This window comes from Pseudomonas sp. PDM22, from assembly GCF_014851965.1.
Classification (GTDB): domain Bacteria; phylum Pseudomonadota; class Gammaproteobacteria; order Pseudomonadales; family Pseudomonadaceae; genus Pseudomonas.
Genome location: NZ_JACVAR010000002.1, coordinates 1 through 57,671, shown reverse-complemented (window position 1 = coordinate 57,671; position 57,671 = coordinate 1). Strand labels below are relative to the sequence as shown.

At 64.2% G+C, this 57,671-nt stretch carries 48 protein-coding genes, 1 tRNA gene and 1 pseudogene (1 of these 50 running past the window's edge); 21 read left to right on the top strand and 29 right to left on the bottom strand.

What is annotated here, in order from left to right:
* On the bottom strand, nucleotides 1-791 hold the 5' portion of the coding sequence (locus IB255_RS31050) for an aminotransferase class I/II-fold pyridoxal phosphate-dependent enzyme (protein ID WP_081517400.1). The gene continues 1,249 nt to the left of window position 1, outside the view; the window shows 791 of its 2,040 coding nt (coding positions 1-791); its start codon is at nucleotides 789-791; its stop codon lies beyond the left edge, outside the window.
* Nucleotides 792-1,069: 278 nt separating this feature from the next.
* Between IB255_RS31050 and arnB the strand changes: the two genes are divergently transcribed.
* Genes arnB through IB255_RS05910 form a run of 8 tightly spaced genes read left to right on the top strand, consistent with a single transcriptional unit; the run spans nucleotide 1,070 to nucleotide 9,955 of the window.
* Complete coding sequence (arnB, locus tag IB255_RS05945; RefSeq protein ID WP_081517399.1) at nucleotides 1,070-2,209, top strand: UDP-4-amino-4-deoxy-L-arabinose aminotransferase; 1,140 nt, start codon at nucleotides 1,070-1,072, stop codon at nucleotides 2,207-2,209.
* A 7-nt stretch (nucleotides 2,210-2,216) separates the two neighbouring features.
* Entirely contained in the window at nucleotides 2,217-3,221 is a 1,005-nt protein-coding gene (gene arnC / locus IB255_RS05940) for an undecaprenyl-phosphate 4-deoxy-4-formamido-L-arabinose transferase (protein WP_081517398.1), read from the top strand.
* Entirely contained in the window at nucleotides 3,218-5,239 is a 2,022-nt protein-coding gene (arnA, locus tag IB255_RS05935; protein ID WP_081517397.1) for a bifunctional UDP-4-amino-4-deoxy-L-arabinose formyltransferase/UDP-glucuronic acid oxidase ArnA, read from the top strand. Before arnC ends, arnA begins: the two co-directional genes overlap by 4 nt.
* On the top strand, nucleotides 5,236-6,123 hold the full coding sequence (gene arnD, locus IB255_RS05930) for a 4-deoxy-4-formamido-L-arabinose-phosphoundecaprenol deformylase (protein ID WP_412548114.1): 888 nt from the start codon (nucleotides 5,236-5,238) through the stop codon (nucleotides 6,121-6,123). Before arnA ends, arnD begins: the two co-directional genes overlap by 4 nt.
* Nucleotides 6,120-7,766: a lipid IV(A) 4-amino-4-deoxy-L-arabinosyltransferase gene (arnT, locus tag IB255_RS05925; protein WP_081517395.1), complete on the top strand. Its 1,647-nt coding sequence runs from the start codon at nucleotides 6,120-6,122 to the stop codon at nucleotides 7,764-7,766. The genes arnD and arnT overlap by 4 nt, the downstream gene beginning before the upstream one ends.
* Nucleotides 7,763-8,107, top strand: coding sequence for a 4-amino-4-deoxy-L-arabinose-phosphoundecaprenol flippase subunit ArnE (gene arnE / locus IB255_RS05920; protein WP_081517394.1), 345 nt, complete (start codon nucleotides 7,763-7,765; stop codon nucleotides 8,105-8,107). The genes arnT and arnE overlap by 4 nt, the downstream gene beginning before the upstream one ends.
* The gene (arnF, locus tag IB255_RS05915) at nucleotides 8,104-8,532 is read left to right on the top strand and encodes a 4-amino-4-deoxy-L-arabinose-phosphoundecaprenol flippase subunit ArnF (protein WP_081517393.1); all 429 of its coding nucleotides are present in this window, start codon (nucleotides 8,104-8,106) and stop codon (nucleotides 8,530-8,532) included. The genes arnE and arnF overlap by 4 nt, the downstream gene beginning before the upstream one ends.
* A gap of 40 nt (nucleotides 8,533-8,572) precedes the next feature.
* The gene (locus tag IB255_RS05910) at nucleotides 8,573-9,955 is read left to right on the top strand and encodes a UDP-glucose dehydrogenase family protein (RefSeq protein WP_081517392.1); all 1,383 of its coding nucleotides are present in this window, start codon (nucleotides 8,573-8,575) and stop codon (nucleotides 9,953-9,955) included.
* A 57-nt stretch (nucleotides 9,956-10,012) separates the two neighbouring features.
* Here the strand turns inward: IB255_RS05910 and IB255_RS05905 are convergent, their stop codons facing one another.
* From IB255_RS05905 to ptsP, 3 genes are read right to left on the bottom strand one after another with little or no spacing between them, the layout of a single operon-like run.
* Nucleotides 10,013-11,752, bottom strand: coding sequence for a PTS fructose-like transporter subunit IIB (locus IB255_RS05905; RefSeq protein ID WP_081517391.1), 1,740 nt, complete (start codon nucleotides 11,750-11,752; stop codon nucleotides 10,013-10,015).
* A 26-nt stretch (nucleotides 11,753-11,778) separates the two neighbouring features.
* Nucleotides 11,779-12,714: a 1-phosphofructokinase gene (gene pfkB, locus IB255_RS05900; protein WP_081517390.1), complete on the bottom strand. Its 936-nt coding sequence runs from the start codon at nucleotides 12,712-12,714 to the stop codon at nucleotides 11,779-11,781.
* Nucleotides 12,714-15,608, bottom strand: a complete 2,895-nt coding sequence (ptsP, locus tag IB255_RS05895) for a phosphoenolpyruvate--protein phosphotransferase (RefSeq protein WP_081517389.1) — start codon at nucleotides 15,606-15,608, stop codon at nucleotides 12,714-12,716. Before ptsP ends, pfkB begins: the two co-directional genes overlap by 1 nt.
* A 204-nt stretch (nucleotides 15,609-15,812) precedes the next feature.
* On the opposite strand from ptsP, the gene cra reads away from it, so the two are divergent.
* Both cra and IB255_RS05885 read left to right on the top strand, forming a co-directional pair.
* Complete coding sequence (gene cra / locus IB255_RS05890; RefSeq protein WP_081517388.1) at nucleotides 15,813-16,805, top strand: catabolite repressor/activator; 993 nt, start codon at nucleotides 15,813-15,815, stop codon at nucleotides 16,803-16,805.
* 4 nt (nucleotides 16,806-16,809) lie between these two features.
* Complete coding sequence (locus IB255_RS05885; protein ID WP_081517387.1) at nucleotides 16,810-17,589, top strand: TatD family hydrolase; 780 nt, start codon at nucleotides 16,810-16,812, stop codon at nucleotides 17,587-17,589.
* A 186-nt stretch (nucleotides 17,590-17,775) separates the two neighbouring features.
* Here IB255_RS05885 and IB255_RS31175 read toward each other — a convergent pair whose 3' ends face one another.
* The 5 genes and pseudogenes from IB255_RS31175 to IB255_RS05865 all read right to left on the bottom strand — a co-directional run bounded on the left by IB255_RS31175 (nucleotide 17,776) and on the right by IB255_RS05865 (nucleotide 23,813).
* On the bottom strand, nucleotides 17,776-18,480 hold the full coding sequence (locus tag IB255_RS31175; protein ID WP_412547969.1) for a methyl-accepting chemotaxis protein: 705 nt from the start codon (nucleotides 18,478-18,480) through the stop codon (nucleotides 17,776-17,778).
* Between the two features lie 153 nt (nucleotides 18,481-18,633).
* Nucleotides 18,634-18,837 (bottom strand): annotated as a pseudogene (locus IB255_RS31170) (HAMP domain-containing protein); the annotation flags it as partial.
* A 1,194-nt stretch (nucleotides 18,838-20,031) separates the two neighbouring features.
* The gene (gene ampE / locus IB255_RS05875) at nucleotides 20,032-20,874 is read right to left on the bottom strand and encodes a regulatory signaling modulator protein AmpE (protein WP_192209877.1); all 843 of its coding nucleotides are present in this window, start codon (nucleotides 20,872-20,874) and stop codon (nucleotides 20,032-20,034) included.
* Nucleotides 20,871-21,443 (bottom strand): 1,6-anhydro-N-acetylmuramyl-L-alanine amidase AmpD, encoded by a 573-nt coding sequence (ampD, locus tag IB255_RS05870; RefSeq protein WP_081517384.1) that lies wholly within the window; start codon nucleotides 21,441-21,443, stop codon nucleotides 20,871-20,873. The genes ampE and ampD overlap by 4 nt, the downstream gene beginning before the upstream one ends.
* A 75-nt stretch (nucleotides 21,444-21,518) precedes the next feature.
* Entirely contained in the window at nucleotides 21,519-23,813 is a 2,295-nt protein-coding gene (locus tag IB255_RS05865) for a DUF1631 domain-containing protein (protein ID WP_081517383.1), read from the bottom strand.
* A 278-nt stretch (nucleotides 23,814-24,091) separates the two neighbouring features.
* On the opposite strand from IB255_RS05865, the gene nadC reads away from it, so the two are divergent.
* Nucleotides 24,092-24,940, top strand: a complete 849-nt coding sequence (gene nadC / locus IB255_RS05860) for a carboxylating nicotinate-nucleotide diphosphorylase (RefSeq protein WP_081517382.1) — start codon at nucleotides 24,092-24,094, stop codon at nucleotides 24,938-24,940.
* A gap of 108 nt (nucleotides 24,941-25,048) precedes the next feature.
* Entirely contained in the window at nucleotides 25,049-26,065 is a 1,017-nt protein-coding gene (gene galE, locus IB255_RS05855) for a UDP-glucose 4-epimerase GalE (RefSeq protein ID WP_081517381.1), read from the top strand.
* 58 nt (nucleotides 26,066-26,123) lie between these two features.
* Here the strand turns inward: galE and IB255_RS05850 are convergent.
* The 3 genes from IB255_RS05850 to IB255_RS05840 all read right to left on the bottom strand — a co-directional run bounded on the left by IB255_RS05850 (nucleotide 26,124) and on the right by IB255_RS05840 (nucleotide 28,090).
* Nucleotides 26,124-26,199, bottom strand: a tRNA-Thr gene (locus tag IB255_RS05850).
* Nucleotides 26,200-26,233: 34 nt separating this feature from the next.
* Nucleotides 26,234-27,382: a glycosyltransferase family 4 protein gene (locus tag IB255_RS05845; RefSeq protein WP_081517380.1), complete on the bottom strand. Its 1,149-nt coding sequence runs from the start codon at nucleotides 27,380-27,382 to the stop codon at nucleotides 26,234-26,236.
* Nucleotides 27,383-28,090 (bottom strand): class I SAM-dependent methyltransferase, encoded by a 708-nt coding sequence (locus IB255_RS05840; RefSeq protein ID WP_081517379.1) that lies wholly within the window; start codon nucleotides 28,088-28,090, stop codon nucleotides 27,383-27,385.
* A gap of 23 nt (nucleotides 28,091-28,113) precedes the next feature.
* Between IB255_RS05840 and IB255_RS05835 the strand changes: the two genes are divergently transcribed.
* Nucleotides 28,114-28,515 carry a GtrA family protein gene (locus IB255_RS05835; protein ID WP_168190491.1) on the top strand — a complete coding sequence of 134 codons (402 nt, stop codon included), beginning with the start codon at nucleotides 28,114-28,116 and terminating at the stop codon, nucleotides 28,513-28,515.
* On the opposite strand, the gene IB255_RS05830 is transcribed toward IB255_RS05835, so the two are convergent.
* From IB255_RS05830 to IB255_RS05815, 4 genes are all read right to left on the bottom strand, one after another.
* Entirely contained in the window at nucleotides 28,502-29,092 is a 591-nt protein-coding gene (locus tag IB255_RS05830) for a class I SAM-dependent methyltransferase (RefSeq protein ID WP_081517377.1), read from the bottom strand. The genes IB255_RS05835 and IB255_RS05830 overlap by 14 nt on opposite strands.
* Nucleotides 29,089-30,225, bottom strand: coding sequence for a glycosyltransferase family 2 protein (locus IB255_RS05825; protein WP_225594748.1), 1,137 nt, complete (start codon nucleotides 30,223-30,225; stop codon nucleotides 29,089-29,091). The genes IB255_RS05830 and IB255_RS05825 overlap by 4 nt, the downstream gene beginning before the upstream one ends.
* A 41-nt stretch (nucleotides 30,226-30,266) precedes the next feature.
* Complete coding sequence (locus IB255_RS05820; RefSeq protein ID WP_081517375.1) at nucleotides 30,267-32,216, bottom strand: hypothetical protein; 1,950 nt, start codon at nucleotides 32,214-32,216, stop codon at nucleotides 30,267-30,269.
* Between the two features lie 68 nt (nucleotides 32,217-32,284).
* Entirely contained in the window at nucleotides 32,285-32,698 is a 414-nt protein-coding gene (locus tag IB255_RS05815) for a pilin (RefSeq protein WP_081517374.1), read from the bottom strand.
* Nucleotides 32,699-32,926: 228 nt separating this feature from the next.
* On the opposite strand from IB255_RS05815, the gene pilB reads away from it, so the two are divergent.
* The 5 genes from pilB to yacG all read left to right on the top strand — a co-directional run bounded on the left by pilB (nucleotide 32,927) and on the right by yacG (nucleotide 37,600).
* Complete coding sequence (gene pilB, locus IB255_RS05810) at nucleotides 32,927-34,630, top strand: type IV-A pilus assembly ATPase PilB (protein ID WP_081517373.1); 1,704 nt, start codon at nucleotides 32,927-32,929, stop codon at nucleotides 34,628-34,630.
* 3 nt (nucleotides 34,631-34,633) lie between these two features.
* Complete coding sequence (locus IB255_RS05805; RefSeq protein WP_081517372.1) at nucleotides 34,634-35,851, top strand: type II secretion system F family protein; 1,218 nt, start codon at nucleotides 34,634-34,636, stop codon at nucleotides 35,849-35,851.
* Nucleotides 35,852-35,854: 3 nt separating this feature from the next.
* A complete protein-coding gene (locus IB255_RS05800; RefSeq protein ID WP_192209876.1) occupies nucleotides 35,855-36,727 on the top strand; it encodes a prepilin peptidase in 873 nt (290 codons plus the stop codon).
* Between the two features lie 64 nt (nucleotides 36,728-36,791).
* Nucleotides 36,792-37,400 carry a dephospho-CoA kinase gene (gene coaE, locus IB255_RS05795; protein ID WP_192209875.1) on the top strand — a complete coding sequence of 203 codons (609 nt, stop codon included), beginning with the start codon at nucleotides 36,792-36,794 and terminating at the stop codon, nucleotides 37,398-37,400.
* The gene (gene yacG / locus IB255_RS05790; protein WP_017516736.1) at nucleotides 37,397-37,600 is read left to right on the top strand and encodes a DNA gyrase inhibitor YacG; all 204 of its coding nucleotides are present in this window, start codon (nucleotides 37,397-37,399) and stop codon (nucleotides 37,598-37,600) included. Before coaE ends, yacG begins: the two co-directional genes overlap by 4 nt.
* Before the next feature lie 50 nt (nucleotides 37,601-37,650).
* On the opposite strand, the gene IB255_RS05785 is transcribed toward yacG, so the two are convergent.
* The 3 genes from IB255_RS05785 to IB255_RS05775 form a co-directional block, all read right to left on the bottom strand.
* Complete coding sequence (locus tag IB255_RS05785; RefSeq protein ID WP_081517369.1) at nucleotides 37,651-37,866, bottom strand: hypothetical protein; 216 nt, start codon at nucleotides 37,864-37,866, stop codon at nucleotides 37,651-37,653.
* A gap of 108 nt (nucleotides 37,867-37,974) precedes the next feature.
* A complete protein-coding gene (locus IB255_RS05780; protein ID WP_081517368.1) occupies nucleotides 37,975-38,664 on the bottom strand; it encodes an energy-coupling factor ABC transporter permease in 690 nt (229 codons plus the stop codon).
* On the bottom strand, nucleotides 38,661-39,125 hold the full coding sequence (locus IB255_RS05775) for an FAD/FMN-containing dehydrogenase (protein WP_318652747.1): 465 nt from the start codon (nucleotides 39,123-39,125) through the stop codon (nucleotides 38,661-38,663). The genes IB255_RS05780 and IB255_RS05775 overlap by 4 nt, the downstream gene beginning before the upstream one ends.
* 91 nt (nucleotides 39,126-39,216) lie before the next feature.
* Between IB255_RS05775 and IB255_RS05770 the strand changes: the two genes are divergently transcribed.
* The 3 genes from IB255_RS05770 to IB255_RS05760 all read left to right on the top strand — a co-directional run bounded on the left by IB255_RS05770 (nucleotide 39,217) and on the right by IB255_RS05760 (nucleotide 41,463).
* Nucleotides 39,217-39,846, top strand: a complete 630-nt coding sequence (locus IB255_RS05770) for a DUF1780 domain-containing protein (protein ID WP_045209488.1) — start codon at nucleotides 39,217-39,219, stop codon at nucleotides 39,844-39,846.
* 94 nt (nucleotides 39,847-39,940) lie between these two features.
* Entirely contained in the window at nucleotides 39,941-40,111 is a 171-nt protein-coding gene (locus tag IB255_RS05765; protein ID WP_017516731.1) for a DUF3094 domain-containing protein, read from the top strand.
* A 53-nt stretch (nucleotides 40,112-40,164) separates the two neighbouring features.
* Nucleotides 40,165-41,463 (top strand): NAD(P)/FAD-dependent oxidoreductase, encoded by a 1,299-nt coding sequence (locus tag IB255_RS05760; protein ID WP_081517367.1) that lies wholly within the window; start codon nucleotides 40,165-40,167, stop codon nucleotides 41,461-41,463.
* Nucleotides 41,464-41,685: 222 nt separating this feature from the next.
* Here IB255_RS05760 and cyoE read toward each other — a convergent pair whose 3' ends face one another.
* The 10 genes from cyoE to IB255_RS05710 all read right to left on the bottom strand — a co-directional run.
* A complete protein-coding gene (gene cyoE, locus IB255_RS05755) occupies nucleotides 41,686-42,573 on the bottom strand; it encodes a heme o synthase (protein WP_081517366.1) in 888 nt (295 codons plus the stop codon).
* A gap of 11 nt (nucleotides 42,574-42,584) precedes the next feature.
* Nucleotides 42,585-42,947, bottom strand: coding sequence for a cytochrome o ubiquinol oxidase subunit IV (gene cyoD, locus IB255_RS05750; protein ID WP_081517365.1), 363 nt, complete (start codon nucleotides 42,945-42,947; stop codon nucleotides 42,585-42,587).
* Nucleotides 42,947-43,588: a cytochrome o ubiquinol oxidase subunit III gene (gene cyoC, locus IB255_RS05745; RefSeq protein WP_081517364.1), complete on the bottom strand. Its 642-nt coding sequence runs from the start codon at nucleotides 43,586-43,588 to the stop codon at nucleotides 42,947-42,949. Before cyoC ends, cyoD begins: the two co-directional genes overlap by 1 nt.
* 4 nt (nucleotides 43,589-43,592) lie before the next feature.
* Nucleotides 43,593-45,575, bottom strand: a complete 1,983-nt coding sequence (gene cyoB / locus IB255_RS05740; RefSeq protein ID WP_081517363.1) for a cytochrome o ubiquinol oxidase subunit I — start codon at nucleotides 45,573-45,575, stop codon at nucleotides 43,593-43,595.
* 6 nt (nucleotides 45,576-45,581) lie between these two features.
* Nucleotides 45,582-46,577 carry a ubiquinol oxidase subunit II gene (gene cyoA / locus IB255_RS05735; RefSeq protein ID WP_081517362.1) on the bottom strand — a complete coding sequence of 332 codons (996 nt, stop codon included), beginning with the start codon at nucleotides 46,575-46,577 and terminating at the stop codon, nucleotides 45,582-45,584.
* A gap of 928 nt (nucleotides 46,578-47,505) precedes the next feature.
* Complete coding sequence (locus IB255_RS05730; protein WP_167523262.1) at nucleotides 47,506-49,077, bottom strand: TolC family protein; 1,572 nt, start codon at nucleotides 49,075-49,077, stop codon at nucleotides 47,506-47,508.
* 79 nt (nucleotides 49,078-49,156) lie between these two features.
* Nucleotides 49,157-50,464 (bottom strand): HlyD family type I secretion periplasmic adaptor subunit, encoded by a 1,308-nt coding sequence (locus IB255_RS05725; RefSeq protein ID WP_412548085.1) that lies wholly within the window; start codon nucleotides 50,462-50,464, stop codon nucleotides 49,157-49,159.
* Between the two features lie 7 nt (nucleotides 50,465-50,471).
* The gene (locus IB255_RS05720; protein ID WP_081517360.1) at nucleotides 50,472-52,664 is read right to left on the bottom strand and encodes a type I secretion system permease/ATPase; all 2,193 of its coding nucleotides are present in this window, start codon (nucleotides 52,662-52,664) and stop codon (nucleotides 50,472-50,474) included.
* A gap of 245 nt (nucleotides 52,665-52,909) precedes the next feature.
* Nucleotides 52,910-53,797: an OmpA family protein gene (locus IB255_RS05715; RefSeq protein ID WP_081517359.1), complete on the bottom strand. Its 888-nt coding sequence runs from the start codon at nucleotides 53,795-53,797 to the stop codon at nucleotides 52,910-52,912.
* Nucleotides 53,798-53,895: 98 nt separating this feature from the next.
* A partial coding sequence (locus tag IB255_RS05710) for an Ig-like domain-containing protein (protein WP_192209874.1) occupies nucleotides 53,896-57,671 on the bottom strand: 3,776 nt, incomplete at its 5' end.

Here is a 57,671-nt window from a genome sequence, read left to right as displayed (position 1 = left end):
AGCGCGAGGTTTTCCAGGTGCCCGACCAGCGTCGGGTTGGCGACTATCCAGCCAGCGCGCCAGCCGGTCATGGCGTGGGATTTCGACAGGCTGCCGATGCTCAGGGTGCGCTCGCCCATGCCGGGTAGCGCGGCGAAGCTCTGGTGTTCGCGCTCGAAGGTCAGGCCCTCGTAGACCTCGTCCACTACCACCCAGAGGTCGTGGGCCTCCGCCAGCGCGGCAATGGCCAGCAGCTCGTCGCGGTCCAGCACGACGCCGGTCGGGTTGCTCGGGTTGGCGAGGAAGATCGCCTTCGTGCGCGGGGTGATCGCTGCGGCGATATCGGTGGCCAGCGGGCGGAAGCCGTTTTCCGGACGGGTCGGTACCCCGACCAGCACGGCGCCGGTGGCTTTCAGCGTGGCTTCGTAGGTGACGTAGACCGGGTCGAAGGTGATGACCTCGTCGCCCTTCTCCAGCAGGCACATCGCGGCGGCAAACAGGCCGTTTTGAGCACCGGCGACGACGATGACGTTTTCGGGCCCGGCCTTTTGGCCGAAACGCCGCTCATGCAATGCCGCGATCGCCTGGCGCAGTGCGGGTTTGCCCGCCACGTCACTGTAATGGGTGTCGCCGTCGCGCAACGCGGCAACGGCGACATCGGTGATGAAGTCCGGGGTTGCGAAATCGGGGTCGCCGACGCTGAGCACTATCACGTCGCGGCCGGCTCGCTGGGCGGCAATGGCGGCGTAGTGAATGTCCCAGGCGGCCACGCCGGGTCCGACCATCCTGTCCACAAGCGACGAATAACGCATGCAAGGGCCTCATCCGAATGACGGAATGTCCTGCAGAAGGGTCCGCAGGAGCGTTGGGCCACCATAGCCAAGGATGAACGAGTGTTCAACAGCGTTTTCCGACATCAGCCATGTCGTTTTCAGACCGTTCACTCAAGTGACTCCTCACCTTCAGGTGCGACACGTCGCAATTCGACCGACGAACGGAATCACGACATCCACTTAACGGCTTCTTAACGATCTCCCCCGTAGCGTTCTCTCACCCCCTGACAGAGCCGTGACGGCCTTTGGAACACCACATGGAAATGCCCTTCCTCCCCTTCTCCCGCCCCAGCATCGGCGAGGAGGAGATCCAGGCAGTCAATGAAGTCCTGCGCTCGGGCTGGATCACCACCGGGCCGAAGAACGCAGAACTGGAGCAACAGTTCGCCCAGTCGATCGGCTGCCGCCACGCCGTCGCGCTGTCCTCCGCTACCGGCGGCATGCACCTGGCGCTGCTGGCCCTGGGCATCGGCCCGGGTGACGAGGTGATCACCCCGTCGCAGACCTGGGTCTCCACCGTCAACATGATCAGCCTGCTGGGCGCCACCCCGGTGTTCGTCGACGTCGACCGTGACACCCTGATGACCGACGCCGCCCGCATCGAGGCCGCGATCACCCCGCGTACCCGCGCCATCATCCCGGTGCACTACGCCGGCGCCGCCTGCGACATGGACCCGATCGACGAGCTCGCCCTGCGCCATGGCATCCCCGTGATCGAAGACGCCGCCCACGCTGCCGGCACCTTCTACCGTGGCCGCCCGGTAGGCCAGCGCGGCACCGCGATCTTCTCCTTCCACGCGATCAAGAACCTCACCTGCGCCGAGGGCGCCATGTTCGTCAGCGATGACGAAGTCCTGGCCAACCGCGTACGTACCCTGAAGTTCCACGGCCTGGGCGTCGACGCCTACGACCGCCTGACCCACGGCCGCAAGCCGCAGGCGCAGGTGGTGGAGCCGGGCTTCAAGTACAACCTCACCGACATCAACGCCGCCATTGCCCTGGTCCAGCTGCCCAAGCTCGAAGCGATCAACGCCCGCCGCGCCGAACTGGCCGCCGGCTACGCCGAGCGCCTGGCGCACCTGCCCGTGCAACCGCTGGCGGTGCCGGACTACCCGCAGCATCACGCCTGGCACCTTTACGTCCTGCGCATCGACCAGGAGCGCTGCGGCATCGACCGCGAAGCCTTCATGCAGGGCCTGCAGCAGCGCGGCATCGGCAGCGGCATCCACTTCATCGGCAGCCACCTGCACAGCTACTACCGCCAGCGCTACCCGCGCGTGCAACTGCCCAACACCGAGTGGAACTCCTCGCGGATCGTCTCCATCCCGCTGTTCCCCGACATGACCCAGGCCGACCAGGACCGTGTGGTCGACGCCATCGAAACCCTGCTTCGGTAACGCCACCGTGAAACCCTATCCGATCCATCGCGTGTCCATCGTCATCCCGGTGTACAACGAAGAGGCCAGCCTGCCCGAGCTGCTGCGCCGGACCACCGCCGCCTGCGAACAGCTGGGCCGCGACTACGAGATCGTGCTGATCGACGACGGCAGCCGCGACAGCTCCGCCGACCTGCTGCAGGAAGCCGCGCAGGCGCCGGGCAGCCATGTGCTGGCGGTGATCCTCAACCGCAACTACGGCCAGCACGCGGCGATCATGGCCGGCTTCGAGCAGTGCCAGGGCGACCTGGTCATTACCCTAGACGCCGACCTGCAGAACCCGCCGGAAGAAATCCCGCGCCTGGTGGCCGAGGCCGCCAAGGGCTACGACGTGGTCGGCAGCGTGCGCCAGCAGCGCCAGGACTCCGCCCTGCGCCGCTGGCCGTCGAAACTGATCAACCTCGCCGTGCAGCGCTCCACCGGCGTGGCGATGAACGACTACGGCTGCATGCTGCGCGCCTATCGCTCGAGCATCGTCAAGGCGATGCTCGCCTGCCGCGAGCGCAGCACCTTCATCCCGATTCTGGCCAACAGCTTCGCCCGCCACACCAGCGAGATCCTCGTCGCCCACGCCGAGCGCGAGCACGGCGAGTCGAAGTACGACTTCCTGCGCCTGATCAACCTGATGTTCGACCTGGTCACCTGCATGACCACCTCGCCGCTGCGCCTGCTGTCCTTCGTCGGCGGCGGCATGGCGATGGCCGGCTTCGCCTTCGCCCTGATGCTGCTGGTGCTGCGCCTGCTGTTCGGCGCCGCCTGGGCCGGCCACGGGGTGTTCGTGCTGTTCGCCGTGCTGTTCATGTTCACCGGCGTGCAGCTGGTCGGCATGGGCCTGCTCGGCGAGTACCTGGGGCGCATGTACAACGACGTGCGCGCCCGCCCCCGCTTCTTCATCGAGCGCATCGTCCGCACCGAGACGCCGCGCGCCCCGATCACCGCTTCTTCCCCTTCTTTCGAGTCCATCCAGCCATGACCCAGCAGACCATCGTCTTCGCCTACCACGACTTCGGCTGCGCCGGCATCGAGGCCCTGCTTGCCGCCGGTTACCAGATCGACGCCGTCTTCACCCACGCCGACGATCCGAAGGAAAACCGCTTCTATGGCTCCGTAGCGCAGCTCTGCGCACGCCTGGGCATCCCGGTGCACGCTCCGGAAGACGTCAATCACCCGCTGTGGGTCGCGCGCATCCGTGAGCTGCAGCCGCAGTACATCTTCTCCTTCTACTACCGCCACCTGCTCAGCGAAGAGCTGCTGGCCTGCGCCGCCAAGGGCGCCTACAACCTGCATGGCTCGCTGCTGCCGCGCTACCGTGGCCGCGCCCCGGCCAACTGGGTGCTGGTCAACGGCGAGACCGAGACCGGCGTGACCCTGCACCGCATGGTCAAGCGCGCCGATGCCGGCGGCATCCTCGCCCAGCAGAGCGTTGCCATCGGCGCCGACGACACCGCCCTGGTGCTGCACGGCAAGCTGCGCGAAGCCACCCGCGAGCTGCTCGCCTCCGCCCTGCCGCGCCTGGCGCGCGGCGAGCTGCAGGAAGTCGCCCAGGACGAATCCCGCGCCAGCTACTTCGGACGCCGCACCCCGGCGGACGGCCAGCTCGACTGGAAACGCCCGGCCCGCGAACTGCACAACCTGGTGCGTGCCGTGACCCAGCCCTACCCCGGCGCCTTCGCCCCGGTGGGCGATCGCAAGCTGATCGTCTGGAGCTCGCGCGTCGCGGCCGGCAACAACGGCATGGCGCCTGGCTCGGTGCTCTCGGTCGATCCCCTGCGCATTGCCTGCGGCGAAGACTCGCTGGAAATCCTCTCCGGCCAGCAGAATGACAGCGGCCTGTTCCTCGCCGGCCCGCAACTGGCCCGCGAGATGGGCCTGGTGGATGGCTCGCGCCTGCACGGCGCCGCCGGCAAGCCCAAGCGCAAGACCCGCGTGCTGATCCTCGGCGTCAACGGTTTCATCGGCAACCACCTCTCCGAGCGCCTGCTGCGTGACGGCAACTACGAGGTCTATGGCCTGGACATCGGCTCCGACGCCATCGAGCGCCTGAAGGGCAACCCGGACTTCCACTTCGTCGAAGGCGACATCAGCATCCACACCGAGTGGATCGAGTACCACATCAAGAAGTGCGACGTGGTCCTGCCGCTGGTGGCCATCGCTACGCCCATCGAATACACCCGCAACCCGCTGCGCGTGTTCGAGCTGGACTTCGAGGAAAACCTCAAGCTGGTGCGCTACTGCGTGAAGTACAACAAGCGCGTGATCTTCCCGTCCACCTCCGAGGTGTACGGCATGTGCACCGACGCCAACTTCGACGAGGACAAGTCCAACCTCATCGTCGGCCCGATCAACAAGCAGCGCTGGATCTACTCGGTCTCCAAGCAACTGCTCGACCGAGTCATCTGGGCCTACGGCCAGAAGGGCCTGAAGTTCACCCTGTTCCGTCCGTTCAACTGGATGGGCCCGCGCCTGGACCGACTGGATTCCGCCCGTATCGGCAGCTCCCGCGCAATTACCCAGCTGATCCTGCACCTCGTGGAAGGCACCCCGATCCGCCTGGTCGACGGCGGCGAGCAGAAGCGCTGCTTCACCGACGTGGATGACGGCATCGAGGCGCTGGCGCGCATCATCGACAACGAGGGCAGCCGCTGCGACGGGCAGATCGTCAACATCGGCAACCCGGACAACGAAGCCAGCATCCGCCAGCTGGGCGAAGAGCTGCTGCGCCAGTTCGAGGCCCACCCGCTGCGCGACCAGTTCCCGCCCTTCGCCGGCTTCCGCGAAGTGGAAAGCCGCAGCTTCTACGGCGACGGCTATCAGGACGTGTCGCACCGCAAGCCGAGCATCGAGAACGCCCGTCGTCTGCTGAACTGGCAGCCGAGCGTGGAACTGGCCGAGACCATCGGCAAGACCCTGGACTTCTTCCTCCGCGAAGCCCTGGCCGAACGCGCCGGCGGTGTGCCCCACGCCTTCCCGCTGAAGAAAAGCATCGCCTGATGAGAGCGGGACTGCGCATCGACGTCGACACCTACCGTGGCACCCGTGATGGCGTGCCCCGGTTGCTGGACATGCTCGAGGAAGCCGACGTAAAGGCGACCTTCTTCTTCAGCGTCGGCCCCGACAACATGGGCCGGCACCTGTGGCGCCTGATCCGCCCGCAGTTCCTGTGGAAGATGCTGCGCTCCAACGCCGCCGGCCTCTACGGCTGGGACATCCTCCTGGCCGGCACCGCCTGGCCAGGCAAGCAGATCGGCCGCGACCTGGGCCACCTGATGCGGCGCGCCCAGGACGCCGGCCACGAAGTCGGCCTGCATGCCTGGGACCACCACGGCTGGCAGGCCAACGCCGGCCGCTGGAGCGCGCAGCAACTGGAGCAACAGATCCGCCGGGGCGTGGACACCCTCGCCGACATCCTCGGCAACCCGGTGGAGTGCTCGGCGGTGGCCGGCTGGCGCGCCGACGAGCGCACCGTGGAAGCCAAGGAGCGCTTCGGCTTTCGCTACAACAGTGATTGCCGCGGCCGCTCACTGTTCCGTCCGCGCCTGGCCGATGGTCGCGCCGGCACCCCGCAGATCCCGGTGGACATGCCTACCTTCGACGAAGTCGTCGGCCCGCAGGTGGCGCCATCCGCCTTCAACGACTACATCCTTTCCCGCTTCGACATGGACGCCTTGAACGTTTACACCATTCACGCCGAGGTCGAGGGCATTCTCATGGCCCACGACTTCCGCCGCTTGCTGGCCCAGGCACGGGCCGGCGGCATCCGCTTCGTTCCGCTGGGCCGTCTGCTGCCGGACGACCCGACCACCCTGCCCGTCGCCAGCCTGGTGCGTGGCGAACTGGCCGGCCGCGAAGGCTGGCTGGGGGTGCAGCACGCATGAAGCGCCTGGCCTACCCGTCCCTGCTAGCCGCCTTCGTACTGTGCATCCTGCTGCCGATGGCCTTCCACGGGCTGTGGATTCCCGACGAGTCGCGCAATGCGCAGATCAGCCAGTCCATGCTGCAGAGCGGCGACTGGGTTTCCCCGCACCTGCTCGGCCTGCGTTACTTCGAGAAGCCCACCGGCGGCTATTGGCTGACCGCCGCCAGCCAGGCCGTGTTCGGGCAGAACCTGTTCGGCGTGCGCTTCGGTTCGGCATTGGTAACCGCACTGAGTACCCTGCTGGTCATCCTGCTCGCCCGCCGGTTGTGGAACGACCCGCGCCGCACCTGGGCCGCGGGCCTGCTGTACCTGAGCTTCGGGCTGATCGCCGGGCAGGCCGGCTACGCCAACCTCGACCCGCAGTTCACCTTCTGCGTGAACCTCAGCCTCGGTGCCCTGTGGTTCGCCTTCGACGCCAGAACCACCCGTGGACGCTTCGCCGCCTGGAGTCTGCTGGGCGCCGCCTGCGCCTTCGGCTTCATGACCAAGGGCTTCCTGGCCTTCCTCCTGCCGGTGCTCGTCGGCCTGCCCTATGCCGTGCTGCAGAAGCGCTTCGGCGAACTGCTGCGCTACGGGCCCCTGGCGGTGCTGGTCGCCGTACTGGTTGCCGCGCCCTGGGTGCTGCTGATCCACGCCCGCGAACAGGACTTCTGGGACTTCTTCTTCTGGCATGAACACATTCGCCGCTTCGCCGGGGAAGACGCACAGCACGGCCGACCGATCTGGTTCTTCGTGCCGCTGCTGTTCGCCAGCGCACTGCCCTGGGCGGTGCTGATCTTCCCGGCGCTGCGCAACGGCCTGCAGGGCTGGCGTGATTCCAGGCTGGTGTTCCTGCTGCTGTGGCTCGTCATGCCCTTCCTTTTCTTCAGCCTGGCCAAGGGCAAGCTGCCGACCTACATCATGCCCTGCTTCGCCCCGCTGGCCCTGTTGATGGCCGACGCCATCGGCCGTGCGCTGCAGCAACGCAAGCTGATCGCGCTGAAACTCAACGGCGCACTCAACCTGCTGCTGGGCAGCAGCGCGCTGGCCGGCCTGGTGTTCATGCAGGCCCGCCACCCGCAGTACCACGACGAACTACCCAGCGTGCTGATGGTCGCCCTGGTCTGCATCGTCTGGCTGCTGGCCGGCCTGCTGCAACTGCTGCGCCCCAGTCGCTACTGGGCGGCGCCGGCCTTCGCGGCCTGGCTGCTGGTGGCGCTGGTGCCCAACGCGATGCCGAACAAGATGGTCAACAGCAAGATGCCCGACCAGTTCATCGCCGAGCACCTGGACCAGCTCAAGGGCGCCCGCAGCCTGTTGAGCAATGACCTGGGCGCCGCTACCGCCCTCGCCTGGCGTACCCAGCGCAGCGACATCACGCTGTTCAACACCGAAGGCGAACTGAAGTTCGGCCTGGGCTATCCAGAAGGCCAGGGCCGCAGCATTGCCCCCGAAGGCATCCACGCCTGGATCGAGCACGCCCGCGCCGAAGGCCCCATCGGCGTGATCATGCGGGTCAACAGCGCCAGCGACGAAGCCGAACTGGCCATGCTGCCCAGCGACGCCATCAGTTATCGACAGAACCACCTGGTGGTCCTGCTGATTCCGCAGGCCGCGCCATGACCGCCCTGCTGCTGGCCGGTGCCTGCCTGCTTACCTGCATGGGCCAGCTGGCGCAGAAATTCGCCGTGGAAAGCTGGCGCGATGCTCCCTCGAGCGTGGTGGCGAAGCTTTTCTCGCCCTGGCTGCTGCTGGCGATCGCCTGCCTGGGCTTCGGTCTGCTGCTCTGGTTGCTGGTCCTGCAGCGCCTGGAGGTAGGCGTCGCCTATCCCATGCTGAGCCTGAACTTCGTGCTGGTGACGCTCCTGGCAAGCCGTCTGTTCGGCGAACGCATCGATGCGCGCCACTGGTTCGGCGTCGCGCTGATCGTCGGTGGCGTCGCCCTGCTGGGGATGCACTCGTGAAGCGCGGCATCGCCTTCGCCCTGGGCAGCGTGCTGCTGGTGAGCGGCGCGCAGCTGGGCATGCGCTGGAGCATGACGCGCCTGCCCACGCACTGGCCGTTCGACCTCGCGCAACTGGACCTTGCCGCCCTCTCGGCGCTGGCCGGCGCGGTACTGGCCTACGCGCTGTCGATGCTCAACTGGCTGCTCGCCCTCAAACACCTGCCGCTGAGCCGCGCCTATTCGCTGCTGAGCCTGAGCTATGCCGTCGTCTACCTCGGTGCCGCTTTGCTGCCGGGCTTCGGCGAACCCCTGAGCCTGCCGCGCACCCTGGGCGTCGCCCTGGTGATCGCCGGCGTGATCGCAATCAACGCGCCACGCCGCCCTGACAGAACAACCGTCATCAAACCCAGCGACGCTCGCTCCGAGCGCGCGCAGTTCGACTGACCCCAATCCCGCTTCGAGTCCCTATCCGGGAGAGCACAACATGAAAATCAGCGTATTCGGAATCGGTTATGTGGGCCTGGTGCAGGCCGCGGTCATGGCCGAAGTGGGCCACGACGTCCTGTGCATGGACATCGACGAAGACAAGATCGCCAAGCTCAAGCGCGGCCAGATCAGCATCTTCGAACCGGGTCTCGCCGAGCTGGTGAAGGACAACCTGGAAGCCGGACGCCTGCGTTTCACCAGCGACGTCGCCGAGGCCGCCGGCCATGGCCGCGTGCAGTTCATCGCCGTCGGCACCCCGCCGCTGCCCGATGGCTCCGCCGACCTGCGCGCCGTGCTGGCGGTTGCCGAGGGCATCGCCCGCAACCGCACCCAGCCGGTGATCATCGTCGAGAAGTCCACCGTGCCGGTGGGCACGGGCGATCGCGTGAAGACCAAGGTGCTGGCGGTGCTCGCCGAAGAAGGCCGCAGCCTGGACTTCGAGATCGTCTCCAACCCCGAGTTCCTCAAGGAAGGCTCGGCGCTGGCCGACTGCCGCAAACCCGACCGCATCGTCATCGGCTGCGAAAGCGCCGAGGTGCTGGACGTGATGCGCGAGATCTACGAGCCGTTCAACCGCAACCACGACCGCATCCTGACCATGAACCTGCGCAGCGCGGAACTGACCAAGTACGCCGCCAACTGCATGCTCGCCACCAAGATCAGCTTCATCAACCAGATCGCCGAGCTGGCCGAACACCTGGGCGCCGACATCGAAGCGGTGCGCCAGGGCATGGGCGCCGACCCGCGCATCGGCTACCACTTCATCTACCCCGGCTGCGGCTACGGCGGCTCGTGCTTCCCCAAGGACGTCCAGGCCCTGATCCAGAGCGCCGAGGAAGCCCACTGCTCCAGCGACCTGCTGCGCGCCGTGGAAGCGGTGAACCAGCGACAGAAGAGCAAGCTGTTCGAGCGCATCCGCAGCTACTACGGCGGCAAGCTCAAGGGCCGCACCTTCGCGCTCTGGGGCCTGTCGTTCAAGCCCAACACCGACGACATGCGCGACGCTCCCAGCCGCACCCTGATGGAAGCCCTGTGGGAAGCCGGCGCCAAGGTCCGCGCCTTCGACCCCGAAGCCATGCCCGAAGCGCAGCGCCTGTACGGCCACGATGAACGCCTGACCCTGATGGGCACGCCGGAAGCCACCCTGGGCGGCGCCGATGCGCTGGTGATCTGCACCGAGTGGCGGCAGTTCAAGGCACCGGATTTCGAGCTGGTGGCCAGCCGCCTGAAGACCCCGGTGATCTTCGACGGTCGCAACCTGTTCGACCCCGAGCGCGTGGCGCGCTACGGCTTCGAGTACTTCCCAATGGGCCGTGGCGACTCGCACCGCCTGCCGGTGCCGGCGCAGGTCGTCGAGCAACGTCAGCGACGCAGCGCCTGACCGAAGCTGAACCCGCAGGAGCGGACTTCGTCCGCTCCTGAGTCAGTGCAAGCTTCGTTACACCTGCCCCATCACCATCATCGGCGCCGCCTCGCCGCGCTTGAGCAGCGCATAGAGCACCCCGGTCACCACGCTGCCCGCGGCGATCGCCAGCAGGTAGAGCAGCGCGTGGTTCATCGCGTTGGGAATCAGCAGCACGAACAGGCCGCCATGGGGCGCCAGCAGCTTGCAGCCGAACAGCATCGACAGCGCGCCGGTCAGCGCACCGCCGGCGATGCTCGCCGGGATCACCCGCAGCGGATCCTTCGCGGCAAAGGGAATCGCCCCTTCGGAGATGAAGCACAACCCCAGCACCAGCGCGGCCTTGCCCGCCTCGCGCTCGCTCTGGGCGAACTTGCGCCGCGCCAGCAGCGTAGCGATGCCCATGCCGATGGGCGGGACCATACCGCCGGCCATCACCGCCGCCATCGGCGCGTAGCTCTGCGAGGCGAGCAGGCCGACCGAGAACGCATAGGCCGCCTTGTTGATCGGCCCACCCAGGTCCACGCACATCATCCCGCCCAGCAGCAGGCCGAGCAGGATGGCGTTGGTGGTGCCCATGCCGGCGAGGAAGTCGGTGAGCGAACGCATCATCGCCGCTACCGGCGAACCCACCACGTAGATCATCACCAACCCGGTGAACAGGCTGGCCAGCAAGGGAATGATCAGGATCGGCTTGAGCGCCGCGACGCTGGCAGGCAGCGGAATCCACTGGGCAATTGCCCGCGCCGAATAGCCCGCGAGCAGGCCGGCGACTATGCCGCCAAGGAAGCCGGCGCCCAGCGTGCTCGCCAGCAGCCCACCGATCATCCCCGGCGCCAGGCCCGGACGGTCGGCGATGGACCAGGCGATATAGCCCGCGAGCATCGGCACCATCAGCTTGAACGCCGCGTCGCCGCCGATCTGCATCAGCGCCGCCGCCAGGGTGCCCTGCTGCTTGAAGGCCTCGATGCCGAAGACGAACGACAACGCGATCAGCAGGCCGCCGGCCACCACCATCGGCAGCATGAAGGACACGCCGGTGAGCAGGTGCTTGTAGACCCCCCGCGCCTCATTCCTGGTTGGCGCTGCACTGCTGCCGGCAGATGAAGCGGACTCCACCGTCGCTTCCTTCAACGCGCGTTCGATAGTCGCCTGCGGCTGCTTCAGCGCAACGCCAGTGCCACAACGGAAGATGCGCTTGCCGGCGAAACGCTCGGGGTTGACCTCGATGTCGGCCGCCAGCAGCACCACATCGGCGGCCGCGATTTCTTCCGCGGTCAGCGGATTGCGCGCGCCCACCGAGCCCTGGGTTTCCACCCGCAGTTCGACGCCCATCTGCTGCGCTGTCTGTTGCAGCGCCTCGGCCGCCATGAAGGTATGCGCCACGCCGGTCGGGCAGGCGGTCACCGCCACGACGTTCGCCGCGCGCTCCACTGCGACCGGCGCGCTCGAAGGCTCACCGGGCTGCCAGACCTGCGCCTCTTCCTGCGCTCGCTGCAGGAAGCTGGCGGGCTCGGCCAGTGCCTCGGCCGGCCGGGCCTGGAGCAGACGTTTGCCGGCGAAGCGCGAAAGCTCCAGCGGCTGCGTAGTGACCACCAGCACCCAGTCGGCCGCGGCGATCTGGCCTTCGCTCAACTGGCGCTCCGGATGCTGCGGGTCGCATTGCTCGACACACACCGACCAGCCCAGGCGCTCCGCCGCCGCACGCAGCAGGCGGGCGCTGAGCACGCTGGAAATCTGGCCGTTGGGGCAGGCCGTGATCAGGGCAAGGTTCATCGTCATACCTCTTGTTGTTCTATCGCTCAGGACAGCGCCTGAACCTGCACCGCGTCTTCGATGCGCTGGAGCCGCTGCGCATCGCCGATGCCAAACTGGAACTGGGTGACCGCCAGCGCAGCCACCGCCGTGGCCCGGCGCAACACGCGCTCGGCCGGCCAGCCGGCGAGCAGGCCATGGACCATGGCGGCCAGCAGGGAATCGCCGGCACCCACCGTACTGGCCACTTCCACCTTCGGCGGCAGCGCCTGCCAGACGCCCTGCGGGCTGAACCAGCGCACGCCCTCGGCGCCCTGGGAAAGCACCACCTGCTCGATCCCGCGAGCGCGCAGCGATTCGACCTGGGCGGTCGATTCCTCGGCGTTGCCGGCGAGTTGTCCACAGGCCTCGGCCAGCTCCTGGTCGTTGGGTTTGATCAGCCAGGGCGCGGCTTCGATGCCCGCGCGCAGGGCTGCGCCGCTGCAATCGAAGGCGACCTTCAGGCCATGCCCCTGCAAGCGCAGCAACAGCTCGCGCAGCCACTGGGGATCGACCCCGCGCGGCAGGCTGCCGGCAACCACGGCGATCTCGAAGTCGGCGGCGACCAGGTCGAGGCGATCCAGCAACGCGTCCTGCTGCGCCTCACCGACCTCGGGACCGGGCCCGTTGATATCGGTGATGCGTCCGGTGCCCTCGGCGAGCTTGATGTTGCTGCGGGTTTCGCCCGGCACACGAACGAAAGCGTCGATGAAGCCGCGACGGCGAAAGAGAGCTTCGAAGGGCTGCGCGTTGTCCGCACCGAGGAAGCCGGCGACGGTCAGGGAATGCCCAAGGTCGGCCAGCACCTGGGCGACGTTCACGCCTTTGCCGGCGGCCTGGCTGAGCACCGACTCGCTGCGATTCACCTCGCCGGGCGCAAGCGTCGGCAGACGCACAGTGAGGTCCAGTGCGGGGTTCAGGGTCAGGGTCAGGATGCGGGCCATCAGTGCACCTCCGGCAGCGCGAGGGCGACACTCTGGCGAACGTCCGCCGCCGAGCACAGGGTCAGGGCGGCTTGCGCCAGTTCGCGGGAAGTCGACAGGTCCAGCTCGCGGACGCGCGCCTTCACCAGGGGAATGCTGCGCGCCGAGACGCTCAGCTCGTCCACTCCCAACCCAACCAGCAAGGGCACCGCCAGCGGGTCGGCGGCCAGTTCGCCGCACACGCCCACCCACTTGCCGTTGGCATGGGCAGCGCGCACGGTCATGTCGATCAATTGCAGCACCGCCGGGTGCAGGCCGTCGGCCTGGGCGGAAAGGCTAGGATGGCCACGATCGATGGCCAGTGCGTATTGGGTCAGGTCATTGGTGCCGACGCTGAAGAAGTCCACCTCGCGCGCCAGCACCGGCGCCAGCAGCGCGGCGGACGGCACCTCGACCATGATGCCGAGCTGCAGATCGTGCTCGCCGCCAAGCTCCGCGCAGAGTTCGAGGGTGAGATCACGGGCCTGTCGCCACTCCTCCACCTGCCCGACCATGGGGAACATGATGCGCAGCGGGCGGCCGGCGGCGGCAGTCAGCAGGGCGCGCAGCTGGGTGCGGAAAATCTGCGGGCGCTGCAGCGTGAGGCGCACGCCACGGATACCCAGGTAGGGGTTGGTTTCCTCGGGGATCGGCCAGTAAGGCAGCGGCTTGTCGCCGCCCACATCAAGGGTGCGCGCCACCAGCGGGCGCCCTTCGAGGGCGTCGAGGACACGCCGGTATTCGAGCTCCTGGGTCGCCTGGTCCGGCGCCTGGGGGTTGTCCATGAAGACGAACTCGGTGCGCAGCAGGCCCACGCCTTCAGCGCCCAGCTCCACGGCTTTCGCTGCACCGGCGGTGTCGCCGAGGTTGGCGCAGATTTCCACGGCATGGCCGTCGCGGGTGACTGCCGGCTCATGACGGCGCGCCTCGGCCTGTTCGGCGCGGCGCTGGCGCAGGTCGCGCTGGGTCGCGGCGACGTGCAGCGTTTGCGCATCCGGCGCGATGCTCAGCTCGCCCTTCTCGCCATCCAGCAGCAGGGCCGTGCCGGACTCCAGCGCCAGCACGCTTGCCCCGGCGCCCACCAATGCGGGAATGCCCAGCGCGCGAGCGATGATCGCGCTGTGCGAAGTCGCACCGCCGCGCGCAGTGACTATGCCAGCCACGCGTTCCGGGTCCAGTCGCGCCACGTCGGACGGGCCGACTTCATCCATCACCAGGATGTAGGGCTCGTCGGGTTCCACGGCGCTCTCGACGCCACACAGGCGCGCCAGCACCCGCCGACCGACGTCGCGCAGGTCCGCCGCACGCTCGGCCAGCAGCGCGTCGCGCAGGGCCTCCTGCTCGCCGGCCACGCGCTCGATCACCTGGCTCCAGGCCGCTTCGGCGCTGGCGCCTTCGGCCAGCCGCGCCTGCACCTCGTCGAGCAGTTCGGGGTCGTCCAGCAGGGCCTGGTGGGTGACGAAGATGTCGCGGATGGCCTTGACCTGGCTGCGCTCGACCAGGGTTTCGATCTCCCGGCTGATGGCCGTGCGCGCCTCTTCCAGGCGCTGGCGTTCGACCTCCGCCGACTCGCCGCGCGCGGCGAACTCGAAGACGCGGGCGACCTGCACGTAGGCCGGGCCATGGGCAATACCCGGCGACGCGGGGATGGCCTGGAGCTGCGCGCCCGCTTCGGGAGCCCGCACGGCCTGCAATTCCTGCTCGTCCACCTGGATGCTTTCGACGATCAGTTCGAGCGTTTCCGGCAGCGGTTCGACCTCTTCGCCCAGGCCCTGCTCCACCGCCACACGGACGGCGGCCAGCGCGGCTTCGGCGATTTCCGGCTCGGCGAAGAACTCCAGCATCTGCCCGCGCCGTGCGCCGAGGCTGAGCAACTTGCTCAGGCTGCGGATCGACACCGGGGCACTATCGCCCTCGGCGATACGCACGCGGATTTCCCCGCTGAAGTCCCGCGCGAGCAACATCAGTACCTGCGCCGGGCGCGCGTGAAGACCATGGGGGTTGGCCAGCGGCACGCGGATGCTCGGCCAGTCCACCGGCAATTCGCCGCCCAGGGCCTCCAGCACAGTGCGAACGGAAGTGGCGCTCGCCAACTCGCCGGCGCGGCCATCCACCAGCAGGTCGCACAGGCGCGCGAACACCGCATCGTGGGCGTTGCCCTGGCGGGCCAGGCAGAACAGGCCGCGCACCGGCTGGCCAGCGTGGCTCAGCTCGCGCGTGGGGGTAACGAAGACGAGACCTGAGCGCGTGACGCATTGCTCGCTGTCCTGCCACCAGAGCCCGGCCCCCAGCGGCAGGGCCTCCTGGTCATGCAGCGCGGCGGCGAAGCCGGGGACGACGCAGCCGGCCTTCTTCAGGCGACGGGCGCCGACCAGGGCGAGTTCGTCGAAGTCTTCCGCGGCGACACCCAGGCCGACCAGGTGCTCGTCGAACAGCAACGGCTGCGGCGTTCCACCTTGCAGCAACTGCAGCAAGTCTTCGGGCTTCTGCGCTGCACGCAACGCCGCACCCACTTCGCCGTCACCCAGCGCACGGGTGAGCAATTGCAGCAGGCGCAGGTGTTCGTCGGACTTGGCGGCAATGGCGATGGCCAGGTGCACGGTCTGTCCGTCGCCCCAGTGCACGCCCTCGGGGAAGTGCATCAGGCGCACGCCGGTGCGCTGCACCAGGTGACGGGTTTCCGGAGTGCCGTGGGGAATGGCGATGCCCTGCCCGAGGTAGGTGGAGCCCTGTGCCTCGCGGGCCTGTATTCCGGCGAGATAGCCGGGAGCAACCAGTCCGTCGTCTTCGAGGGCGGAGCCGAGCATGGCCAGGGCGGCCTGCTTGTCGGCAGCGCGCTGGCCCATGCGGACCTGCTGCGCGTTGAATTCGAGCATCGCTTGTCTCCTCACCGGCGTTCGCGCACGCCGGCGCTGGGGCGGTTATCCGCTTGTACGGTGATCAGCTTAGAGGTTGCGGCGCAGGAACAGGGTTCAGGCAATACTGCGTGCGCAATGCTGAATCGTTTCACCTATTGAGACTGGCACGTTACTCGATAATGCGTGATCCTTGAAGCCCCCAATTGTCGGCAGCATCCCGCGTTGAAACTCAGTGATATCGCCCGCCTGGCCGGTGTTTCGGTCACCACCGCCAGCTACGTGATCAATGGCAAGGCCGTCCAGCGCCGCATCAGCGCCGCCACGGTGGAGCGCGTGCGCGCGGTAATCGAGGAGCACGGCTACCACCCGGACCAGCAGGCCGCCAGCCTGCGCCGCGGGCAGACCCGCACCCTGGGCTTCGTCCTGCCGGACCTGGAGAACCCCAGCTACGCCAAGCTCGCCAAGCTGCTCGAACAGGGCGCACGGGCGCGCGGCTACCAGCTGCTTATCGCCTGCTCCGACGACGAGCCGGACACCGAGCGCCAGGTGCTCAACCTGTTCCGCGCGCGACGCTGCGACGCACTGATAGTCGCCAGCTGCCTGCCCGTCGGCGACGAAAGTCACGCACGCCTGCAAGGCGACGGCGTGCCGATCATCGCCGTGGACCGCCAGCTCGACCCGCAACGCTTCTGTTCGGTGGTCAGCGACGACCGCGACGCCAGCCAGCGCCTCACCGCCAGCCTGCTCAAGCCGGCGCCGCGCAGCATCGCCCTGCTCGGCGCACGACCGGAGCTGATCATTTCCCAGGAGCGCGCCGCGGGATTCCGCAGCGCCCTGCGCGACTACCGGGGCCAGGTGCTGATCGAGCACGGCGAGACCTTCAGCCGTCCCTGCGGCCGCCGCCTGATGGAAGAGCTGCTGGCTGGCCAGGGGCAGTTGCCCGACGCGCTGATCACCACCTCCTACGTGCTGCTCGAAGGCGTCTTCGACGTGCTCCAGGCCCTGCCCAGCGGCTGGCCGGCGGAGCTGCGCATCGCCACCTTCGGCGATACCCAGCTGCTGGACTTCGTACCACTGAAGGTCAACGCCATTTCCCAGCAACACGCACTGATCGCCGAGCGCGCCCTGGACCTGGCGCTGGCCGCCATCGAACAGAACAGCTACACCCCCGGTGTGCACCCGATCCCGCGTAACCTCAAGCTGCGCACGGAGTGAGCCGATGCGCCTGATCGACACCCACAACCACCTCGACTGCCCGGACTTCGAGCAGGACCGCGCCGCCGTACTGCAACGCAGCCGCGAGCTGGGTGTGGAGCGACAGGTGCTGCTGGGAGTGTTCCACGAGAACTGGGAGGACGTCTGGGCACTGGTGGAAACCGAGCCGGACCTGTACGCCGCCCTCGGCCTGCACCCGATCTACCTGGCGCGGCACCGGCCGGAACATCTGACAGCACTGCGCGAGTGGCTGCAGCGCCTGGCCGGGCACCCGAAGCTCTGCGCGGTGGGCGAGATCGGCCTGGACTATTACCTGGAGGACCTCGACCGCGATGGCCAGCAGGCCATCTTCGAGGAACAGCTGCGCATCGCCATGGACTTCGAGCTGCCGGTGCTGCTCCACGTACGCCGCGCCCATGCAGCGATGATCGCCACGCTCAAGCGCTACAAGCCCGCCCGCCAGGGCATCATCCACGCCTTCGCCGGCAGCCGCGAGGAAGCCCGCGAATACCTCAAGCTGGGTTTCCGCCTGGGCCTGGGCGGCGCACCGACCTGGCCGCAGGCCAACCGCCTGCGCAAGGTGGTGCCGGAGATTCCGCTGGAGTCCATCGTGCTGGAGACCGACTCGCCGGACATGGCGCCGTCGATGTACCCCGGCGTGCGCAACAGCCCGGAGCATCTGCCGGATATCTGCGTGGCACTGGCGGAGTTGAAGGGCGTCAGCCCGGAGGAGCTGGCCAGCGCCAGCACGCGCAATGCGCTGGAGTTGTTCGGCTGGAGCTGAGTGCCCCCTGTAGTAGCGCCCAATGAGCGCGATCACGGGCATGGCCCGCTGCTACAGGTAAAGGTGGATTCACCGACAAACCGATGCCCGTGAGATGGGGTGCATCCGTGCGACCCACGGACATCGGTCTGCTGGCGAAAACCTCGTTGCGAAGCGGACTGCCACGTCCGCCCCGGATCTGTCAGATCAGACGCGGAACGCGCCGATCAGTCGCTTGAGCTCCACCACCTGCCCGGCCAGTTCGCGGCTGGCGCGCTCGGTCTCGCTGGCGCCTTCGGAGGTACGCTCGCCGGCCTGGTTGATCTCGACGATGTTCTGGTCGATGTCATGGGCCACGGCAGTCTGCTGCTCGGCGGCGGCGGCGATCTGCTGGTTCTGGTCAACGATGGCGCCCACCGCCTGGAGGATGTTCTCCAGCGCCTGCTGCACCTGGGCCGACTGGCTGACGGTGCCGTCGGCAGTCTGGTGACTGCTGCCCATGGCCTTCACCGCCGCGCCCACGCCGTTCTGCAGGCGCGCGATCATCTGCTCGATCTCTTCGGTGGACTGCTGGGTGCGCTTGGCCAGGGTGCGTACTTCGTCGGCCACGACCGCGAAGCCCCTGCCCTGCTCACCGGCACGCGCAGCCTCGATGGCCGCGTTGAGCGCCAGCAAGTTGGTCTGCTCGGCGATGCCCTTGATCACGTCGAGTACGCGGCTGATGGAGGAACTGTCGGCGGCCAGCTGGTTGATCACCGCCACCGACTCGTCGATCTCGCCGGCCAGGCGCTGGATGCTGCCCACCTGGGATTCCACCAGGGCGCGGCCGCTGGTGGTTTCCTGGTTCACGTTGTGCGCGCTGCCCACTGCCACAGCGGCGCTGCGCGCGACTTCCTGGGCGGTCGCGGCCATCTGGTTCATCGCCGTGGCGACCTGCTCGATCTGGTTGCGCTGGCCGGCCACCGCCTGGTTGCTCTCGGCGGAAACCGACTCCACGCGCACGGTCTGCCGCTCCACTTCGCTGACGGTGCGACCGACCTGCTCGATCAGGTCGTGGATCTTCGACACCGTCTGGTTGAAGGCATCGCCCAGTTCACCCAGTTCGTCGCGGCTCTGGGCCTGGAAGTTGACGGTCATGTCGCCGGAAGCGACGCGCTCCATCATCTTGCCCAGGCTCTTCAGGGTGGTGCGGGTGGAAACGTAGAAGCCTCCGTAGAGGTAGACGATGGAGACGAACACCACCAGCAGCGCGACGACCAGCAGCACCATCTGCCGCTGCTTGCTGGCCAGGCGGGACTGCAACTGGCCATCAAAGAATTGCAGGACATGGTCATCCAGGCGATAGGTCTGATCCATCGCCTTGCTGACCTGCTCGTAGAAGTCGAGCCACGGCGTGTCGAGGGTGTCGGCCATCACCACCTTGTCCTCGAACAGTTTGCCCATGCTCTTGATCGTTTCGCGGCTCGCCTGGGCGTCGTCGGACAGCGCGCTCTGCGCCGCCGGGCTCGCGCCCAGGGCTTCCTGCAGCTTGAGCCCGTACTCGGCGTGCAGCTTCTCCAGCTCCTGCAGCAGGTCATCCAGCTTGCCGCTGGTGGAAGAGTTGAGGAAACCCTGCCCCAGCGCGCTGGCCCCCATGGTGCGCCCCTGGCTGAGGGTTTCAGTAACCTGCGGGGTACCGGAGGTGATCAGCTCGGCGAGCTGGCGCAGGTCGCGGGCGTCGTCCTGGCTCAGGCCGGCCTGGGATACCAGCAGCTTGTTGAAGACCTGCACTTCGCTGAGCAGGCGCGCGGCCATGGCCGACTTGCTCTGCAGCGACCCCTCGGCGTCCACCCCCTTCAAGCTGGCCAGCAGTTCGTCGCGCTTGGCATTGAACTCGGCGATCTGCTCGGCGTCCTGCGTGACCGGCTGCAAAGCGCCGATCTGTGCCTGCAGGTCCTTGTGCAATTGGCCGATGCGCGAATCGATGCCCGCGGACTTGTTGGACTGTCCGAGAATCCCATTGATCTGCAACAGGTCGTTGTAGGACTCGAGGTGGCGGCGAATCTTCAGGCCGTCGCTGATCAGCGACAGGCTTTCCAGTTCGGCGCGGGTACTGACGAACTGCCCGTAGGAATCGCGCACCAGGTAGAAGTTGGTAATCAGCATCGGCAGAAAGAACAGCACACTGATCAGGCTGAACTTCATGCCGAAGCTCAGACGGTTCATCAGCGCGATGGCCGGATAGAGCACGGTCCTCACGAAAGACGTCTCCTGTTCCCGTTATTGTTATGTCGCTTGTCGGGGATGGTACGGCGCGCCCCTGGACGGGCCGTCGCCACGAGCGCTCACCGGCCGGTCACTGTCCTGCAGTGGCCGTCACCTCACGCTTTGGTTTCGATGTGTACCTGATATCGGCGGGGAGTTCTGTAACTTAAGGTTAAAATGCCATCATCGGACCGGCGGGCGCCGGCCCGATCCGCGGGCTCAGAGCAGCAGTGTCCAGATCGCGAAGATGGCGTACCAGAGCACGGCAGAGCGCACCAGCAGCTGCCACAGCGCATCCAGGCTGGCGACGCCCTTGGCGCCCAGGCCGCCTTCGTTGAAGTCTTCGGCGACGTAGCCGGCGCGGGCCAGCAGACGAGCGGCAGGCACGTCCCAGGCCAGGAGGTCGTGCAGCAGGGTGCGGGTCACCGCGACGAAGTTGCCCACCAGGGCGAAACTCAGCACCAGCGCACGCGACGGCAACCAGTCGAAGGCATGCCGCAGTTGCGCGGCGCGCTCCTGCAGCGCCGGCTGGCGACCCTGCTCGGCGGCGATGGCGAGCAGCCGGTAGGCCAGCGCGGCCACCGGGCCGAGCAGCGCGTACCAGAAGATCACGGCGAAGAAGGCCTGGTAGGCCTCCCACACCAGCGTGCCCTGGACCACAGCCAGCAGGTCGTCGTCGCCATCGGCCTGCACCTGCACGCCCAGGTCGCGCTCGGCGACGTGGTAGGCGGCCTGGGCATCTTCACGGCGCCAGGCATCGCGGAACGGTCCGATGGCGCGCAGCACGTCACCACGCCCCAAGCTCCAGACCACCACCAGCAACTGCACCGGCAGCGCCAGCAGACCGTAGGCGACCGGTTCGAGAAGAGTCAGCAGCAGTGCGAGCAACAGCAGCGGCGGCAGGATTGCCACCAGCAGGCCGAGCCAGGGTTGCGCCACCAGCGACTTCACGCCGCCCACGGTATCCAGCCAGCCGAGCCACCAGCCGTCGCGCTGAACCTTTGCCCGCCAACCGGAGAACTTCTCGACCAGCAGGACCAGCAACAACACCAGGAAACTCATGTCGGCTCCTTCTTCAGGCCGGCGCCAATATCGGCAAAATAACGTGTCCAGTCGAACGCCTCGCCCGGGTCGGTCTTGCGCTCCGGGGCGATATCGCAGTGGCCCTGGATGCGCTCCGGGGTGATGGCCGGGTACGCCTTGCGCAATTGCCGTGTCAGTTGCGCCAGCACCTCGTACTGACGCTCGCTGTAGGGTTCGGTATCGGTGCCTTCGAGCTCGATGCCGATGGAGAAGTCGTTGCAGTTCTCCCGGCCGTCGAAGCGCGACACGCCGGCATGCCAGGCGCGCGCGTTGCAGGAGACGAACTGGAACAGTGAACCATCGCGCTCGATGAGGAAATGCGCCGAGACGGTCAGGCTGCAGATGCTGGCGAAGTACGGATGCTCATCGGCGTCCAGGCGGTTCTGGAAGAACTCCTGCACCTTGCAGGTACCGAACTGGCCGGGCGGCAGGCTGATGTTGTGGATCACCAGCAGCGAGACTTCCTCGCCATCGGGGCGCGCGTTGAAGTTCGGCGAGGGGCAGCGCTGGGCTTCGAGGCACCAGCCGGATTCGGGGTCGATCTGCATGGAGACTCCTTGGCAGAGCCCCACTCTAAAGCAGGCGACGGGGGAAATGAACTCGCTGGCACGCGGCCAGCGGGCTCAGGCGTTCTTCAGGCGGCGCAGGTTGCCGATCACCGACTCCAGGGCGCGGTCGAACAGCAGCGCGTCGTCGAGCAGGCGCACGGCGTTACGGCGGAACTCGACGGCCAGGCTCATGCGGGTCTTCTCCAGCACCTTCATGCCGGTGCGGTTGACGAAGATGTAGCGACCGCTCGGGCGGATCACCGCAGCCAGCTTGCAGCGCAGCTTGTGCTCTTCGTCTTCCTGGATTTCCACCCAGCTGCCGACGCGCAGGTCGTCGACCTTGCGCAGCGACTCGTCGTCGTCGGCAAAGGCCTCCTCGGGCTCTACGGCGCGGGGCGGTTCCGGCGAGGCGAGGACGATCTCCTCGACCACCGCCACCATGGCTGGCTGTGCAGGTGCAGGCGCGACGGCTGCTGGTGCATCCAGCGGGTCGTCGAGCAGCGGCAGGTCGTCTTCCAGATCGAGCAGCGGCGCTTCCTCGACCTGCTTGTAGCGCTGGAAGGCCTGCACATGCAGCCCTTCCAGGCGACTGAAGAATTCACCGGTGGAGAACGGATCGAAGGCGGCCGAAGCCAGGCCTTCGCGCAGCGACTTGAGCAGTTGCGGGACCATTTCCAGCAGGCGCAGACGGGAATCCGGATCTTCGTGGGGCTCGACGCTCCAGATCAGGTCGTCCATGGTCGCCAGCGCGGCTTCCCACTCGCTGGAGTGAGTGCCGTGCTTCAGGCAGGTGAGCAGCAGGACCTGGCTCCAGGCCTCCTGCAGCAGGCGCACCACCACTTCGGGCAGGGTGCGGCCCAGCAGGCGCTCATTGAGCACACCTTCAACGTCCTGGCGGGCCAGTTCGGCGCGCGCGCGGCCCTCCTCGGCGTCGCGGGTGCGCTGCTCCAGCAGGTCGCTGCGACGGCGCTCGTCGCCGGTGAAGGAGATGAACTCGTCGAGCAGCTCGGAGAAGATCGCCGGGTCGTCGACGAAGTCGTTCAGCAGACGCATCACCACCTGCTCGATCTTCTGGTACAGGTGGTCACGCTGGCCATCGGACTGCTCCGCCCAGCCCAGGGCGGCCGAGGCGATCTCGTTGAGCAGGCGACGCGCCGGGTGGCTGCCACGGCTGAAGAAGTTCTTGTCGAGGACCGCAACCTTGAGCATCGGGATCTGCATGCGGCCGATCAGGGCCTTGAGCGAATCCGGCAGGGTGCGGTCATCGAGAATGAATTCGAAGAGCATGGAGACGAGGTTGATGACGTCTTCGTCCACCTGGCCGACCACGCGGGAACGGCCGCTCTTGCTGCTGACGCGGGTCAGCAGGTGATCCAGGTGCTGGCGCACGTCGATCTCGTCGATGCTCTGCGCCGGCAGATGCGACTGCAGGTGGGACAGCAGGCGCATCAGGTCATTACTGGAAATAGGCACCGCATCGGCCGGCATCGGGCGTGCCGGGGCAGCACTGCCGCGCACTTGCGAGAGCAGATCGCGCAAGGCAGCGAAGGCGGCCTGGCTGTCGGCATCCATGTACTGGCCGGGGACGCCCTGCTCGCCCACTTCAGCGGCAGCAGAGGACGGCGCGGCCCCCTGGCTACCGGGTACGGTACGTTGCGGCGGACGGCGCAGCGGGACGGATTTCAGCTCCGGCAGCACGCCCAGCGCGATCAGCGTCTGGTTGGCTTCCGCGTACAGGTGCTCGGCGTCGGCCAGCACGTACTTCTCGAAGAGCTTGAGGATGATCAGCTTGACCTTGATCTCCACGCCCAGGCCGCGGCAGGCATCGAGGAAAGCCTCGCACAGCTGGCGCGGACCGAGCGGGTTGCTCTTGTCCTCGACCTTCTTGCTGACCAGGGTATTGATACGGGTAGTGAGATGCGTGAGGGCGACACCGTCGCGGCTAATCACCTTGGCAACCATGGCGTCCAGGGCGACGGACTCTTCCAGTTCGTCGTTCTGCACCAGGGTGAGATTTTCGTAGGAAACCGTATCCAGCACCGGCGCGCGGCCGATTTCATACTGGTTCAGGTTGGCGAAATTCTCGAAGACCTTCTGCAGGAAGCCGCGCTCGATGCCCTTGCGCTTGAGGCGCAGGTCGCGCATGGCTTCGAAGTAGGCGCTCTGTTCGGCGTTATTGGCGGCGCGATCGGCCATCTCGAACAGGGTGTCGTCGGCGTTATCGAACAGGGCCTGCATGGCATGACGCAGCTGGACGGCGACCTTATCGCGGACAGCGACGAGCCCCGCCGGAACGCGTCCAGCGAACGAAGTCTGCGAGGTTTCCGTGGCCGACTTGTTCAGCGGCACTACGTTCGCGTCGTTCTGCATCGCAAGTCTCCTGCCGTCAGACCTGTCTGGCGGCACCAACAGTCATCGAAGCGTCATCCGTAACGTCAATTTAGTGGCGTCAAAAAGCGGAAAGATTCAACGTCATTATAGGGAAGCTTCTTACACAACCAAGAGACATTTCACGCATTCTTGAAGAAATTCACACTGAAGCGCCCGCCGTCCGTCCGACAGATTGTACGACGGTCCAAAAAGCTGCCCTCCCTGCACGCCGCCCGCCGTCCCCCGTATAATCGCGCCACTGCGAACAGGAGCCTTCCATGCCGAACCTCACCCTCGCCGAGCTTTCCGGGGAAATCCAGGCCAACGTCCGCGCCGCACTGGCCGAAGACGTCGGCAGCGGCGACATCACTGCCCAGCTGATCCCTGCCGAGCGCGACGCCAGCGCCCGCATCATCACCCGCGAGAACGCCACCCTCGCCGGCACCGCCTGGGTCGACGAGGTATTCCGCCAGGTCGATCCGCGCGTACTGGTGAAATGGCAGGTCCGCGATGGCGAGCAGGTCAGCGCCGACCAGACCCTGTTCACCCTGGAAGGCCCGGCCCGCGCCCTGCTTACCGGCGAGCGCAGCGCGCTGAACTTCCTCCAGCTGCTCTCCGGCACCGCCACCCGCGCCCGGCACTATGCCGACCTGGTGGAAGGCACCGGCGTGAAGCTGCTCGACACCCGAAAGACCCTGCCGGGCCTGCGCCTGGCGCAGAAGTACGCGATCACCTGCGGCGGCTGCCATAACCACCGTATCGGCCTGTATGACGCTTTCCTGATCAAGGAAAACCATATCGCCGCTTGCGGCGGTATCGCCCAGGCCATTGCAGCGGCTCACCGGATCGCTCCCGGCAAGCCGGTGGAGATTGAAGTGGAAGACCTCGACGAACTGCGCCAGGCCCTGGAGGCCGGCGCCGATATCGTCATGCTCGACGAGCTGAGCCTGGACGACATGCGCACCGCCGTCGCCCTCACCGCTGGCCGCGCCAAGCTGGAGGCCTCGGGCGGCATCACCGAGAGCAGCCTGCGCACCATCGCCGAGACCGGCGTGGACTACATATCCATCGGCACCCTGACCAAGGACGTCAAGGCGCTGGATCTGTCGATGCGGCTGAGCCTGTAAAATTTCCTACCCGCGTTCACGCTGCCTCTGATAGTGCCGATTCGTGCGCCTCTGACATACTCAGGCGCTCACGAATCGGCGAACAGCGAAGGGAGCAAGAGCGCGATCATGACGAAAAGGATTCTGCTGACCGGGGGCTGTGGCTACATCGGCTCCCACATCTGTCTGGAACTGATCGAGCAGGGCTTCCACCCCGTCGTCCTCGACAACCTGAGCAACAGCTCGGCCATCCCGCTGCAGCGCATCGAGCAACTCACCGGCCAGGCAATCCCCTTCGTCGAAGGCGATGTCCGTGACGAAGCCGTCCTCGACCGCCTGTTCGGCGAACACGAGATCGACGCCACCATTCACCTCGCCGGCCTGAAGTCCGTCGCCGAGTCGGTGGCCGACCCCATCGCCTACTACCAGACCAACTTCGCCGGCACCGTCACCCTCTGCCAGGTCATGCAACGCCATGGCGTGAAGCGCTTCATCTATAGCTCCTCCGCCACGGTCTACGGCCTGGCGGCCGAAAGCCCGATCCGCGAGGACGCTCCCACCGACCCGGCCAGCCCGTACGGCCAGTCCAAGCTGATGGCGGAAATCGCCCTGCGCGACATCGCCCACGCCGACCCGCAGTGGACCATGGCCATCCTGCGCTACTTCAATCCAGTGGGTGCCCACGCCAGCGGGCGCATCGGCGAAGACCCCAACGGCATCCCCAACAACCTGATGCCCTACGTCTCCCAGGTCGCCACCGGCAAGCAGCCGTTCATTCGCGTGTTCGGCAACGATTACGCCACCCCGGACGGCACCGGCGTGCGCGACTACCTGCACGTCGTCGACCTGGCCAACGCCCACCTCAGCGCCCTGCGCTGGCTGGATGGCGCCAACGGCGCGAAGACCTTCAACATAGGCACCGGCCGCGGCTACAGCGTGCTGGAGATCATCCGCGCCTACGAAAAGGCCTGCGGCCACGAACTGCCCTTCCAGTTCCTGCCCCGCCGCGATGGCGACATCGCCAGCTACCACGCCGACCCGGCCCTGGCCGGCACAGAACTGCGCTGGAGCGCCGCCCGCGACATCGAAGACATGTGCCGCGATGCCTGGAACTGGCAGAGCCAGAACCCCAGCGGCTACGCCTGAGTTTCCGGAAGCCGGAAAACAAAAAGCCCCGCTCGAAAGCGGGGCTTTTTGCTGAAGATGGTGCCGGTAAGAGGAATCGAACCCCCGACCTTCTCATTACGAATGAGCTGCTCTACCGACTGAGCTACACCGGCGGCGGGGGCACTTTATCAGCCACCTATGCGCGAATCAATTGCAGCCCGAAAACGAGCGTGCCAGGTCTTGATAGATGCCCAGATAGGCCTGAACGCAGCTTTCCCAGGACCATTGGCGCGACAGTTGTTCTGCATAGGGGCGCACCTGGCGCAAGGTATCCGGCTCTCTCGCCAGCCTGCTCAAAGCCTGCCGCAACTGGATCAGGGCATCAGGGCCGGAGACATCCGCAGCAAATACGCAACGCTCATCCAGACTGGGAAACGCCATCCGCACCTCGTCACTGACCAACACGGGCGTACCGCAGGCGAGCGACTCCTGGATGACGAGGGGGAACCCCTCCCCCTTGCTAGGGAGCACCAGGAGATCGGCTTGCTGGTAGTAGCGCACGACTTCCTCAGCCCTCAGCCCCTCCACCACCGTGATCTGCTCTGACAGCCCCCATAGCCTGGGCGACAGCGGCCCCCAGCCGACGAATGTCCAGTGGATGCCGGGAATGTCGAGACACGCTCTGAGCAGATCAATGCCCTTTTTCTCGACGAACCTGCCCACGAAGAGGAATTCCAGCCCCCCACCCCGCGAAGCAGGAGCCGCTGGGGAATATCGCTGATGATCGACACCGTTTGGGATGACGTCCCCAGGCTGCTCACTACGCAGAATTCCCGCCCAGTAATCCGCCACGGGGCGCGACACATAGACAACGCGCCCTACCCGGGAAAGCACGAACCGCCCCAGAGTGTTATTGAGCAGGCGCAGGATGAACCGGGCGGCAGCAGAGTTGAATTCGATCCAGCCGATATGTTGTGTCACCACCACCGGACGGCGCAGGCACCACGCGAACAGCAACGTGATCAGGGACGGGAAATAGAGATAGTCGTGAACCTGAACCAGCTGAGCGCAGCGGACCTCTTTCCACAGCTTGCGCAGACTCGCCAGCCCCCACAACGGCAAAGGCAAGCCCAGGTACCGCTCACAGAAGTCGATGGCCGAAGCCCGCTCGATCCGCAGGCCATCGCCCCCTGCGGGAGCCTCCTCCGCGAGTCCTCCCGCCATCCAGGCAACCTGGACACCTTCACTGGCCAGCCCCTCGGCCAGCTTGCCTGCCACGACCTCGATTCCCCCGCCGTGCGCGGGATAGAAAGCACTGACCTGAAGGACTCGGGGAGCGGTTTCGTTCGCAGGCAACTACTTCACCACTGGCTTGGCGACAAGCAGATAAACCGAGGCGTTGGTATCCCGGATGGAAGCGGGCGTGACCCTGTCCTCGACCCACATCCGACCATACATCAGGGTGCAGACTACCGCGGAGACAGCCCTTCCCAGCCATCCTAGGCGGGAGAACAGGTGATGGTAAGCCAGGCTGCGGAATTGTGTGGTCCAGGCCAAGGGACCAACGACCGGATGCACCTCCAGCACTTCGAACCCAGCCAGTTCCAGCTCCTTGCGCAAACCATCGCCCGTCCAGCGCCGGTAATCGCCGGGATGCGGGTGATAAAGCCAGACACCGTGAGTCGACAGGATCAGGCGTCCTTCCGGCCGGAGCACGCGCTTGCACTCCGCGAGATAGTGTTGAACTTCCCACACATGCTCAAGTACCTGGAAAGACACCACGCAATCTGCGGTGTGCGATTCGAGAGGTAACTCTTCATTCTCCTTGAAATGCACATCCGCCAGATCACTGCCTTCGAGATCACAACGCAAATATTCACGACAAGAAGAATCGAACAGACTTTTATAAGGCGCATCGCCACAACCAAAGTCCACAACTCGAGCACTCTTGCTCAATACTTCACGAGCGCTCAAAGCCTTGACAACGGCCTGGACCACCGTTTGCAATCGCCTGAGGACGAAGGCATCATGGCGCCAGATCGGCGAATTCAGTCTTCCAGCCATACTACTCTCCGCAGACGATAAAATTGATTCCAATCGCTAATATACTGAAGGATCACCGTTATTACCGGTTCATCACCATTGGCGGACTTTGTTTCCTGATCAACCTTGCAACTCTATATGTAGCGACCGATATATTCGGGCTTCATTATCTCGTCTCGATGGTCATTTCCATATTGATCGCCAATACGCTGGGTTGGGCACTTAATCGTCGCTGGACATTCAGCACCACCCAAATGCCAGCACTCGTCGAGTTCTCTCGATACCTGTCCGCCAATATAGGCCTGTTCACCATCAACCTGGCGCTGATGGCGGTACTGGTTTCGGTCGTCGGTATTCACTACCTCGTGGCCAGTGCCATCCTGGCGGTCTGCATGACGATCCTCAACTTCACGATCCACCGAGACTGGAGCTTCAGGAAGAAGTAGCCGCCTGCCGCTCGTAGAGGGCGTAGTACTGCAGCCCGTTGGTGGCCAATCCGAGGATTCCGCTATGGCACTTCATGGGCATCACCTTTGCCTTGAGCCTCCAGCCCCGGCGACTGAGGTGATCGGTCCAGCTGCTACCATGCTGATATTGATAGAGCGAGGGAATACCGAAACGGCGGTTTCCCAGCTCATCGAGCACAGCCAGCGTCCAGCGCCCCACTGATGTCCGGTAGGCATGATCCTTGATCAACAGATAGCGGCCGGAAACCCGGGACAGCTCATCCAGTTGATAGAACGGGTCCTCGCAGTGATGCAGGACATCGATCGAGTAGACCAGATCGAAACTGCCATCCGGGAATGGAATCGCCTCGCCAGGCGTATAGATCTGCGGCTCGAAGTGCACGTTCGGGCGGCGCTTCACGTCGAGCGCAGTCAGGCTCTTCACCCCGTCCAGGGCATTGAAGCGACTGGCAAACCAGCCGTCGCCGCTGCCGAAGTCCAGCACCTTGTTCAATTCGCCCAATCCGCTGACCACGGGCAACAGGTAATCGGCGATTCGCAATCTGTATGGATTCATGCAATGGCTTTCCGAGCAGGAATTCGCAGCGTCTCGAGGAAAAAGGCCGCGAGGAAAACCTCGCCACCCAGTGCAATGGCAGTCACCGAGGGAACGACCCAGCGCATCACCACCCGCGGGTCTAGCGCGCCGAACCCACCTTCGCTCCAGATCAGCAGGGCTTCCCAGGTCATCCAGCCGCCGAATGCAAAAAGCGCGAGGGACAGCAGGATGCCACGCTCCAGCGTGACCCGCGAAAGTGCGGCCATCCATCGGGCATCGATGGGCAGCCATCCTGAGGTCATGCCAACCAGCCGACTGAAGACCGAGAAAAACACCATCTGCAAGCCCAGCAGAATACCGGCGCCGGCATACACCAGGGTGTGGACGTCCAACCCGACGTCCCTGACCACGATGGGGTGGAAGTCGATGACCACCATCAGCAGGGAACTGAGCACGAACAGCAGCAGGCCCGGAACGAAGAACAGCCAGTGCGGGCTGAAGATCAGCAGGAACTTCAGGTGTCGCCAGCCATCGCGCCAGGTACGCAGATGCGGCGGGCGCGAACGTCCGTCCGGAGACAGCGTGATCGGCACCTCACAGATACGCAGCTTTTGCAGCGAAGCCTTCACGACCATCTCGCTGGCGAACTCCATACCAGGGGAATTCAGGTCCAGCTTCAGGATCGCCTCACGGGAAAACCCGCGCAAGCCGCAGTGGAAATCCCCCACCGGCGCCTTGAAGAACAGTCGCCCGATGAAGCTCAGGACCGGGTTGCCGAGGTAGCGATGCAGGAAGGGCATGGCGCCCTTCTCGATTCCACCAGCGAAACGGTTGCCCATGACCAGCTCATAGCCTTCGCGCAACCTCTCCAGCATGCCTTCAAGGCGTTCGAAGTCATAACTGTCGTCGGCATCGCCCATGATGACGAATCGACTGTTGGCAGCCTCAACGCCGCCGATAAGCGCAGCGCCATATCCGCGCGCAGCAATATCGACCACTCGGGCACCAGCAGCCACGGCCAGTGCCTGAGAGCCATCGGTAGAGCCATTATCGGCAACAAGCACCTCACCGAGCACATTGTTGCGCGTCAGGAAAGCGCGAGCCTTCGAGACACAGTCACTCACGGTCTCCGCCTCATTGAGGCAAGGCATTAGGATGGTTAACTCCAAACGGGGTACGTCGCAATTCATACTTAATCCGGCGTTCGCATATTGGGAGCAGCGCAATCGAAATTGCCTTGACCGTGAAGAACCTCGTCGAACGAGCCGAAGCGACGATCCAGGGGAGCACGCAGAATACGGCCAGTGACACCCTCTTCGCGGGAGACCAGTACGGTCGAGTCTGAGTTGGGATAGAAGCGCTGCCAGGCGGTGCCGCTCCACTCCGTTGGCAAACCTCGCGGTCCGTAGAGATTGGGACACTTCTGTTCCAGTACGGCGAAAACTTGATCGGCAGTAGCTCGCTCGCCTTCGAAGGCAAGGTCACGACCTTGGCGCTCCTCAAGGCGACAACTCACAAACCGAGGACCACCGCCTTTTCCGATGAACATATTCTGCCGTTGCACCCAGGCAAATATCGGATGCCCTTCCTTGTCCGCAACCGAGACCTGTATCGGCAGGCAATCTTGCACATCCACCGTCAATCCGAATCGGTAAAGGACTTGATCGATACGCTGCTTGGACTTCTGCATGCTCTCCGGCAATGGCGACCGGAAATCGGGGAAGACTGCCCTTACTCGGCCCTGGTAGATCGCCAGCAATGCCTTCAATCGATCCCCCGGCGCCCCGCTCATGGGGATGGACATCTGCCCGACAGGGTTACTCAAACTACCATTGAGACCAGCAGCCGCCAGGACAGAGGCGTTGGTCTGCACTCCCAGCAGAAGATGAAGCGCAGACTCTTCGCGCAGTTGCGGCGCAACCTGGACCTTGAAGAAAGGCTCATCGTCCCAAGGCTCGGCGGAGAATCGGAAGTCCGTCGCAGTAAAACCGTAGAACCCTTGCAGCAACAGCAGTGCCACCGCAAAAAAACGCCCGACCTTCCCCGGTGCCAGCAAATAAATTCCGCGCACAACAAGAAGGCCAGCGACCAGGAACAAGGGGACGACATAGCGACCATTCCCGGAGACCGTCGCCCAAATAACATATGACAGTGCAGTAAATGCCAGCAGCGATACATCATGCCGGGTGAGTTGTGAAACTACGGCGTTTCGAAGGGGGCGGAAGCATAACAACCCGAGCGTAACCAGCAAGACCAACGCCAGGGCTGCAAAGCGCAAATCGGGGGCGAAACCTTCGTAATAGATAAACCGGCGCATTTCCATCAAACGCAAAGGCAAGGAGAAGACATCACTGAACGACACAGTGAATCGCCCCGCCGAAATCGTCTGATCAGGAGCAAAGGGCGAATGGAATATTCCATTCGCCAGGGGAAACACGGGATTACCAAACTGCTGATACATCTCCCAGGAATACCAGCCCATTCCTAGCACCGCGCCAAAGACGCCGCCCAGACACCAAGCCAGCCAATCGTAGCCCCAACCGCTCGTTCGCCAGGACTGAACCAGAAGCACTATCGAACAGGAAATGACAAAGATGAAGTTGCTGAGCTTGATAGAAAACGCCAGAGCGACGAGCACCGCGCACAGCCCGATCAGGCTGGACCGGCTGGCCGCGTGCTCTGTTCGCCAAAGCAATCCCAGCAGACAAGACAACACCAGAACACTGGATAGAACATCAACGGAAGTGCTAGCGACCAAAACTAGAAAGATCGGTGCAAGCCACGCCATCGTAGTGGCAACAATGCTCCAGCCATACGAATTTGGCCAGAGAAGGCGAGATATAAGATAAATAACAACAACGTTCAGGGCATGCAGGGCGCCTAATGTCGTCCCGACCAGCCATGAAGGCCAACCCGCAATTACCATGAAGTAGAAAGGAAAGTAGCCCAACGGGTTTTGGTAACTTTGCGGCCCGGCGGCGAAAAAATCTTGACTCAGGTGACCACTAGCCCACGCGTACGGCAGATAGAAGTGGTGGTTCATGAGATCCCAGCCCAAATCCTTGCCGATCGCCAATCCCCAGCCCACGGTGAGAATCATCAAAAAGCCAATAAATCTAAGCGAGATACTGCGCACTGCCACCTCAATCACTCTCCATCAGAAATAAAGAAGGCGCGCCGAGGCGCGCCTTCTTCTACCAGGATCCGCTATTAACGGCAGGAGCCCGGCATCAGGCGCTCCGGAGTACCGGTGCAAGTCCAGCTGGTGATTGCGTTGCCACTGAAGGTAGGCTTCAGAGTTACGGTAACGGCTTCGCCAATGGTGGTAGCGTTACCAGTAGCCTCAATTTCACCGTCAGCCGCACCTACGGTCAGGCCAGACACGAACTGGGTCGAAACAAAGGAAGCAGCGCAGGAGTCGAGGGAGTCGAAAGTAGTAGTACCAGCCGACTGTACAATTTCAGTCACGCAAGTACGAGCGGAGCTGGCAGCCAGCACCACTTCGGAAACGCGGGCCTTACGGGTGTAATCCTGATAAGCCGGCAGAGCGATGGCGGCCAGGATGCCGATGATCGCAACCACGATCATCAGTTCGATCAGAGTAAAGCCTTTTTGAGCTTTCATAATTCTCTCCAGGTTTTTAGAAGAGGTCGTAGGACCTGAATTCGAAGGAAGCAGGTTCCATGCCAGATCGGCATACACCGCATTCGGCGGGACTTGTGCGAATTACCGGCAATGTGCCGTACGATTTTTCGCAGCAAGTGACAAATTTCGGCACTCCAAATAACCCGGTTTGGCTCCACCGAGCATCTACGATATAAGGCATGCAATACATCATTCGGCCATCTCTGTATGAACGATCAAGTCGTGCTCTCCGGCCTCGCCCGCCAACTGGTGCACTCCGAACTGCTGGACGAGAAGAGCGCCCAGCAGGCGCAACTCCAGGCGCAACGGAACAAGCTGTCGCTGGTTACCTACCTTGTGCAGAACAAGCTGGTAAAAAGCCGACCACTGACGGAACTGGCCGCGGATCAGTTCGGCATCGCCTATTGCGACCTTTCTGGCATCGACCGAGAGTCAATTCCGAAGGAACTGGTCACCGAGAAGCTCATCCGTCAGCATCGCGTGATCCCGCTCTGGCGCCGCGGCAACAAACTGTTCGTGGGGCTGTCCGACCCGACCAATCACCAGGCGATCACCGACGTACAGTTCAGCACTGGCCTGACCACCGAAGCCATCCTCGTCGAGGACGACAAGCTCGGTGAAATGATTGAAAAGATCTTCGAAAGCGTCACCGGCGGCCTGGACGACCTTGGCGACGTTGATCTGGATGGGCTCGATATCGAGAGCGGTAATGCCGAGCCCCGGGACGATGCAGCAGGTGAGGCTGCAGACGATGCTCCGGTGGTGCGCTTCGTCAACAAGATGCTGCTGGACGCCATCAAGGGCGGCTCGTCCGACCTGCACTTCGAGCCTTACGAGAAAATCTACCGCGTACGCTTCCGTACCGACGGCATGCTGCACGAGGTCGCCAAACCGCCGATCCAACTGGCCAGTCGTATTTCCGCACGCCTGAAGGTCATGGCGGGCCTGGACATCTCCGAACGCCGCAAACCCCAGGACGGCCGCATCAAGATGCGGGTGTCCAAGACCAAGTCCATCGACTTCCGCGTCAACACCCTGCCGACCCTCTGGGGCGAGAAGATCGTGATGCGGATTCTCGACTCGTCCAGCGCGCAGATGGGCATCGATGCCCTGGGTTATGAAGAGCCGCAGAAGCAGCTCTATCTCGATGCGCTCAAGCAACCGCAGGGCATGATCCTCGTGACCGGCCCCACCGGCTCGGGCAAGACCGTCTCGCTGTACACCGGCATCAACATCCTCAACACCCCGGACATCAACATTTCCACGGCGGAAGATCCGGTGGAAATCAACCTGGAAGGCATCAACCAGGTCAACGTCAACCCGCGCCAGGGCATGGACTTCGCCCAGGCGCTGCGCGCCTTCCTGCGCCAGGACCCGGACGTGATCATGGTCGGCGAGATCCGCGACCTGGAAACCGCCGAGATCGCCATCAAGGCGGCACAGACCGGCCACATGGTGATGTCCACCCTGCACACCAACAGCGCTGCCGAAACCCTGACCCGCCTGCTGAACATGGGCGTTGCCTCCTTCAACCTGGCTACGTCCACCAACCTCATCATCGCCCAGCGCCTGGCTCGCAAACTCTGCCCTCACTGCAAGAAGGAACACGACGTTCCGCGGGAAGCCCTGCTCCATGAGGGTTTCCCGGAAGAAAAGATCGGAACCTTCAAATTGTATTCACCGGTCGGGTGCGACAATTGCAAGGGTGGATACAAGGGACGCTTGGGTATTTATGAAGTGGTTAAAATCACGCCAGCCCTGCAGCGGATTATCATGGAGGAAGGCAACTCCATTCAGATCGCCGAACAGGCCCGCAAAGAAGGCTTCAACGATCTGCGCACTTCGGGACTGCTGAAGGCCATGCAAGGCATCACCAGCCTCGAAGAAGTCAACCGCGTGACCAAGGATTAATCCATGGCGGATAAAGCATTGAGGACCAGTGTCTTCTCCTGGGAAGGTACTGATCGCAAGGGCGGGAAAGTCAAAGGGGAGCTTTCCGGGACCAACACGGCACTGGTCAAGGCCCAACTGCGCAAGCAGGGGATCAACCCGACCAAGGTTCGCAAGAAGAGCATCTCGCTATTCAGCAAGGGCAAGAAGATCAAGCCCATGGATATCGCCCTCTTCACTCGCCAGATGGCGACGATGATGGGGTCGGGCGTGCCCTTGCTCCAATCCTTCGACATCATTGGCGAAGGCTTCGAGAACCCGAACATGCGCAAGCTGGTCGATGAGGTCAAACAGGAGGTGGCATCCGGCAACAGCCTGGCCAACTCCCTGCGCAAGAAGCCGCAGTACTTCGACGACCTCTACTGCAATCTGGTTGACGCCGGTGAGCAATCCGGTGCGCTGGAGTCGCTGCTCGACCGTGTCGCCACCTACAAGGAAAAGACCGAGTCCCTGAAAGCGAAGATCAAGAAGGCAATGACCTACCCCATCGCGGTAGTCGTCGTGGCCATCGTGGTTTCGGCCATTCTCCTGATTAAGGTCGTTCCGCAGTTCCAGTCGGTATTCGCCAACTTCGGCGCAGAACTCCCCGCATTCACCCGCATGGTGATCTCGATTTCCGAAGCGCTTCAGGAATGGTGGTTCATCGTCCTGATTCTGTTGTTTGCGGCAGCCTTTGCCTTCCGTGAAGTCCATCGACGCTCGGAGAAGTTCAGAGACGGCATGGATCGCGCCATCCTGAAGACACCGGTCGTCGGCGATATCCTCTACAAATCCGCCGTAGCCCGTTACGCACGTACGCTGTCCACCACCTTCGCGGCAGGTGTACCACTTGTCGAGGCTCTGGACTCCGTATCCGGGGCCACCGGCAACGTTGTGTTCCGCACTGCGGTGAACAAGATCAAGCAGGACGTCTCCTCCGGTACGCAGCTGAACTTCTCCATGCGCACCACCGGCGTATTCCCCAGCATGGCCGTGCAAATGGCCGCGATCGGTGAAGAGTCCGGCTCCCTGGACGCCATGCTCGACAAGGTTGCCAGCTATTACGAAGAGGAAGTGGACAACGCCGTCGACAACCTCACCACCCTCATGGAGCCCATGATCATGGCCGTCCTGGGTGTGCTGGTCGGCGGTTTGATCATCGCCATGTACCTGCCGATCTTCCAACTGGGCAACGTCGTATAACCCATGCCTGTTCTCGACTTCCTGGCCAGCACCCCGCTGGCCTTTGTTTTGTGCGTCACCCTCCTCGGCCTGCTGGTCGGCAGCTTTCTCAACGTGGTGATCCATCGCCTGCCACGAATGATGGAGCGCGACTGGCAGCAGCAGGCGCGGGAAACCCTGGGCCTGCCGGAGGGCGAGAAGCTCCCGACCTACAACCTGGTCCTGCCCAACTCCCAGTGCCCGCACTGCGCCCACGAGATCAAGCCGTGGGAGAACATCCCGCTGGTCAGCTGGCTGGCGCTGGGCGGCAAGTGCTCGTCTTGCAAGGCGCCGATCAGCAAGCGCTACCCGCTGGTCGAGCTGGCCTGTGGCGTGCTGTCGGCCTTCATTGCCTGGCATTACGGTTTTGGCTGGCAGGCCGGCGCGATGCTGCTGCTGACCTGGGGCCTGCTGGCGATGAGCATGATCGATGTCGATCACCAGCTGTTGCCGGACGCCCTGGTGCTGCCGCTGCTCTGGCTGGGGCTGATCGTCAACCATTTCGGGCTCTTCACCAGCCTGGGCGACGCGCTATGGGGCGCGGTGTTCGGGTACCTGAGCCTGTGGTCGGTGTACTGGCTGTTCAAGCTGATCACTGGCAAGGAAGGCATGGGCTACGGCGACTTCAAGCTGCTGGCCATGCTCGGCGCCTGGGGCGGCTGGCAGGTGCTGCCGTTGACCATCCTGTTTTCGTCGCTGGTGGGCGCGGTGCTGGGCGTGATCCTGCTGCGCCTGCGCAATGCCGAAACCAGTACGCCCATCCCCTTCGGCCCCTATCTGGCCATCGCCGGCTGGATTGCGCTGCTCTGGGGTGATCAAATAACCGCGACCTATCTGCAGTTCGCCGGTTTCCGCTAGCCTTCTCCGGCGTCGATCCCCTTCGACGCCCGCGACGGCCATCGAGCCGGCAGAAAGGAGAACGATGAAACCCTGGATTCTGGGCCTTACTGGCGGCATCGGCAGCGGCAAAAGTGCCGCCGCCGAGCATTTCGCCTCGCTGGGCATACACATGGTCGACGCCGACCACGCTGCGCGCTGGGTGGTGGAACCCGGCCGCCCTGCCCTGGCAAAGATCGTCGAGCGCTTCGGCGAAGCCATGCTGCTGCCGGACGGCCAGCTCAACCGCGCCGCCCTGCGCGAGCGCATCTTCAAGGCCGAAGACGAGCGCCGCTGGCTGGAACAGCTGCTGCACCCGCTGATCGGCCAGGAGATCGCCAGCAACCTGGCGCAGGCGCAATCGCCCTACGCCCTCCTGGTCTCGCCGCTGCTGGTGGAGTCCGGGCAGCACCGCATGACCCAGCGCGTGCTGGTGGTGGATACCCCCGAACACCTGCAACTGGAGCGCACCATGCGCCGCGACCAGGTGTCCGAAGAACAAGTCCGCTCGATTCTCAAGGCCCAGGCCTTGCGCGACGACCGACTCAAGCACGCGGACGACGTGCTGCTCAACGATGGCGACCTCGGCCACCTGCACCAGCAGGTCGAGCGTCTGCATCAGTTCTATCTAGGCCTGCGTGGAGGACAACCATGAGCCAACCCCTGACCGTGGAATGCCCCACCTGCGGCGCCCCCGTGGAGTGGAGCGCCAAGAGCGAGTTCCGTCCCTTCTGTTCGCACCGCTGCAAGCTGATCGACCTCGGCGCCTGGGCGGCGGAAGATCACGCCATCCCAGGCGACAATCTCGAGGACGAGCTGTTCTCCGGCGATCTGGAGAAGCCGCGCGGGCATTGAGCCGCCGCTCCCCCAGCCAGTAAAAGGCCCGCATCTGCGGGCCTTTTTCGTCAGGGGCGCATGAAGGCGTAGTCCCGCTCTTCGTCCAGGTTGTCGGCGAGGAAATGCAGCTCATGCTCCAGGTCTTCCTGGGTGCGGACCTGCGCATTGGCCTGCACCACGGCGCTGAGCAGCGCACGCACGACCAGTTGCGGGTCCTGGCCGGCCGCTTCGGCTTCGATCAGCAGTTCGTGGAGGCGTTGTTCGGCCCAGCTGTGAATGCTCATCGGCAGTCTCCTTGCGAATGGGGGGGCCAAGCTTCCCTGATCCTGGGAGGTTGCCGAACTGACCTGGATCAAACCGCGGCGGCCATGTGCCTCGCAGATGGCCGAACATCAGCGTGGCTCATCGTCATCCTTCCACGGCGCCTGCAGGTACCGCGTGCGGTTGAAGGTCTCCAGCCAGTCCGGATAGAAGACCACCAGCCCGGTGACGATGGTGCCGTTGATGAAGGCTTCAGGGAACATGATCAGCCAGAGGTAACCGATGAAGTCCTCGATCCACGGCGGCATCGGGAAGAGCCCGTCCATCCACAGCAGGCCGAGCCCCAGCAGCAGGCTGCAGACCGCGGCCAGCGCCGCCGGGAAGAAGCCCGAACAGAAGATGTAGACGAACAGGTTCCGCGGCTGGCGGCGCTCGACGAAGATCGCCGCCAGCTCGGTGATAACGACCGGAATCAGCACCAGCAGGATGCCGTTGACGCCGATGGCGGCCCAGTCCTGCCGGCCGATGGCGCACAGCCCCAGTTGCGCAACCAGGCCGACCAGCACCGCCAGCGGCCAGTCCAGCAGCAGGGTCACGGCGGTCATGCCGATGAAGTGGAAGGACACCCCGGAAGCGAAGTCGCGCCGCACCAGCCAGAGCAGGAACAACCCGAGCATGGTGCCGAACACCAGGTGCTGGCGGCGGAAGTCGCTGACCAGCTCCAGCCACGGCGCGCGCCAGATGGCCCAGACGACGATGGGCAGGTAGATCGCCCAGCCGATCTCCAGGGTCTCCGCAGACAGCAGTTGTGCGGCGATCACGGCGCGCCCCGCTCCAGCGCCTGACGCAAAGCCTCAACGGAGTCGAACTGATGAGTCGAGACGACCTTGCCCTGCTCGAGTTGCAGCCAGGTCACCGCATCGGCCCGGGCCGGGAAGCGGTTGGCCACGCGCGGCTCGCGGTCGAGCAGCACGCGGTAGGAGTAGTCGCGCATGGCGGGGATAGCGAACAACTTGGAGATGGGCGCGGGCATGCGGCTGATGTCGGCGACGAAGGCTGCATGGCGCGCCTCCAGATAGCCTGTCGGGCGCTCGGCCAGCACCGCTTTCACCAGCTTCGAGCCGGCCATGTCGTGGGCGACCAGCAGGACTTTCAGGTCAGTTTCCGCCGTATAGGGCTTGTCGAACTGATCCAGCAGCGTCCAGCCAGTGGCCGGTGACTCCTGCGCCAACGCCACGCTCGCCAGCACCATCAACAGCATCCCGCCCAGCACTCGTCTCACGTTTCCTCCTTGCCCGGAACCGCCAATGATTGGCAACAGTCTACACCGCCGCCGTCGCCCGCCTGCGGTTGCCAGCAACTATGCTTGAGGCATGAACGAGTCCGACTATCTGCGCCTGCTGACGCGCCAGGCGGAACAAGCCAACGACTTTCTCTCCAACGCCCGCAAGTGGGAGCGGGAGTGCTGGGCCTGCCAGCGGCTGCTGCAGGCGCTGAAGGTGCCGTATCGCCAGGAGGACTTCGTCGCGCCCACGCAACAGCCGCCGGATGTGCTGTTCCGCGACGCCACCTTCGAGGTGTTCTTCGTGCTCGACCAGGGCCGTCGGCTCAACGAGGAATGGAAGGAAGAATTGCTGCGCCGGCGCATGGCCCAGAGCCTCAACCAGCTGATCCGCCGTGAGCAGCGGCCGCGACGGATTCCCTGTGCGGAACTGCAGGCGCGCCTGGCACCGACACTGCGCAAGAAGGCGCACAACTACACCGAGCGTGGCATCGACCCGCGCGAGCTCGACCTGCTGGCCTTCGTCAGCCTCAAGCGCGAGACGCCGGACTTCAACACCCCGTTCCCACCACCCACCGAGTACCTGCGCCAGGGTTGGCGCTCGCTGTCGGTAGTCGGGCCGACCTTCGCCCGCGTGCTATTCGCCCACAGTGACGCGCCGGACTTTCTGCGTGGCAGCCTGGGCCGCAGCATCCTTTTCGACATGGGCGTCGGCCTGTAAATAGGCGCCGACGCAAAGCTGCATTGATCGGCGGCGCATTGAGAGGCCGCCCAAGCCCTACTAGAATGCTTGGCATTATAAACGGAGGCCGCCCATGCCCAGTCGCCTGAGCCCCGAAGACCAGCAGAAGGTCGATCAGTACCTCAGCTCTCCCGTCCACCAGGTCCAACGCGCGCCGTTCAAACCCTGGCTGATGATGGGAGCCTTGCTCGCTGTGGTCATCGCCCTGGGTTTGCTGAGCCGCCTCCTGGCCTACCTTGCGTGAGCGCCGTGCCGCCACGGGCCGATACAGGATTCCTTAAGCTATGAGAATGCACCATGTCCCATCGTATCGTGATCGTCGGCGGCGGCGCCGGCGGGCTGGAGCTCGCGACCCGTCTCGGCCGCACCCTGGGTAAAAAGGGCAAGGCGCGCATTACGCTCGTCGACGCCAACCTCACCCACATCTGGAAACCCCTGCTGCACGAAGTCGCCGCCGGCTCGCTCAACTCCTCCGAGGATGAGCTGAACTACGTCGCCCAGGCGAAATGGAACCACTTCGAATTCCAGCTCGGCCGCCTCTGCGGCCTGGACCGCGCGAGCAAGCGCATCCAGCTCGCCGCCACGCTTGATGAGCAAGGCGAAGAACTCGTGCCGGCGCGTGGACTCGAATACGACAGCCTGGTCCTGGCCATCGGCAGCACCACCAATGACTTCGGCACCCAGGGCGCTGCGGACCACTGCATCTTCCTGGATACCCGCGAGCAGGCCGAGCGCTTCCACAAGCAGTTGCTGACCCACTACCTGCGCGCCCATGCCGGGCAGGACAAGGACGACCAGATCAGCGTCGCCATCGTTGGCGCCGGCGCCACGGGCGTCGAGCTGTCCGCCGAGCTGCATCACGCCGCGCAGGAACTGTCGGCCTACGGCCTGACCGGCATCCAGCCGCAGAACATGCGCATCACCCTGATAGAGGCTGGCCCGCGCGTGCTGCCGGCGCTACCCGAGCGCATCAGCCGCCCGGTGCACCAGACGCTGGAGAAGCTCGGCGTGCGCGTGCTGACCGGTTCGGCGGTGCAGGAAGTGACCGCAGAAGGCCTGCGCACGGCGGTGGGCGAGTTCATTCCGGCGAGCCTGAAGGTCTGGGCGGCGGGCATCCGCGCGCCGAGCCTGCTCAAGGAGATCGACGGCCTGGAGACCAACCGCATCAACCAGCTGGTGGTCCGCCCTACCCTGCAGACCACCCGCGACGACAACATCTTCGCCTTCGGTGACTGCGCCGCCTGCCCCATGGGCGATGGCAGCGAACGCACCGTACCGCCGCGCGCCCAGGCTGCGCACCAGCAGGCCTCCCTTCTGGCCAAGGCCATCGTCGCGCGCCTGGAGGGCAAGCCGCTGCCGGAGTACCGCTACACCGACTACGGCTCGCTGATCTCGCTGTCGCGCTTCAGCGCGGTGGGCAACCTGATGGGTAACCTGATGGGCAGCGTGAAGCTCGAAGGCTGGCTGGCGCGGATGTTCTACGTGTCGCTGTACCGCATGCACCAGGTGGCGCTGTACGGGCCGTTCCGCACGGCGCTGCTGATGATCGCGGATCGCATCGGGCGCAGCACCGAGCCGCGCTTGAAGCTGCATTGAGGCTTGACCCCATCGGCGGATAACGGCTTTGCCGTTATGCGCCCTACGCCAGGGCTGATCTCGGTGTAGGGCGCATAACGCGCAGCGTTATCCGCCATGATGGGTATCGCTTCGCTCCACGCCATCCTACGGACCTGCCCAATACTGTTCAGCGGTACCCCTACGAAGAGCCCATAAAAAAGCCGCCCCGAGGGGCGGCTTTTTCGTTGCAGCAGAGCAGCCTTACAGCGCCGCCAGCATCGACTGCGCCGGGATGGCCTGGAAGTCGATGGACATCATCAGGCTCAGCACGCTGATCGCGATGATGGAGAAGGCGAACAGCTGGCGAGCCCAACGGCGGTCGTCTTCGGCACTGAAGCCTTTCACCGCGATGAACAGCCACCAGGCACTGACGGCCAGCGCCACCACCAGGTAACCGTAGCCGGCGAAGCCGGTCACGGTCAGCAGCAGGGTCGCCAGGCCGAAGGCCACGACGTAGTACAGGATCTGCTTCTTGGTCGCTTCGATGCCCCGCTCCACCGGCAGCACGGGAATCCCGGCGGCACGATAGTCGTTGAGGCGGAAGATCGCGATGGCGTAGCTGTGCGGCATCTGCCAGAGGCAGAAGATCAGCAGCAGCACCGCCGCGCCCATGTCGAAGTGACCGCTGGCGGCGCAGTAGCCCACCACCGGCGGCATGGCTCCGGAGAGACTGCCGACCAGCGTGCCGTAGACCGAACTGCGCTTGAGCCAGAGGCTGTAGAGCACGACATAGACGAAGAAGCCGAACGCGGCGAGCAGGGTCGCCTGCACGTTGGTCTTCCACGCCAGCAGGCCGAAGCCCGCCGCGCCGAGGACCACGCCGTGGGCCAGGGCGGCCTTCAGCGAGATCTGCCCGGTCACGGTGACACGGCTGCGGGTACGCTCCATGAAGCGATCGATGTCGCGGTCGATGCAGTTGTTGAACACACAACCGCTGGCAACGACCAGGGACAGGCCGATCACGGTGGCCAGCAGCAGCATCGGGTCAACACTGCCGCGAGCGGCGAGGAAGTATCCCCCCGCCACCGCGATCAGGTTTCCGAAGATGATGCCCGGCTTGGCGACCAGGAGATAACGCTTGAGTTTCACGGCATCGGCCCTCAGGGCATCGGCATCATCAGGGTGTCTGCGGTGTAGATGATCCACAGCGACAGACCGACCACCAGCAGGATGATGATGGCGGTGAAGATGAATGCCATGACGTTCCAGCGGCCTTCGGAGCTGAAGTTCATGTGCAGGAAGCAGATCAGGTGCACGACGACCTGAACCAGACCCAGGATCACCATGGTCAGCAGGGTGGCGTGACGCGAGAAGCCACCGTCGATGACCATGTAGAACGGGATCGCAGTCAGGATCACCGAGAGCACGAAGCCGATGGCGTACGAGCCCAGGCTGCCGTGACCGGCGCCGTGATCGCCGTGGCCGGCACCGTGGGAGTCGTGATGATGTGCAGCAGCGGTCATTACAGAGCCCCCATCAGGTAGACGACGGTGAAGACGCAGATCCAGACGATGTCCAGGAAGTGCCAGAACAGGCTCAGGCACATCATGCGGGTGTTGTTCTGCGCGGTCAGGCCGCGGGTGCCGATCTGCGCCATCAGCACCAGCATCCACAGCAGGCCGGCACTTACGTGCAGGCCGTGCATGCCGACCAGGGTGAAGAAGGACGACAGGAAGGCGCTGCGGCTCGGGCCGAAGCCTTCGACGATCAGGTGATGGAACTCGTTGAGTTCCATGCCGATGAACGCGGCGCCGCAGAGGAAGGTCACGCCCAGCCAGGCGATGGCCTTGCCCTTGGCACCCTTGTGCGCAGCCAGCATGGCCAGGCCGTAGGTGCAGGAGGAGATCAGCAGGATCGCGGTTTCGACGGCCACGTAGGGCAGTTCGAAGATGTCCTTGCCGCTCGGGCCACCGGCCGTGTGGTTGACCAGCACGGCGTAGGTGGCGAAGACGCTCGCGAACAGGATGCAGTCGGTCATCAGGTACAGCCAGAAGCCGAAGACCGTCATGCCGCCGCTGTCGTGGGCGTGCTCGTCATGGTGAGCATGGTCTTGCGCCGCTTGGTGCGCATCAACCACGTGTTGATTCAGTACTGCCGTCGACATGGTTTTATACCTGCTGCGCGGTGGCGAGTTTCTGGAAGTTGGCGTTCTCGATGCGCTCGATCTCATCCGGCTGGACGTAGTAGTCCAGGTCGGTGACGTAGCTGCGCACGATGACCGAAGCGATCATGCCGACGAAGCCAACACCCACCAGCCACCAGATGTGCCAGATGGCGGCGAAGCCGAAGAGGAAGGCGAACACGGCGATGGAGAAGCCAGCGGCGGTGTTCTTCGGCATGTGGATCGGCGCGTAGGCCGGCAGCTTGCGGTACGCGGTACCGGTCTGCTTCATGTCGTGGAACGCGTCGATGTCGTTGACCTTCGGCAGTTCGGCGAAGTTGTAGTACGGCGGCGGCGAGGAAGTGGACCATTCCAGGGTACGGCCACCCCACGGGTCGCCAGTCAGGTCGGCCAGCTTCTCGCGGTTCTTGATCGAGACGAACAGCTGGATCAGTTGGCAGGCGATACCGAAGAAGATCAGCACGGCGCCGCAGAACGCCACCACCATGTACGGCTGCCACATCGGGTTTTCGTAGTGGTTCAGGCGACGGGTCATGCCCATGAAGCCGAGGATGTACAGCGGCATGAAGGCCATGTAGAAGCCGACCAGCCAGCACCAGAAGGAACGCTTGCCCCACTTCTCGTCCAGCTTGAAGCCGAAGGCTTTCGGGAACCAGAACACGAAGCCGGCCAGGTAGCCGAACACCGCACCACCGATGATGGTGTTGTGGAAGTGAGCGATCAGGAACAGGCTGTTGTGCAGCAGGTAGTCAGCACCCGGAATGGCCAGCAGAACGCCGGTCATGCCACCGATGGTGAAGGTGACGATGAAGCCCAGGGTCCACAGGATCGGGGTGTCGAAGCGCAGGCGGCCACGGTAGATGGTGAACAGCCAGTTGAACAGCTTCACCCCGGTCGGGATGGAGATCAGCATGGTCGCAACGCCGAAGAAGCCGTTGACGTCGCCGCCCGAACCCATGGTGAAGAAGTGGTGCAGCCACACGGTGAAGCCGAGGAAGGTGATCGCGGCGCTCGCCCACACCATCGAGGTGTAGCCGAACATGCGCTTGCCGGCGAAGGTCGCGGTGACTTCGGAGAAGATACCGAAAGCCGGCAGGATCAGGATGTACACCTCTGGATGGCCCCAGGCCCAGAAGAGGTTGATGTACATCATGGCGTTGCCGCCCAGCTCGTTGGTGAAGAAGTGCATGTCGAAGTAGCGGTCCAGCGACAGCAGGCCCAGGGCCGCGGTCAGGATCGGGAACGACGCAACGATCAGGATGTTGGCGAAGGTGCAGGTCCAGGTGAAGATCGGCATCTGCATCAGCTTCATGCCGGGGGTACGCATCTTGAACACGGTCACCAGGAAGTTGATACCCGTGAGCAAGGTACCCATACCCGATATCTGTAGAGCCCAGATGTAGTAGTCCACACCCACGCCCGGGCTGTAGGCCAGCTCGGACAGCGGCGGGTAAGCGACCCAGCCGGTACGGGCGAACTCACCCAGGCCCAGCGAGACGTTCACCAGCATGGCGCTGACGACCAGCAGCCAGAAGCTCAGGGAGTTCAGGAAGGGGAACGCCACGTCGCGCGCGCCGATCTGCAGCGGCACGGCCAGGTTCATCAGACCGGTCATGAAGGGCATGGCCATGAAGATGATCATGATCACGCCGTGAGCGGTGAAGATCTGGTCGTAGTGTTCCGGCGGCAGGTAGCCGTGGTTGGCGCCTTCAGCCAGCGCGAGCTGGCCGCGCATCATGATGGCGTCGGCGAAGCCGCGCAGGAGCATGACCAGGGCGACGATGATGTACATCACGCCGATTTTCTTGTGGTCGATGGACGTCAGCCATTCGGTCCACAGGTAGGTCCACTTGCGGTAGTAGGTGATCGCGCCAAACACACCGAGGCCCAACAGGGCGACGACGGCCAGCGTGATGACGATGATCGGCTCGTGATACGGCACGGCCGACAGTGTCAGTTTCCCGAACATCTGCGGTTACTCCTGGCTCGGATTCGTTTGCATGCCAGGCATGCCTTGCATGTTGCTCATGTCGTGGCCCGCCATGGCGGTCTCGTCATGCGCTGCTTCGCCGTGCTCGCCCTTCTCGGCCTGTTCTTTGGCTTCGTGGGCCTTGGCCATCGCGTGGCCAGCGTGTTCCCACTTGTTCAGCACGTGGGAGAACAGCTCGGGGCTGACGGTTGCGAAGTAGGTCGCCGGGACGTTCTCGGTCGGCTTGACCAGCTCCGGGTACTGATCCAGGTTCAGGGTCTGCTGCGAGGCCTTGACCTTCGCGACCCAATCCTGGAAGCCCTGCTCGGAGGTGGAGATGGCCTTGAACTTCATGCCCGAGAAGCCGCCGCCGCTGTAGTTCGCGGAGATACCGTCGAACACGCCTTCTTCGTTGGCGATCAGGTGCAGCTTGGTCATCATTCCGGCCATGGAGTAGATCTGGCTGCCCAGCTGCGGAATGAAGAAGGAGTTCATCACCGAATCCGAGGTGATCTGGAAGTTCACCGGGGTGTCTTTCGGGAAGGCGATTTCGTTGACGGTGGCGATACCCTGTTCCGGGTAGATGAACAGCCACTTCCAGTCCAGCGAGATGGCCTGGATGGTCACCGGCTTGACCTCGGAGTCCAGCGGACGATACGGGTCCAGCTTGTGGGTGCTCTCCCAGGTGATCCAGCCGAGGATGGCGATGATCACGCAGGGAACCAGCCATACCACCAGCTCGATCTTGGTCGAGTGAGACCAGTCCGGCATGTAGGTGGCCTTGGTGTTCGAAGCCCGGTATTTCCAGGCGAACCCGAAGGTCATCAGGATGACCGGCACCACCACGATCAGCATCAGCAGGGTTGCCGTGATGATCAGGGACTTCTCGTCAGCACCGACCTGCCCTTTCGGGTCGAACAGCGCCATGTTGCAACCACCGAGCATCAGCATCGGCAGCAGCGCAAGTCTCTTCAAAATTCCTGTGTACTGCTCTTTTTTCATCTTGCGGCCTTAGTGGATGAAAATCGCTTCACCGCCCACGAGCCTTCGCCACGCACTGCTCGACGACTCGTTACCCGCGACTTTTCCAAGCCGCCTGCCAGGGCTGTCATGGATTCACGAACGCGGCCGCACGGATTCCAGGCAAAGGGACCTCGCCCGGTCTTCGCGATGCGAAACCGATTTCGTCAGCTGATTCGTTCCGTGTTATTCAGCGTGTGGTGTCTGGACTGGCGGCTCGTTGAAGCGCGCGCGTCGCACACCGGATGCACGAGCGGATTGCCCGACTCGTCTTGATGACAGGAGCCCACCGATGGCAGCCCCCTGTTGTTATGCCGCTGCACCGAAGGGTGAGCACTGGCTTTGATCTACGTCAGTGCGACTCAGCGATTTGGGGGTAGGAAATGGACGGCGGGTATTACAAAGCATTTCAGAAACCCCTTTCAAGGCCCATTCCGCCCATTTTTAACAAGATATTTTCTCAGCCAGAGAAACAGTCCCGGGCAAAATCGCTCATAAAACAACCAATTCACAGGAGTTGCGCAGGGTTATTCCCTCCCCGCCAGGGGCTTGCACGGGCGTTCCATGGGAATGTGTCAGAACCATGAAGGACGGGGCTTTCAGCGCGCTTTTCCAAGGCCGGAAAGGCGCCTCAACGCCTTTGGCAAAGACCTTGCCATGATGGCGATCAAGAACCTTTGCGAAAGTCGCGGATTCCCCCTGCGCACCCTGCGACACATCGACGCACAGCGACTTTGGCAAGGGGGAAAGTCATTCAAATTATGACGATCGTGCAGGACGACCAGAGGTCTCTCCTCGGCATGTCCGCCTCAGTGCAGAGACGAAATGAGCCATCATGACCACCGAAGCGGACATGCCGGGAGGATAGGGAAATATCAGGCGGGTACGGTCAGCAGCGGACCGCAGGGGATCAGTGTTCCGGCGTCAGCCACGCGAGCAGGCCGCTGGTCTCGGCGCGGATGCGCAGATCGCTGGCCTTCGCATTGTAGTAGGTGTCCGAAGCGGCGATCTGCGCGCTGTAGTACTCGTTCTCGGCGATCAGCACATCCAGCAGGGTGCGCTTGCCCAGGTGGTACCACTGGTCATAGAACATCTTGCGCACGCGGTCCGACTCCACCAGCAGTGCCTTGTAGTCATCGACCCGCGCAGCGGACAGATCGCGCTGCTCGACCAGGTTGCGAATGAGGTACTCCGACTCGCGACGGGTCGCCTCCATCTTCTCTTCCGCCGCATTCGCCCGGGCATAGGCCGCTCGCTGCGCCGCCGAAGCCGACCCACCGGAGAACGCCTGCCACTCCACGGCCAGACCAGTCGACCAGGGCTCCTCGTTGTTCAGCATATTGCTGCCCGAACTGCGCCCTACCACCCAGTTCAGCTTGGGATAGCGCGAGGACTTCACCGACTCGGCACTGGCCAGGGCAGCCTCTTTCTCCCAGCGCGCCTGGCGCAAGGAAGGACGATCCTGCATCGAGCCCAGCGCGTCGTTCAGGGTGATGGGTGCCCACTCCCACCTGGCGTTCGCGGGCACCGTTACATCCTCGCCCACCAGCTTGGCCAGTGTGGTCTTCTGCTCCTGCAGCTTGGACAGCACCATGTTGCGCGCAGTCTCGGCCTGCAGCAGCCGCGAACGCGCCTGCACCACTTCACTGCGACGACCCGGGTCGACGTCGGAAATCTGCGAGAGCATGTTCACCAGCTCGCGCATACGCGCCACATAGCGGTCGCTGATAGCCAGCGCCTCCTGTTGATGCGCCAGTTCCAGCACCCCCGAGGCGGTGTTGTAGGCAACGGTGACCTGAGTCTGCCCCTTTGCCTCTTCCTGCGCGTTCGCGGTGCTGCTGCGGCTGTCGATGGTATGGCTGATCGCGCCGAAGTCATAGACCGGCGTGGTCATCTGCACGGTGGTCGTACCGTCGTTGTTGTAGTTGTCGCTCTTCTTGCTCTGCAGCGTCTTGGAGCTGGCGCTGACCTGCACCTGCGGCCAGCGCGCGCCCTTGGCCTGGTCCACATCGCCCTTGGCGGCTTGCCAGTTGGCATCGGCCTGTTTCATTTCCGGGCTGATGTTCAGGGCGGTGTTCACCAGCTCGCGGATATACGCCAGCGACGCTTCCGACTGGCCGAGCGTCGATGCGGACGCCGAGCCCGGCTGCACGCCAGCGCGCAGCTCGGCGGGCAGGCTCAGGTCCAGCTTGGGAGCCTGCCTGGCCGGTTGCGCCTGGGCTGCCGGAGCGGCATTGACCATCGCAGCCACCGAACTCGGCGCGGCTTGCAAGGTGGGCGCCGGCCGAGGCTGGGCGACTGCGGATGCAGGCTGTGTCGCCGCCTGCGTCGCTGGTGCGGCGGTCGAGGCCACCAGCTCGCCCTGCAGCGCGCCGTGGGTCAGCGAGGCGGCGGAAGCCTCCCGAGGTTTGGAGTAGAAGCTCAGCGCGCCGCCCAGTTCGTCGGAGCCAGCGGCTTCGGCGCCCCCGCTCAGTGCAGCCATGGCCAGCACCAGTGCCGAGGGGCAGAACCGCCAACGAGCGTTTCGAAGGTTGGATGAAGGTTTACGGGCTTTCATTTCATTATCTCTCGCGGAAGGCCTCACGCGCTTTCAGCGCGGGCTTGAGTAGGTATTCAAGGATGGTCTTTTCCCCGGTACGGATTTCCGCGGTCGCGGTCATGCCGGGAATGATCGGGAAGTGCTTGTCGCCGCGGGTCAGCTGCGCTTCGTCAGTACGAATCAGCACGCGGTAGAAGGAGGTATCCGGCCGGCCCTGGCGGGCCAGCTCGTCGTCCTTGATGGTGTCGGGGCTGATCAGCTCGACCTTGCCCTTGAGGCCGCCGTAGATGGCGAAGTCATAGGCGGAGATCTTCACCGTGGCAGGCAGGCCGGGGCGCAGGAAGGCCACGTCGGCCGGGCGAATCTTCGCCTCCACCAGCAGTTGGTCTTCCAGCGGGACGATCTCCATGATGTCCTGCCCCTGCTGAATCACCCCGCCAATGGTGTTGACGCGCACGTTCTTCACGATGCCCTTGAGCGGCGCCATGAGTGTGGTGCGCTTCATCACGTCCTCGCGCCCGGCCGCGTTCTCCTGCGCCTGGGCCAGTTCGCTTTCCACGCGGGTCAGTTCGGCGTTCGCATCGGAGCGGTACTTGTTGCGCCGCTCGCTGATCTGCAGATTGAATTCGTTGGCCTGGCGGCGCATGCGCAGGATCTCGACATCGGAGATCAGCCCTTGCTTGGCCAGCTTCTCGGACACGGTCAACTCGCCCTGGGCCAGCGACAGGCTCTTCTGCAACCCGGCGACGCCATCGTCGAGCGCATGCTTGCGAGCGTTGTAGGCCTCGGTCTCGGCCTCCACGATCGAAGGCACGGCAATCACCTCCGGTGGGAACACCAGGGGCTTGCCGTAGGCCTCCGAGCGCAGGCGCACCAGTTGCCCCTTGAGCGCCAGGGCCTTGGATTGCGCCTCGCGGTAGCTGGCGCCGGCGCGGGTCGGGTCGATCTTCAGGAGAATCTGCCCGGCCTCGACCACGTCGCCTTCCTTGACGTTCATCTGCTCCAGGATGCCGCCTTCCAGGCTCTGGATGACCTGCTCGCGACTGGACGGAATCACCTTGCCCTCACCCTTGGTGATCTCCTCCACCCGGGCGAAGTAGGCCCACACGATGATGCCGGTGAACACCGCAGCGATCAGCAGCAGCACCACCGTGCTCGCCGTGGTTTTCTGGGAGATCAGCGCTGCCTGCAGGTCCGACACATAGGCGATATCGTTCTCGCGCAGGCGCGCCACTTCTTTCTGGTACGGCGAAGCCTGGGTCGTCGCCACCGCCTTGGACGGTTCGACGACAGCGGGTACCGCCGCTTCGCTATGGGGGGTATCAGTCATGATCGGTTCACCAGGTAGAGGCCGGCGCCTTGTTCGGCGCGGGAGAGTTGTTGGCCTGCAAGGCGCGCAGCACCTCATCCTTGGGACCGTCGGCGACGATCTGGCCGGCATCCACGACGATCAGGCGGTCGACCTGTTCGAGCACCGAGAAGCGGTGGGTCACCACCACCACCGTGCGTCCCTGGGTGGCCACTTCCAGGCGTTGCAGGAAGAGCCGCTCGGTCTGCATGTCCATGCCGCTGGTAGGTTCGTCGAGCAACAGCACCTGCGGGTGCAGCAACAGCGAACGGGCCAGTGCCACCAGTTGCCGCTGGCCGCCGGACAGCGCCTGCCCCATCTCGCCCACCGGTCGATCGAAGCCCAGCGGGTGGTTGACCACCACCGAGTCCAGACCGGTCAGTTGCACCACGTTCAGCAGTTCCTCACTGGTCGCCGAGGGATTGCCGATCAGCAGGTTCTCTCGCAGCGAGCCAAAGAACAGCCGCGTGTCCTGGCCGACGAACCCGACAGTGGAGCTCCAGTCCGCCGGGTCGATCTGCTCGGCATCGATGCCATTGATCAGCACCTGTCCTTCCACTGGCTGGTACAGCCGGGCGATCAGGCGCAGCAGGGTCGACTTGCCACTGCCGATGCTGCCGACGATGGCCACGCGCTCGCCGTGCTTGATGCTCAGGTTGATGTTGTTGAGCACCAGCGGGCGCGGCTGCATCGGCGGAGCCGGGTAGGAGAACTTCAGCTTGCGCAGCGACAGCGTCGCGTTCTTCGGCGCCTCCAGGTAGCGACGCTGGGTGTCGCGCACCGTGGGAATCGCCATCAACTGGTTCAGCGAATGCAGGGCCGTCTTGGCCTGCTGGTAACGCACGGCCAGGCCCACCGAACTCGCCAACGGCGCCAGGGCGCGACCACTGAGCAGGACCATGCCCACCAGGCCACCCTGGGTCAGGTTACCGTCACCAATGAGGTACACACCCCACAGCACCATCACCACGGTGTTGAGCTGGGTGATCAGCGATACCGAGTTGCCAGCCATGTTCGACAGAGCCTTGGTCTTGATCGCCGACGCGGCCAGTTGCGCGCTGAAGTCTTCCCAGCGCCGCAGCATGCTGCCTTCGGCGCGGACCGCCTTGAGCGTCTCGACACCCTCGATCGCCTCGATCAGCAGGCCGTGCTTCTGCGATGCCTCACGAAGGTTCTCCTTCATGAAGCGCGACAGCGGCAACTGGATATAGGCGCACAACCCCAGCAACACGATCATCGCGCCCAAGGGCACCAGGGCCAACGGCCCCCCGATGATGAACAGCACGAACACGAACAGCATGCAGAACGGCAGGTCCGCCAGGGTTGCCAGCGAGGCCGAAGTGATGAAGTCGCGCACCGACTCGAATTCGCGGAACTGGTTGGCGAAAGAGCCCGCCGAGGCCGGCTTGTGCTCCAGCCGGACTTCCAGCAACTGGCGAAACAGGATTGTTCCCAGGATCAGGTCGGCCTTCTTGCCGGCGTTGTCGATCAAGTACGCCCGGACCTGCCGGGAAGTGAACTCGAAGCCGATCGCCACCATCACGCCAACAGCCAGTGACCAGAGCGTCACATAGGCCTGGTTCGGCACCACCCGGTCATACACGTTCATGATGAAGAAGGTGCTGGCCAGCGCCAGGACGTTGATCAGGAAGGTCGCCAGTGCCGCGCTGTAATAGAAGCGCCGGTACTTCCACAGCGTGGAGAACAGCCAGTGGCCCTTGCCCGCTTCAGCGCGGGGGATCTCCGTACGCGAATCCTTCACCGCCTTGGGGCGAGCGAGCAGCGCATAGCCCAGGTAATGCTCCTGCAGCTCGGCCGCACTCATGGTGATGGTGCCGCCGCCGGCTTCGGGCACTACCAGCTCGAACTCCTCGCCACGGCGGGCCACCAGGATGCGCGCCTCGCCGTTGCGGAACAGCAACAGCAGAGGGAACAGGTAGGAGGACAGTTCGGCGGGGCGTCGCTTGACCCAGCCGGCACCGATACCGGCCTGCTCGAGCATGCGTGTCACCAGGCTGGGACGAAGCTTCCGATCACGCGGCAGGCCGGCGTACAGCGACTCCAGTGTCGTTTGCCGCTCGAAGTGATCGCAGAGCCAGCACACCCCTGCCAACAGGCTGTCGCTTTGGGGTGAAACGCCCGGATCGACGACGGGCGTCGCAGGCGCGGAAGAGGAATTCATGAACACACCTTCTGGGGGAGAGAGAAGCTGTGCGCATGGTAGAAATGCGCTGATCCGCGGGGGATCAGAAAAGCCTGATTGGCTTGACGTACCTTTCCTTCACGGGTCTAGCCTCGTTCCCCACGAACGGGAGCGGGGAAAGACCGGGCTGTCACAAGCGGGGAAAGCCAAAAAAAAGCCAGGGCTGCACGGTACGAGTGCAGCCCTGGCGAATGAGGTAGGTAACAGCGAAAGGCGGGGCGGCTTTACTGCCCTTGCCCCTGAATCACCAGCTCGACGCGACGGTTCGGCGCGTTACAGGCGATGTTCGCGGCGTTGCGGGTCGTACCGCAGCTCACTACCGGCTCGCTGCTGCCACGGCCAACGGCCTGCACCAGGTTGCTGGCGATACCCTGCTCCAGCAGCACCTTGCGGATCGTCTCGGCGCGTTGCAGCGACAGGCGCTGGTTGGCCTCGGCACGGCCGATGGGGTCGGCGTGGCCGATCACTTCGATGCTCTTGATGTTGTCGCCCGACGCGGAAATGTCCTGGACCACCTGGCGCAGCTGGCTATGCCCCTCGGGCGTCAGGTCGTTGTAGCCGCCCTTGCCGAACTTGAACAGCACATCGCTGCGCAGGCTCAGCTTGGTCTCGGTCTGGCACGGCACCACCGAGGCGGCACGGCTGATCACATGGATCTGCCGGCGCATGCCCTGCAGGCTCTGCTCGGCGTCCTTGCCGGTGTGCACGATCGGCGTGCTCTGGTTGGCGCCAACCGGTGCCTCCAGGACGTAGGTCTGGCCGCCGTCGAGCTTGGCGTAGCTCTGCGGGTTGCGCTTGCCGGTGTACAGCGGCGCATCGCCGATGTACGACTCCACCGAGTGCTCTCCCGCGGGGGTGCAGAACACGGTGTAGCCGCCGGGCATCAGCGCACTTTGCAGTTGGCCGTCGATGTAGACGTGCGCGGCCTCTTTACCGCCATCGTTGCCACGGAACATCACGATCTGCGCCTGTTGTGCGATGACGTGTTGTTCCTTGGTGTAGGTGTCGCCGTAGATGGACTTCGTCGCCGCAACGGCGCCCTGGCTCACAGCCAGGCCCAGCACGGCCAGGCAGACGGCCTGACGCAGCGGGCGGATAAGGGAAATTGCCATGTTCGTATCTCCAGTACCCCGCCGCCTGGCGGCAGGGTACGTTCTAGAAAAGGGTGAGAAGTGCCGGTGCGCGGCGGATGCCGCGCACCGGCCAGCGCTTAGACCAGGTTGACCTTCACCGCCTGCTGGACCAGCAGTTCGGCGTCCAGGCCGGAGTGTTGGTAGACGTTGTAGTTCGTCCCCGCGACGTTCACGGTGCCGCTGTTGGACCAGTCGCCGTAGTCCGGACCATTGGCGCCCAGCAGATCGTCGAGGTTCACCACGCTCTTCGCGTCGCCCTTCACCATCATTTGTACCGTGTGGTTGGTGGTGCTGTGGAACAGGTCGGTCTGACCGTTCTCCAGCACATCCTGCACGGACAGCTTCAAGGTGTTGCCGTAGGAGGCGTTGGTGCTGGTGAGGTCGATGATCTCCATGCTGGTGACCTTGCCCTTGGAGGTGGCCAGGGTCAGGTCCAGCGTCTGGTTGTAGTTCTCCACCTTCAGGGTATCCACGCCGTCGCCGCCATGGATGCCGGTGTTGCCGGTGTTGGACAGGTAGGTCGAGGCGGCGTACTTGAGCAGTACCGTGTCGTCGCCAAGGCTTCCGTAGTAGCTGTCGGTCACGCCATCGACGGCGAAGGTGCGGCTGTCGGCTACGTGGAACGCCTGGGTCTCGCTGAAGGTACTCACATACAGGCCGTCGCAGGTGGAAACCACCTTGAAGCTGCCCACATCCACGCCTTCGGCCGCCGTGTAGCTGAAGGCCTTGGAGTTGTAGCTGCCCGCGCCGGTTACCACTTCACGGTAGATCTCGTCGCCATTGACGCCGTAGACGATGACCGTTGCGCCGCCCTTGGTGTTGTCCAACCCGGACAGCGTCACCGCGAACTTGGTGCCCGGCTGATCCAGGGTGAACAGCGCGTTGGCCGAGCCCGCCTGGCTGACCAGCAGACCTGCATAGTGCCCAAGCAGGCCAACCCCTGTTGCCGGCGTGGTGACCTTCGTCATCAAGCCGCCATCGGTGGTCACGGTGACGCCACTGCCGGCGTAGCTGTTGTCCACCACGTTGGTCGCAGCCACGGACAGAGTGTCACTCACCGCCTTGGTGGCGAAGCCGCCGCCAATGATGTGGAAGGGCGAGGAGCTTGCCCCGGCCACGCCATTGGAAACGATGGACGCCGTCACATCGAAGTCGTAAGCGACCCCTTGCTCGGTGTAGGCAACCGCCGAGGTCACCTTGACGGTGGCCTGGCCCGCAGTGATGTCCGCCGCGGTCAGCGTCTGGTCGAACAGCGCGATCCCCCACTGGACGTGGACGATATCGCCAGCCTTGGCGCCGGTGTTGGCCAGGGACACGACCATGTCGACCCCGCCGGAAGCTTCGGTGCTGGTCAGCACACCACCGGCCTTCGGGATGCTGGTGATGGTCGGTGCCTTGGCGACCGGCGCCAGAGTTACCTGCTGGCTGGCCAGGGAGCTGGTATCACCAATACCGTCATTGACACGCAGTTGAACGCTCCAGTCGGACACATGTGCGGTCTTGTCCACGAAGGCCCACTGCGAGCCCGAGACAGCCATCACCTTGCTCCAGCTCGAACCATTGTCCAGCGACACTTCCAGGTAGTTGCCGCTGGCCAGGCTGCCCGAGAGCGTTCCGGTGACGAGACGCCCTGCCGAACCATCCTCGGTGACGAAGTCAGTGGCCAGGCCACTGTCCTTGCTCATCGAGTCGATAGTGCCGGTACCGCCGCCCTGACCACCAACCATGAGGTTGGTGGTGACACCTTGCTTGACCAGCATTTCCGCATCCAGCGTGCTGAAGGTGTAGACCTGGTAGACCACGCCACCGATGGTCGTGGTCCCAGCGCTCTGCCAGGCGCCGGTGGTTGCGCCATGCCCTTCCAGGCCGTACAGCTCCACGACGTCGCCGGCGTTGCCGTCCACCATGACCTGCACTTTGCCATCGGTGCGGAACATGTTCGTTTCGCCCAGGTGCAGCACTTCGTTGAGGGAAATCTTCAACGTGTTGTTGCCGGTGCCGGTGATGTCGAACTTCTCGATGCTGCTGATCTTGCCTTCGCCACTGTCGCCAGTCAGCCCGCGCAGGTCCAGGACCTGACCCGCGCCGGTCAGCTTCAGGGTATCCAGGTGGTTGCCACCATGAACATGCGCCGAGTCCTGCTGGAAGTAGGCTGTCGGGTCGATCGTCATGGAGATGACGTCGCTCGACGACGAAGCCGTGTTGTCGTCGAAGTAGGTCTCCCAGGTATGGTCGATCACCTTCTGACCTGTGGCTGCGGTCGGGCTGGCGCCGTGAACAAACTGGCTGAAGGTCAGCGAGTTGACGGTAACAGATGTTCCCACGCCGTCACCGTAGACCCGTATAGACCCAATCATCGAAGCGGAGCTGTAGCTGAAACTTCCCACCGAGTAACTACCTTGTGCATAGGTGGTATACAACACTTGCCCGCTGGTTCCATAGACGACTACGCGCGCGCCACCGGCATCATTCTGTAGGCCACCTAGACCGAAGCTGGCGGAGTTGACTTGTCCGCTAAAGTTGAACTGCAGATAACCGTACGTTTCGGAAGGAATATCCAGACCGCCATTGGGAGAGTAGGTAAACGGATCGACGTGAGTGAGGGTGGTGTTACTCGTGACTGTGAAGCCGTCCCCCACATAGGTATTACCCGACGGATAGCGTTGCAAACCATCCGAGGCCGTCGCCCAGTAGCCTGTGCCCTGCACCTTGAAATCGGAACTCAGCGCGCTGATCTGCCCTTCCTGAGTCACGATCTGTGCCTTCACCACAATGTCGTAGGTCGCACTTTGGCTGGTCGTCTGTTGCGCTGGCACTTTGGCTGTTGCAGTACCTGCCGCGATATCAGCAGTGGTCAGCACCTGGTCATAGGTGGTGTCGCCCCAGATGATATGCAGGGTATCGCCTGCCTTGGCCAGGGTACCGCTCAGCGAGACAGTTACGTCGCTGCCATCCGCGGCTTTGGCTGTCGTGTAGTCCCCCACCGCATCCGGGATGCTGGTGATGGTCGGAGCTCCGCCCTGTGCCGCCAGGAAGGTCACGTCCTGCTTGGCCACATCGCCCACGACGTTGCCGCCTTCCATCACACGAGCCTGGATGGTCCAGTTGCCGGCGTGGGTTCCGCTATCCACGGCTACCCAGTTCAGGCCCGTTGTCAGGGCGTCTTTCCAGGTGGCGCCGTTGTCGAAGGACACCTGCACTTTCTGGTTCGCCGCCAGGGCGTCCTCCAGCTTGCCGTAGACACCACGCCCGGCCGTACCGTCGGCGGTGATGAAGTCGGTGGCGTGGGCCACGTCGGTCGACGAGTCCTTGCTCATGCTGGTGATCGAGACCACGTTAGCGGCCTCCACCTGGTAGGAGTGGGATGCGCTGATGGAGCCGGCGTTACCCGCGGCGTCGTGTGCCACCAGGGTGGCATCGATCTTGTGGGCGGTATCGGCGACCAGCTTGCTGCCAGGAACGTCCACGCTCCACTTGCCATCGCTCGCCACCTTGGCGCTGTAGGTCGTGCCATCGAGCTTGAAGCTGACCATGTCGCCGGCCTGGAACTCGCCGGTGACCTTGCCGCTGATGGTGACATTACCGGCAGCTTCGGTCTTGTCGACAATGTCATCGCCAGCCACGGTGTCGATGGTCAGCTGGGTGGTCTTGCTGTCCGGCGGAGTGATGTCGATGACGATCGGGTACGGGACCGACGCGTCGCTGATGTTGCCAGCCGGGTCTTCAGCCTTGACGGTGAAGTCATGCTCGCCTTCGGCCAGGGCCTTGTCGGCCGGCACTTCGAACGACCAGGTGCCGTCATCCTTGGCGGTGGTGGAGCCCAGCTCCTTGCCGCCGTCGAAGACGTGGATGA

What these genes read in the sequence shown, in the direction of transcription:
- arnB (WP_081517399.1), top strand. Translation starts at nt 1,070, where the DNA reads ATGGAAATGCCCTTCCTCCCCTTCTCCCGCCCCAGCATCGGCGAGGAG.
- arnA (WP_081517397.1), top strand. Translation starts at nt 3,218, where the DNA reads ATGACCCAGCAGACCATCGTCTTCGCCTACCACGACTTCGGCTGCGCC.
- arnT (WP_081517395.1), top strand. Translation starts at nt 6,120, where the DNA reads ATGAAGCGCCTGGCCTACCCGTCCCTGCTAGCCGCCTTCGTACTGTGC.
- arnE (WP_081517394.1), top strand. Translation starts at nt 7,763, where the DNA reads ATGACCGCCCTGCTGCTGGCCGGTGCCTGCCTGCTTACCTGCATGGGC.
- IB255_RS05910 (WP_081517392.1), top strand. Translation starts at nt 8,573, where the DNA reads ATGAAAATCAGCGTATTCGGAATCGGTTATGTGGGCCTGGTGCAGGCC.
- IB255_RS05905 (WP_081517391.1), bottom strand. Translation starts at nt 11,752, where the DNA reads ATGAACCTTGCCCTGATCACGGCCTGCCCCAACGGCCAGATTTCCAGC.
- pfkB (WP_081517390.1), bottom strand. Translation starts at nt 12,714, where the DNA reads ATGGCCCGCATCCTGACCCTGACCCTGAACCCCGCACTGGACCTCACT.
- ptsP (WP_081517389.1), bottom strand. Translation starts at nt 15,608, where the DNA reads ATGCTCGAATTCAACGCGCAGCAGGTCCGCATGGGCCAGCGCGCTGCC.
- IB255_RS05885 (WP_081517387.1), top strand. Translation starts at nt 16,810, where the DNA reads ATGCGCCTGATCGACACCCACAACCACCTCGACTGCCCGGACTTCGAG.
- IB255_RS31175 (WP_412547969.1), bottom strand. Translation starts at nt 18,480, where the DNA reads ATGGCCGCGACCGCCCAGGAAGTCGCGCGCAGCGCCGCTGTGGCAGTG.
- ampE (WP_192209877.1), bottom strand. Translation starts at nt 20,874, where the DNA reads ATGAGTTTCCTGGTGTTGTTGCTGGTCCTGCTGGTCGAGAAGTTCTCC.
- ampD (WP_081517384.1), bottom strand. Translation starts at nt 21,443, where the DNA reads ATGCAGATCGACCCCGAATCCGGCTGGTGCCTCGAAGCCCAGCGCTGC.
- IB255_RS05865 (WP_081517383.1), bottom strand. Translation starts at nt 23,813, where the DNA reads ATGCAGAACGACGCGAACGTAGTGCCGCTGAACAAGTCGGCCACGGAA.
- nadC (WP_081517382.1), top strand. Translation starts at nt 24,092, where the DNA reads ATGCCGAACCTCACCCTCGCCGAGCTTTCCGGGGAAATCCAGGCCAAC.
- galE (WP_081517381.1), top strand. Translation starts at nt 25,049, where the DNA reads ATGACGAAAAGGATTCTGCTGACCGGGGGCTGTGGCTACATCGGCTCC.
- IB255_RS05840 (WP_081517379.1), bottom strand. Translation starts at nt 28,090, where the DNA reads ATGGCTGGAAGACTGAATTCGCCGATCTGGCGCCATGATGCCTTCGTC.
- IB255_RS05830 (WP_081517377.1), bottom strand. Translation starts at nt 29,092, where the DNA reads ATGAATCCATACAGATTGCGAATCGCCGATTACCTGTTGCCCGTGGTC.
- IB255_RS05825 (WP_225594748.1), bottom strand. Translation starts at nt 30,225, where the DNA reads ATGCCTTGCCTCAATGAGGCGGAGACCGTGAGTGACTGTGTCTCGAAG.
- IB255_RS05815 (WP_081517374.1), bottom strand. Translation starts at nt 32,698, where the DNA reads ATGAAAGCTCAAAAAGGCTTTACTCTGATCGAACTGATGATCGTGGTT.
- pilB (WP_081517373.1), top strand. Translation starts at nt 32,927, where the DNA reads ATGAACGATCAAGTCGTGCTCTCCGGCCTCGCCCGCCAACTGGTGCAC.
- IB255_RS05805 (WP_081517372.1), top strand. Translation starts at nt 34,634, where the DNA reads ATGGCGGATAAAGCATTGAGGACCAGTGTCTTCTCCTGGGAAGGTACT.
- IB255_RS05800 (WP_192209876.1), top strand. Translation starts at nt 35,855, where the DNA reads ATGCCTGTTCTCGACTTCCTGGCCAGCACCCCGCTGGCCTTTGTTTTG.
- coaE (WP_192209875.1), top strand. Translation starts at nt 36,792, where the DNA reads ATGAAACCCTGGATTCTGGGCCTTACTGGCGGCATCGGCAGCGGCAAA.
- yacG (WP_017516736.1), top strand. Translation starts at nt 37,397, where the DNA reads ATGAGCCAACCCCTGACCGTGGAATGCCCCACCTGCGGCGCCCCCGTG.
- IB255_RS05785 (WP_081517369.1), bottom strand. Translation starts at nt 37,866, where the DNA reads ATGAGCATTCACAGCTGGGCCGAACAACGCCTCCACGAACTGCTGATC.
- IB255_RS05770 (WP_045209488.1), top strand. Translation starts at nt 39,217, where the DNA reads ATGAACGAGTCCGACTATCTGCGCCTGCTGACGCGCCAGGCGGAACAA.
- IB255_RS05765 (WP_017516731.1), top strand. Translation starts at nt 39,941, where the DNA reads ATGCCCAGTCGCCTGAGCCCCGAAGACCAGCAGAAGGTCGATCAGTAC.
- IB255_RS05760 (WP_081517367.1), top strand. Translation starts at nt 40,165, where the DNA reads ATGTCCCATCGTATCGTGATCGTCGGCGGCGGCGCCGGCGGGCTGGAG.
- cyoD (WP_081517365.1), bottom strand. Translation starts at nt 42,947, where the DNA reads ATGACCGCTGCTGCACATCATCACGACTCCCACGGTGCCGGCCACGGC.
- cyoC (WP_081517364.1), bottom strand. Translation starts at nt 43,588, where the DNA reads ATGTCGACGGCAGTACTGAATCAACACGTGGTTGATGCGCACCAAGCG.
- cyoB (WP_081517363.1), bottom strand. Translation starts at nt 45,575, where the DNA reads ATGTTCGGGAAACTGACACTGTCGGCCGTGCCGTATCACGAGCCGATC.
- cyoA (WP_081517362.1), bottom strand. Translation starts at nt 46,577, where the DNA reads ATGAAAAAAGAGCAGTACACAGGAATTTTGAAGAGACTTGCGCTGCTG.
- IB255_RS05730 (WP_167523262.1), bottom strand. Translation starts at nt 49,077, where the DNA reads ATGGCTGCACTGAGCGGGGGCGCCGAAGCCGCTGGCTCCGACGAACTG.
- IB255_RS05725 (WP_412548085.1), bottom strand. Translation starts at nt 50,464, where the DNA reads ATGACTGATACCCCCCATAGCGAAGCGGCGGTACCCGCTGTCGTCGAA.
- IB255_RS05720 (WP_081517360.1), bottom strand. Translation starts at nt 52,664, where the DNA reads ATGAATTCCTCTTCCGCGCCTGCGACGCCCGTCGTCGATCCGGGCGTT.
- IB255_RS05715 (WP_081517359.1), bottom strand. Translation starts at nt 53,797, where the DNA reads ATGGCAATTTCCCTTATCCGCCCGCTGCGTCAGGCCGTCTGCCTGGCC.